The organism is Ruminococcus sp., assembly GCF_024684275.1.
On record NZ_JAIKXF010000022.1, the window covers coordinates 1 to 57671 of the forward strand.

Genomic DNA, 57671 nt, shown 5'->3' on the forward strand with positions numbered 1-57671 from the left:
TCCCGGAATAACACTTTTATCTTGACAATCAAATAATCATGTGCTAATATGCAGATAAGACCGAATGCTTTCACAATCGGTCTCATCATATACTCTTTTATTGCACTATTTTTCGTTTACACAGAATTTGGGATTGACTCAGATAGATCAGGTAGTTGAGTTCTGATATGACAAAAAAGACAGATACTTCTCTTGTGAAGTATCTGTCTTTCGTTTTCATAGCTCGCTGTTTTGGTCTTAATATAGTAGTTTGGATTATACTGCTATATTAGCGCCGCACTTTTGACCGCCTTTTTATTTATCAGTGGAAGCTGTGACTTTGCTTGAGCACCATATCCTTTACTTTCATGAGTGAGGTCGTGGTGCTTCTTTCGTTTTCCGAAAGCTTCATTGTAATAAATTTTATTGTTTCCTCATAATCAGGGATCATTATATGCTCAAGTGCATTTACACGGCGGCGTGTTTTTTCAATCTCGTCTGCCATGAGCTGACAAGCCTTTTCGACTTCGGCGAGCCTTATCATCTTAGGAAAAACGCTGCTGAGTGCGCTTACTGCACCGTCAAGGTCTATAGATGTAAACGCCATACCATATGAGTAAATATCATTTGTATCGCCTGAGCGATACTTTGGCTTGAACTCGGGAATATAAACACTCATTACATTTTTTTCGGAAACTTCAAGCTCTACCTCCTGTTTAGGAAGCATAAGTGCTGTCTCAAGAACCTCTCTCTGCATTACAGAACCTGCAACTGCCATATATTGGTTTGCCACTGATATAGCAGCTTCAACTTCACTTCTGAGCTGACGGTTCTCCTTTATTAGTATCATAAACTGACGCATAAGCTCGTCACGCTTATCCTTCAGAAGCTTGTGACCTCTGCGTGCAGAAGTAAGCTTTTTTTTCAGCTTGCTAAGCTCCATTCTGGTGGGATTAACATTAAGTCTTGCCAATCAGCTCACCTCATTTCTGAGTATCATAATACTTGACCAGATATTCCTCTCTGATTCGGCGCAGCTCACTCCTTGGAAGCATTCTGAGCAGCTCCCAGCCAATGGACAATGTATCCTCGATACTTCTGTTATTCTCAAAGCCCTGTGATACATATCTCTTTTCAAATTCATCTGCGAATTTAGCGTAGATAAGATCTGTAGGAGTAAGAGCCGCCTCACCCAGAACTACCATAAGCTCCTTTGCGTCCTTGCCTCGTGCATATGCAGAGAAAAGCTGATTCATCGTATCTGAATGATCAGCACGTGTCTTGCCCTCGCCTATACCCTTATCTTTAAGACGGGAAAGTGACGGAAGAACATCTACAGGCGGATTAATGCCTTTTCTGTAGAGCTCACGTGAAAGTATTATTTGTCCCTCGGTGATATATCCTGTAAGGTCGGGAATAGGGTGAGTTTTGTCGTCCTCTGGCATAGTAAGGATCGGTATCATGGTGATACTTCCCTCTTTACCCTCCTGACGGCCCGCGCGTTCATAAATAGTGGCAAGGTCGGTATACATATAACCAGGATAGCCGCGACGTCCGGGGACTTCCTTACGCGCAGCAGATACCTCACGGAGAGCGTCGGCATAATTAGTTATATCAGTAAGAATAACAAGTACGTGCATACCCTTTTCAAAAGCAAGGTACTCAGCAGCTGTAAGAGCCATTTTCGGAGTTGCAAGACGTTCGATAGCCGAGTCATTAGCAAGGTTTATGAAAAGTACAGTCCTGTCAAGAGCACCGGTACTGCGGAAGCTCTGTACGAAATACTCAGACTCTTCAAAGGTGATACCCATAGCTGCGAAGACAACAGCGAACTGCTCGTCTTTGCCGCGGACCTTAGCCTGTCTTGCTATCTGAGCAGCAAGCTGAGCATGAGGCAGTCCGCTGGCTGAGAATATAGGAAGTTTCTGACCTCTTACAAGAGTATTTAGTCCGTCTATAGCTGATACGCCAGTCTGTATAAACTCCTGAGGATACTTTCTTGCAACAGGATTCATAGGAAGTCCGTTTACGTCAAGACGCATTTCCGGAATAAGCTCAGGACCATCGTCGATAGGTCTGCCAAGACCGTCAAAAACTCGTCCGAGCATATCCTCGGATACTCCAAGCTCCATCTGATGACCTGAAAATACTACACTACTGTCTTGTAAATTGATACCGGCAGCATTCTCAAAAAGCTGAACAAGAGCGTTACTGCCGTCTATTTCAAGTACACGGCAGCGTCTTTTCTCGCCGTTTTTAAGTCTTATTTCAGCAAGCTCGCCGTAGGTTACATTCTCAACATCCTTAACAAGCAGCAAAGGACCTGCCGCTTCCTCTATTGTTCTGTATTCTCTTGGCATTAGTCTTCCTCCTTGTCAAGCAGCCCATTGAGCTCTGAATAAATCTCTACACTGAGCTTGTCAAATTCTGCATCTGTTTTATCCTCTTCGATATACTTGAAACGTCCAATCTTTTCTCTTACTTCAAGATTGGCAACTGCTTCAACATCAGCGCCCTTTGCAAGAACATCCGCTGCCTCATCATTAAAGTTAAGGATAAGCTTCATCATATAAAGCTGCTTTTTAAGGCTGGTGTAGGTATCTACCTCATGGAAAGCCAACTGATGCAGGAAATCCTCACGGATAGAACGGGCAGTCTCCATTTTCAGTCGGTCATTAGGCGATAGAGCGTCCATACCAATAAGCTTAACTATCTCTTTAAGTTCTGCCTCGTCGTGAAGTATCTCCATAAATCTTGCACGGGACTTCATCCAGTCCTTTGATACGTTATTATTGTACCAGTCTGCAAGTGAATCAGCATACAGTGAATAACTTGTGAGCCAGTTGATCGCAGGGAAATGTCTCTGGTATGCAAGATTTGAATCAAGTCCCCAGAATACCTTTACGATACGGAGAGTAGCCTGTGATACAGGCTCTGAGATGTCACCGCCTGGAGGAGATACTGCGCCGATTACCGACAGCGCACCTTCCCTTCCCTCTGTACCGTTAGAAATAACGCGTCCGGCACGCTCATAGAACTGTGCAAGACGGCTTCCGAGGTAAGCAGGATAGCCTTCATCACCTGGCATTTCCTCGAGACGCCCAGACATTTCACGAAGCGCCTCTGCCCAACGCGAGGTGGAATCCGCCATTAGAGCTACAGAATAGCCCATATCACGGTAATACTCTGCTATAGTGATGCCTGTATAAACAGAAGCCTCACGGGCTGCAACCGGCATATCAGAGGTATTAGCGATAAGAACTGTACGCTCCATAAGTGACTTTCCTGTATTTGGATCAATAAGCTCAGGAAATTCATTGAGAACATCTGTCATCTCATTTCCACGCTCTCCACAGCCGATATACACGATGATATCAGCCTCAGCCCATTTTGCAAGCTGATGCTGAGTAACTGTCTTTCCACTTCCGAAAGGCCCGGGGATAGCAGCTACACCACCCTTAGCGATTGGGAAAAGACAGTCAACTACACGCTGTCCCGTAACAAGAGGCATATTTGGAGAGAGCTTTTTCTTGTATGGTCTGCCCTGACGAACAGGCCATTTCTGTATAAGCGAGAGCTCCTTATCCCCTTTAGCAGTCTCAATAATGCAGACTGTATCATCAGCGTGGAATTCTCCCTCGGATATTTTCTTTACAGTACCCTCTACTCCGTTAGGGACCATGATCTTATGAAGAACGATATCTGTTTCAGGAACTGTTCCGATAATATCCCCGCCAACGACCTTGTCGCCGACTTTTACTGAGGGCTCAAACTTCCATACAGTTTCTCGTTTAAGTGAAGGAACTTCAACACCTCTTGCAAGATTGTTTCCGCAGACCTTTCTTATAGCGTCAAGCGGACGCTGTATACCGTCAAAAATACTTCCAATAAGACCGGGCCCCAGCTCAACGCTCATAGGCTCTCCTGTAGACTCAACAGCTTCACCTGTGCCAAGTCCTGATGTTTCCTCATAAACCTGTATTGATGCGCGGTCACCGTGCATTTCGATAATCTCACCGATAAGACGTTTCTCGCTAACGCGGACAACGTCAAACATATTGGCATCTCTCATGCCCTCGGCAACTACAAGCGGTCCTGATATTTTAACTACTGTACCTTTGCTGTTCATTTCTGCTTATCCGCCTCTTTCCTAATTTAATATATCAGAGCCAACAGCCTTTTCTACTGCTTCGTGCAACGCTCTTATCCCCTCGCCTGTATTACCTTCTATGGCAGGTATAAGAACTATGGATGGCAGCTTGCTGCTCCGATATTTATTTATTGTATCTTTCACAAGTGCAGCCGCAGGCTCGGTTATATATATAACTGCGAAGTCATTGGCTGCAAGTCTTGATATAAGCTTAGTTATCTTTTCAGGCTCAGTCTCACGGAATACAGAAAGCCCAAGAGCCGCAAATCCTGATACGCTTGCACTATCACCAATAACAGCTGCTTTATACATATAGCTTTCTCATCCTTTCCGTGATAGTTTCCTTATCTGCACCGAATTCCTTGCACACTGAAAGTATGCGCAGATTTTTTATCTCAGCTTCCTTAGCGATAAAATATGCTGCAAGAGGTTCCGGACCGAATGCCTGCATTCGGGCAGTTTCGGCAAGCTCCATAATCACATCATCGCACCACTTTTCATATTGTGCTGCTGACTCCTTCAGAAGTGCTGCCGCTTCACTGTAAGCTGTCCCCTCAAGGTAGCTGAAAAGAGATTCTGTGCCGCCCAGAGCAGCTCGTATAAGCTGCTCTTTATCGAGCTCGATACTTCCGCATACAGCACTTTCCATAAACTGAGCGCTCTTGCTGAGCTTACTGCACCTGTAGGCAGTCTTAATATCTGCACATACAGTAAGAAGCTCAGCATATCGCTGCATAAAGCTGCTGCCGTATTCCTGTGCGCTATTCTGCATTGCTTTTAGTGCTGCCGTATCTATGAGCGAATCCGAAAGCTGTCCGTCGAGAGTCTGTGTTATGAGCTCATATGCCTCGGCTGCCGTATTTCTCATATAATCAGGCAGTTCGTCATACTCCTTTGAATTAATAGCATCAACCAGAACTGAAAGCTCAATATTAGTCGGCTCGATGTAATATTGCTTGGGCTCTCTGTTAGAGATTATTGCCTTCAATACAGCTTTAAGATTGTAGAAATCATTTCTGTAAAGCAGTATATGCAATTCCATGCAGTCAGGAGCATACTCCATAAGCATTGCCCAAACATCTGAAAGGCTTTCACTGCTGCCTGAACCACTTCTTGATGAGATTATTGATGATACCTCAGCATTGCTTCTGGAATTTATAAGCTGATCAATATCTGTTCTTGTAAGCAGTGAATTCTCCATTGCTCTGACAGCACCAACCGCGTTTGCGTATTTTGTATCATTCATGATCTCACCTACCGAAAAGTACTCTTGCAGCCGTATCTCTTATCTCGTCCTTTTCGGATTCGATGATAGCACGAAAGCTGCAATTTTCCGAAATAAGACCATAGCTGAGGACAAAGCCGTCCTCAATATCGGCGGGGGCTTTTGAAAGACTGATGCTTCCGCCTTTTTTCTTCACGCACTCATTAAGCTTGCTTTCAAAATCAGAAGGAACTCTTGCAAGGTCTTTTCTGCAAAATGACAATACACCATTTTCAGGCTGACTGTGACGCTCTGCGAGCTTGATCATAAGGTCAAAATACTCACTGTCAGGCAATGCTTTCAGCTTTGCGACAGTCTTTTCAACAGCTTCATCTATAAGCTCTACCTTACAGGCGAGAACTCTGCGCTTCATATCAGCATCTACTGAATTACAGGCATTTTCGTAGTCCTTTTCAGCCTGTTCCTTTGATCGGTGCATAAAATCTTCGTAAGCTGTCTGAGCTTTTTTGTCGCCTTCAGCCTTTATAGCTTCCGCCTTGCTTTTTGCAGCTTTAAGGATCATTTCTTCTCCTTGTCTCTGCTGAGTTTCAATGAGGTTAAGAATTTCGTCAAGTCCTGACATATCCCCACCTCCATTATACTGCAATATTCAATATCATAAGAACTGATATAAGAAGCGCAAGGATAGCGTATGTTTCAACCATAGCAGCCATAATGATAGCCTTACCATTGTGGTCAGGCTTCTTAGCTGTAATGCTTACACCTGCGGCTGCTGTTCTTCCCTGCATGATGCCAGAGATAAGACCAACTACTGCAATAGGGAGTGAAGCAGCAAGAAAGCCCAATCCCTGCTGAACAGTCAGCTCTGCTGCACTGCCGCCGAGAACTCCTGTACGAAGGAGTATGAACATAGCTGCAATAAGTCCGTAAAGTCCCTGTGTACCTGGCAGAAGCTCAAGCACCAGGACCTTGCTGAACTTTGAAGGATCAACTGAAACTACTCCCGATGCTGCCTCACCTACAAGGCTTACGCCCTTTGCAGAACCGATACCTGCTAAAAGTGCTGCAAGAGCAGCTCCTATAATTGCTAATACTAAACCGTTAGTCATTTGAATTTTCCTCCTTGAATTTTATATACTTGGTATTTACAGTAAGCGGTGCGAATTCTCTTCCGCCTCCTGTATAGAATTTACTGAAAAGCTCAACAAACTGCAGTCTGTCTGTATGAACATACGCACCAAGCAGATTTATAGCAAGATTTGCGATATGTCCTACAACAAAAACTATGATCAGAAGAATGAGCTTGAATATTTTGTTTTCAGGCATAGTGCCTATAAGATTGATTACGCTGGCAATACTTCCTGTTGCAAGTCCAAGAGCAAGAAGTCTTGAATAAGACAGAATATCTCCAAAGTACCCTGTGGCAGTATTGTAAAGTGCATACAGACCGCCAAAGAACTTGCCAAATACCGACTTTGAAGTCCTTCCGGCCGTCAGAACAAGAATTATAACACCTGCAATAAGCATATATATACCTGTTTTACTGAGTATCTCAGGGACAGAAATAAACATTCCTGCACCAAGAGGGGCAACTCCGAGAACGATCAGATATATCGGCAATGCATCGAATACAGCGTCAAGTTTTTTTCCGCTGTCCCATGTCATCTTGAACGCCACGGCAACACCGAGGAACAAATGTAGTATTCCAAGCCCGAATGACACAAGCAGCAGCTTTACAGGATCAGTCAGCGGCTCGAACCAGAGTGCAAGACTTCCTATCTCCTTATCGAAGAAGTTTCTCGCGACTACCTGTGCTATATCACCGAACCAGCTGCCGAAAAGCGCGCCCCAGAATACTGTAGAAATGCCACAATTCCGGAACATTGTCAGCGTTTTCTTCATGCTTGTTTCAAGCTTGAATTTTTTCAATGCTATTGTTGTTCCGATTATCATAAGAATACCATAGCCTGCGTCTGATAGCATCATGCCGAAGAAAAGGTAATAGAAAAACGACATTACAGGTGTCGGATCAACGTCTCCCTTGCCCGGCATAGCATACATCTTCGTTATTCCCTCTACAGGTGCTGAGAATTTGCTGTTTTCAAGCAAAACAGGGACATCTTCGTCATCTGTAGGATCAGTAAAAGTAATAGCTGCCGTATATTTAGCTTCGATCTCCTTTTTCAGAGAATCTGCATATTTTTCGGGGATATAACCAGTAAGTACAAACGTACTCTCTGTGAAACCAAGTCCGCTGAGTGCGTCGTATTTTTCCTTACGCATTTGCAGGTAATCAATGACGAATCTAAGTTGTTTACGGTTCTCTGCAAGCTTTTCTATTGAAGACTTAGCTTCTTTTATCACTTTTTCAAGCTTTTGCTTTTCTTCTTTATAAGAAGAAACAAGCTCATCAGGAGTCTTACCGTCAGGGTCTGAAACCGCTGCAAAGGCAAGCTTTCGCAGCTTATTACCTGCTTCCTCAAACGACTCCTTACTGCAAAGAATAAACAGGTTAGTCTGTTCCTTTGAACCGCTGACGACCTCAACGCTGCAATTGTCAGGAAGCTGATCCTCCAGCTCATCAGCTGTTACTTGATACGGCAATGTACCGATATAAGCAGCTGTAGTTGCAGTTCCTTTAAAGTTCAGCGGAATGTCAAGAGGCATCCACCTTTCAAGCATATCACATTTTATATCAAGCTGTGAGATATTAGAGGCTGCTTCAGTGATATTCCGTTGATTTTTGATAATTTCATTGGCAGCAGACATCACCTTTTCCATTTGCATGGCTTCTTTACCGAATTCATGCTTTTCAACCTCGGTTTTTCCGCTGAACATATCAGCTATTCCTACCTTTTCAGGTGAATAGCTGTCGATTATTTCCAGCGCCTGAACTGCTGTATTTCGGAACTTATCAAACTCGCCTACAACAGCAGTCACATTGGTGTTTTCAAGCTCTTCATCGTCATTTTTCGCTATCTCAACAACACCTCTACGCTGTAACAGCTCTATGATCTTCTTACTATCCGTGAGCATAGCAATAAGCTCGATTTTTTTCATTTTGAGCTTCGCCATATTTTACATCACTCTCCTTTTCAAGAGCAAAATCAAAAGAATCTGCTGATTATCTCATCAACAGCTGACGACATATTTTTTTCAGCCTTTTGCCTTATACTGTTTATGTTTTTTTCGCACTCGCTTTCAGCCTGTTTTTCGTAGTCATTTAGACTTTTATCATAATCAGCTTTCAGCCTTGCAATTTCCGAATGTGCTTCACTTAGTCTTTTCTGAATAGCGAGCGAAGAACTTCCCGAAGCAGCTTCTATAATTTCGTCTCGCTTTTTACGCACCTCTGCATTTTTCTTGTCTGAAAGTGCCTCAGCTTCGAGAATTTTTCTAACAGCTTCAGATGCCATTGTCATACCTCCTTCAAAAATGACCGTTGGTCATTTGATATTATGATTATATCACCTAATCTTGATACAGTCAATAGATAAATTATGAATAAATTTGCAAATAAACGCAAAGGGAGCTTATCCTACAGACAGCTCCCTTAGATGTTTTTCACGGTACAGTTAATATTATACACCAACTCTATAAAAAAGTCAATGCAATTTCATAATATTTATATATATTTTTATACACCAAAAATTTCATATTCGCCTGCTTTAAGTGTAATTGACCGATAATCCCCCTTTTCCAGAGTATTATCGACATTATCAATATATGCCTTCAAGATAGCACGGCTCATATTTGTTATATCAGGCCTTTCAACAGCCTCCTGCGGCGTAAGAAGCAATACCTCGCTGTTCTCATAGCCGTCGGAACGCGGTTCACCTGAAATATATTTCAGTTTGAATACGATTATCCACTGCTCAGTACGGAACTGAACAGCAAATACCGATTCAGCCTCGGCGTCAACTCCGGTTTCTTCAAAAAATTCACGTTTGACAGCATCTGAGGGCAGCTCGCCCTCTTTGACATAGCCGCCGGGTATAAGGATTCGTTCCTTTGCAGGACCATATGTATGCCTTACAAAGAGTATCCTCCCGTTAATATTAAGTATACCGCATACTGCGTAAAATCGATTACTCATCTTCTTTTTTCACAACGCTGATCCCAAGGACCTCAAGACTCTCATCGTCTACCACAGACGGGCACTCGGACATAAGCTCACTTGCGTTCTGAACCTTCGGGAACGCAGTGACATCACGCAGACTATCAGCCTTGCACATTATCATAGCAAGACGATCAAGTCCGATACCCATGCCGCCGTGAGGAGGTGCGCCATAGCGGTAAGCGTCAACAAGGAACCCAAACTTAGCCTGTATCTCCTCGTCTGTCATGCCAAGAGCCTCGAACATTTTCTGCTGAAGCTCAAAGTCAGTAATACGCATAGAGCCGCTTGAAAGTTCAGTACCGTTGAGAACGAGATCCCAAGCCTTAGCACGTACGTTTGCAGGATCAGTGTCGAGATATTCCAGACATTCCTCCATAGGCATAGTGAATGGATGATGTGCCGCAACCCATGTATTGTTCTCATCATCATGCTCAAAGAACGGCATTTCTGTTATCCAGAGAAAATTATACTGATCCTCGGGAATCACTTCCATTCTCTTGCCGCAGATAAGTCTTATAGCGCCGAGAGTTGCAAGAACAGTCTTTGTCTTGTCAGCACAGATAAGCACAAGATCGCCCTCATGTGCGTCTACTGCACCACATATCTTTTCAAGGTCACCGTCAGCAAGGAACTTCTTAAATGAGCAGTTAGGCTCGTCAGCCCAGCGAATATAGGCAAGTCCCTTAGCACCGATTCCCTTAGCGTGTTCAACAAGCTTGTCTATTTCCTTGCGTGTATATGCAGCAGCGCCGTTCTTTACATTGATAGCACGGACTGAACCGCCTTCTTCAATAGCATTCTTGAATACAACAAAGTCTATATCCTTGACTGTATCGGTAATATCCTGTATTTCAAAACCAAAGCGTGTATCCGGCTTATCAGAACCATAACGGTTCATTGCATCAGCAAAGGTAAGTCTCGGCAGCGGAGTTGGTACATCTACTCCGATAACCTCCTTGAATACGCGCTGAATGAAGCCCTCAACGCACTCCTGTATATCTTCAGCGTCAACGAAAGACATTTCAAGGTCTATCTGAGTAAACTCAGGCTGTCTGTCTGCTCTGAGGTCTTCATCACGGAAGCAGCGCGCAAGCTGAATATATCTGTCATATCCGGATACCATAAGAAGCTGCTTATATATCTGAGGTGACTGCGGCAGAGCATAGAACTTGCCCTGATGTACTCTTGAAGGTATAAGATAATCTCTTGCACCCTCCGGAGTAGATTTCATCATCATCGGAGTCTCTATTTCAAGGAAACCATTCTCATAGAAGTACTCTCTTGTTACCTTAGCGATCTCATGACGCATAATGATATTCTTCTGAAGCGGTGCGCGTCTGAGGTCAAGATAACGATACTTTAAACGGAGCTCATCATTTACCTTAGTCTCGTTCACGATTTCGAAAGGAGGTGTCTGAGCCTTTGCAAGTATTCTCAGGTCTGTTACAAAAATCTCAACATTACCTGTTTTGAGCTTGTCGTTCTTGCTCTCACGCTCACGTACCTCGCCTTTAGCCATAAGTACATACTCGCTCCTGCATGAAGCTGCCTTATCAAAAAGCTCGCGGTCTGACGAATCGTTGAAAAGAAGCTGAACAACACCTGTTCTGTCTCTTAATACGATGAATATCACTCCGCCCTTATTTCTTATTCTGTCAACAAATCCGCCTACAACGACTTCTCTGCCTGCTTCAGTAACTTCTCCGCAGTAATGAGTACGCTTGAGGCCTTTCATACTGTCTGCCATTTTACTTATCCTCCCCTGTAAATGCGAACATCGGACTGCCCTCTTCGTCCATTACGTCGAGGACCTTATTAAAGTATTCATTTTCAAAATTTGACGTAAATTTATCGTTAAGAAGAATCTCTGTCTCCTTGCCGCTTTCCATTTCTTTAAGCTTTGCCTTGCCCTCTGTGAGCTCATTATCACCGAGAACAACGGTATAAACGGCACCGATCTTGTTTGCATATTTCATCTGAGCCTTTATGCCTCTGCCCATGAGGTCATACTCTGCACAGTAGCCATATTCACGAAGCCCCTTTGTGAGCTCCATAGCCTTTTCAAGAGCAGCATCGCCCATTGTTGCAAAATAAATATCGCACTTCTTTGGTGTTAGGTAATCACAGCCCTGCTTATCCATAGTAATGAGAAGTCTCTCGATACCTGTTGCAAAACCAAGAGCAGGAATATGCTGTCCGCCAAGCTCCTCAATAAGTCCGTCATATCGACCGCCGGCGCAAATAGTTCCCTGAGCACCGATCTCAGTTGTAATGAACTCAAAAACAGTCTTTGTATAATAATCAAGACCTCTTACGATCTTTGGATCAACTATATATTCTATGCCTAACCTTGAAAGGTATCTTTTAAAGCTTTCAAAATGCTCCTTACACTCATCACAGAGGTAATCAAGAATAAGCGGAGCGTCCTTGCCAATCTCCTTACAGATAGGACTTTTACAGTCAAGCAGCCTCATGGGGTTCTTGACAAGTCTTTCCTTGCAGGTATCGCAAAGCTCTTCCTTATGAGGCTCGAAATAGGCTCTCAGCGCCTTATGATACTCGGCGCGGCAAGTCGGACAGCCGATAGAGTTTACGTGAAGCTCAATATTCTTTAGTCCAAGACGATCAAGGAGAGTCTTTGCAAGAGAAATTATCTCAGCATCAGCAGAAGGCGCTGCACTTCCTGCCATTTCAAGTCCGAACTGATGAAACTCACGGAGTCTGCCTGCCTGAGGTCTTTCATGACGGAAGCATGAAAGCATATAATATACCTTCTGGGGCAAAGCCTCATTAAGAAGTCCATTCTGGAGCATTGCACGGATAGTACCTGCTGTACCCTCAGGACGGAGTGTAAATTCCGTTTCCTTAGCCTTTACGGTATACATCTCTTTCTGAACAACGTCTGTGGTTTCACCTACAGAACGCAAAAAAAGGTCTGTATTCTCAAAAGTAGGTATCCTTATTTCCGAAAAACCAAAGCTCTCTGCGGTATCTCTTGCGATCTTCTCGATAGTATGCCATTTATAGACATCCTTTGGAAGAACATCTTCGGTGCCGTTGGGGCGTTTGATATTAATTGCCATAGATTTCAAGCCTTTCCTGTATGTTTTTACATGAAAATTGTCCCTTTAAAAGGGACAATTAAAGATTTAGATGCTGGGGTTACCGACCTCACGCCAATCAAGATCGCCTCTTTCAAGAGCAAGTATCAGCGCTTCTGCGGTAGCGATATTTGTAGCAACAGGCACATTATGAACGTCACAAAGTCTGAGAAGGTTCATGCCGTGTACATCTGCTGCCTTAGGATTTATTGGATCGCGGAAGAAAAGGAGGACATCGACTTCATTACATGAGAGAAGTGCGAGTATCTGCTCTGCTCCGCCCTGACCGCTAAGGTATCTCTTGATGGGAAGTCCTGTTGCTTCACTAACCTGCTTGCCTGTTGTATTTGTAGCAATGATCGTATGCTTGGAGAGGATTCCGCAGTAGGCACTGCAGAACTGCACCATAAGCTCTTTTTTTGCATCATGTGCTATAATTGCTATCTTCATATTTCTGCCCTTTCCCCGCAAAGCGGAATGATTTTCATGTTTATACAGTTTTTACTGTAAGCGGAACAAACTCTCCGCCAAGTCTCTTTGAGATAGCATCGAATGCCCTGAGGGCTTCGCTGTCTGTCGGGATAGGATTACCCTTTCCTGTTGCAACTGTCATTTTGAAGTCATCAGGAATAACGCCAATAAGCTGTACACCGACCTTATCTATGATCTCGTCAAGGTTAGATATAAGCTCACTTCCAATGATCTTCTTACTTATTTTATTAATGATAAGTCTCTGGCTTTTATTGCCTCTGTTGTAAAACTCGTCCGACATGAGGCTGGCATCTCTGATACATACAGGATCCGGAGTCGAGATAACGAGTATTAGATTTGCCTGTTCTACGATATCAAATACATGAGAATTGATACCTGCACCTGTATCGATGATGATATACTCGAAATACTTCTTTACAGAACGGCAAATATCAACTATCTGTTCTGCATTTACAGTGGTAAGAGTTTTGGGAGCACACAGGATATTTAAATTTGAAGCCATAGGTATCTGTGCAACTGCGTCGAGGGCACTTTTCTTGCCGCTAAGTACATCGCCGAGGTCATATTTTATATTATCCTCAACACCGAAGATAATATCAAGACATCTAAGACCGAAATCCAGCTCGATAATAAGAGTTCTGTGCCCCTGCTTTGCAAGAGTATAGCCGATTCCTGCACATACGGTAGACTTTCCTGTACCGCCTTTTCCTGAAGTAACAGCAATTATTTTAGACATTTTTGTTCCTTTCCGATATCCGCAAGCCAGAGCAGTTTTGCTGCATAAACGGCACGGAAGTCTTATAATTACTTTATAATAATAATCCTACTGTACATTATAACACATAATTAGCTAAATGTCAAAGCACTTTTTCAAATAAAGGATAAAATTGTGCAAATGCGCTTTTTTTAATGCACCGAATTGTACAACTCTTACAAAGGATTTTTGAGGCTCTCCATTATCCTTACAACTGTTTTTTCAATATTGCAGCCGTTTTCATCTATGATAATATCGGCATATCGCTCATAAAGCGGTGTTCTCTCACGATAAAGCGAACTAAGAGACTGTCCTTCTCTGATAACAACGCCGCGATTCTTGATATTATGAAGACGATATTTGAGCTTGTTATAATCAAGCTTCAGATAAATCACAGTGCCATTGCGGGAAAGATTCTTCATAGCCTCATCGCCGTAAATAACGCTTCCGCCAGTAGAAATGACTGAATTTTCAGCATCAAGTCTGCTTAGAATGCGGTTTTCCGTCTCGATAAAGCCGTCTATCCCCTTTTCTGCGATTATGTTTTTTAGAAGCTTTCCTTCTCTTTCCTGTATCAAAAGATCGGTATCAACAAAGCTGTAACCAAGCAGTTTTGCAAGAATAACGCCTACAGTGCTTTTTCCGACAGCAGGCATACCGATCAGAATAATATTCTTTCCATTCATATGATGACCTCTAATTTTGTTTACTATTACATTTTAACTCATTTTGTGCAAAATGTCAATAGACAAAGAAACCATATATTGCTATATTTTATTTTTTACACTAAATATTGACAAAAATGAGACTATATGATAACATATTTTTCAAAGGAGGATATTATGGGAAACAATCCATTTAAATATTCAAACGATAACAAGCGGTATAATACTTTAAATTTTTACAACAAGCATAATTTTGGCAAAAAAATATATAAAGCCGTGATAGACCTCGGATTGACCTGTCCGAATATAGACGGATCAAAGGGTACAGGCGGCTGTATCTTCTGTGACAGCGGAAGCGGATACTTCACTCACAAAGAAGCAGACATAGAATCTCAGCTAAAAACAGAAAAGGAAAGGATATGCTCAAAAAGCGGTGGAGACGCTGAATTTATCGCTTACTTCCAAGCAAATACCAATACCTATGCTCCTGTTCAGTTTCTGCGAAAAGCCTACTATGCTGCATTAGATTTCCCCAATGTTTTCGGCATTTCTATAGGTACACGAGCTGATTGTCTTTCCGAAGAAATAATCAAACTGCTCTCCGAACTGAACCATAAAACTCATCTTACTGTTGAGCTCGGTATGCAGAGCTGTCATGAAAAAACTATCTCGCTAATAAATCGCTGTTGTACACACGAAGAGTTCAAGATCGGCTATTATAAGCTGAAAAATGCAGGGATTCGCACCTGTCTCCATATTATTAACGGACTCCCCCATGAAAGTAAAGAAGATATGCTCGAAACCGCAAGGGAGCTGGCGATACTTCGTCCCGAAGCTGTCAAGCTTCAAATGCTTCATGTCATAAAGGGTACAAGGCTTGCTGATATGTATTCAAGCGGAGAATTCAAGCTTCTTGAGCGTGATGAATACATCGATATTATCGTACATCAGCTTGAACTTCTTCCGCCTGAGATCGTAATAGAACGCATAACAGGCGACGGAGATAAACGAAAGCTTATCGCTCCAATGTGGAGTGCAGATAAAATATCTGTTCTCGGCGGTATAGACAAGAAGCTTGCCGAACTTGATACATGGCAGGGCAAACTATATATATATACATGAAAAACGGGCAAGAGATCGTCTTGCCCGTTTTCTTGTTATATATCGTTTCTGATAATATCATCAAGTGTCTCTCTCTTGACAACTATTCTTGATTTGCCGTTATTTACAAATACTACCGCAGGCTTCTGAAGTCTGTTATAGTTCGACGACATAGAGTAGTTATATGCACCTGTAGCACATACTGCGATTATATCACCTGATTCTGCGTGCTGAAGCGGCATATTCTCTCCGATAAGATCTCCGCTCTCGCAGCATTTACCTGCGATCGTCACCTTTTCTGTACGCTCATCATTTGCTTTATTTGCAACTACAGCCTCATACTCTGAACCATATAGGATATATCTTGGACTGTCAGCCATACCACCGTCAACAGATATATATGTTCTGATATTAGGTATCACCTTGCGCGCGCCGACTGTGTAAAGGGTAATACCAGCAGGTGCGGCAATCGAGCGGCCGGGTTCGATAAACATCTTAGGCAGCTCTATATTCAGCCTCTCGCACTCGCTTTTGACCACAGAAGAAACTCTTTCAAGGTAAACCTCAAACGGTGCAGGATCGTGCTCCTGAAGATATTTTATTCCAAAACCGCCGCCGAGATTGAGCCCCTCGATAACATAGCCCAGCTTCTCCTTTATCTCAGCAATAAATCCAAGCATTACCTTAGCTGCTTCTTCAAAGGGCGCAATATCAAATATCTGAGAACCAATATGGCAATGTAAGCCTGCAAGATGTACATTTTTACAGCTTACAGCCTCTTTTACTGCTTCAAACGCCTCGCCTGTTTCAAGAGCAAAGCCAAATTTGCTGTCTATCTGACCTGTCTTTACGAAATCATGGGTATGAGCGTCGATACCAGGCTTTATTCTGAACATTATGCTCGGCTTCGCATTCATTTCGCCTGCAATAACTTCAAGTCTGTGAAGTTCACTGATATTGTCAACGATTATATGTCCGACTTTATATTCCAAAGCATATCTGAGCTCTTCGTCGGTCTTGTTATTGCCGTGAAAGCCAACCTTTTCCATTGGAAACCCTGCCTTATATGCAGTATAAAGCTCGCCTATGGAAACTGCGTCAAGTCCGTCACCCTCACTGGCAACTACTCTGCACATTTCCATACAGGAAAAAGCCTTGCTTGCGTAGTGGACTTCGCCTTTTCCGTCATAATACTTGTTCATGCTGTCATGGAATCGGCGCAGGCTGTTTCTTATGACCTGTTCGTCCATGACATAAAGCGGAGTGCCGTATTCTTTAGCAAGCTCCACCGTATCAACGCCGCCGATAGCCAGATGTCCAGCGCTGTTGACACTTAAATTTTCGGATACAAACATTTTTAACAATCCTTTCGGGTATAATTTATTCGTCAGCGACGTCATTGTCATCTGCGATATCCTCAACTATCTGTCTCAGCTCCTCAACGCCCTCAAATGTCTGTGATGAAAAAGGAATAGAATGGATATCCTCAAAGCAGGGTATCTCGTCCTTGAAAGCCTCCATGCGCTTTGCGCGTTCTGTTTTATTGAGCTTGTCTGCCTTTGTCAGCACAAGCACAAACGGCATTTCCGTATCTATAAGATAGTTTATCATATGTACATCATCTTTTGTGGGAGCATGACGCATATCCACAAGCATAAACACCAGTCTGATGTCTCTGTCAGAGCTGAGATAGCCCTCGATCAGTCCTGCCCAGCGGTCTTTTTCCGACTTAGACACCTTTGCATATCCGTATCCGGGAAGATCAACAAAATAAATGTTTTCAAGCCCATAGAAATTGATAGTAGCCGTCTTTCCGGGGACTGAGCTTACTCTTGCGAGATTTTTTCTATTGAACAGCTTATTGATAAGAGTGGATTTCCCTACATTTGAGTGTCCTGCAAATGCTATCTCTATCCTTTCGGGAGCAGGTATCTGAGAGAATCTTCCGTATGCTGCGGAAAATTCTGCTTTATTGTAATTAAGCTTCATGCCGTCCCCTCCTGTTTTACTTTATCAGTGCTGTATCAAGAACATCTGTCAGCTCCTCAGCATATACGAATTCTATAGCATCCTTTACCGCCTGATCAACTTCTTCGAGATCGGGCTTGTTTGCAGCTGGTATAATGACTGTCTTTATACCTGCCTTAAAAGCCGCCATAGTCTTTTCACGGAGTCCGCCTATAGGGAGCACCTTACCGTGAAGAGTCACCTCGCCTGTCATAGCAACATCAGAACGGACCTTTAAGCCAGAAAGAGCAGAAACAAGCGCTGTTGTCATAGTTACACCAGCTGACGGGCCGTCCTTCGGCACCGCCCCCTCAGGAGCGTGGATATGCAGGTCGTTATCCTTGTAAAAATCAGGATCGATCTTATATTTATCTGCAATACTGCGGACGTAGCTCACTGCAATTTTGGAGCTTTCCTTCATTACATCGCCCAGCGAGCCGGTTACTTCTATCTTGCCTGTGCCCTTCATAACAAGGACTTCAATGGGCATAAGCACACCTCCGACAGATGTCCAAGCAAGACCGTTTACTACACCCACCTGATCGTTCTGAGAGGAAAGGTCGCTGAGGTACTTTCTGATACCGAGATAACTATTTATATCTTTAGCTTTAATGCTTATGCGCTTTGCTTCGTTACCTGCTATCTTCTTGGCAGCCTTTCTGCAAAGCGACGCTATGCTTCTTTCAAGTGAACGCACACCTGCTTCTTTGGTGTAATACTGTATAAGCTCATTGATGGCGTCATCGGATATCCTAAGCTGTGAAGCCTTCAATCCGTGCTCCTTGAGCTGCTTTGGCACAAGGTGTTCCTTTGCAATATGGAATTTTTCCTCTGCTGTATAGCTTGGGAGCTCTATGACTTCCATACGGTCAAGAAGCGGCGCAGGTATAGCGCTTACATTATTCGCAGTTGTAATAAATACAGCCTTGCTGAGGTCAAAAGGAACTTCTATAAAATGGTCGCGGAATGCGTAATTCTGCTCAGCATCAAGGACCTCCAGCATTGCAGATGACGGATCCCCCTTTATATCGCTGCAAAGCTTGTCGATTTCATCAAAAAGTATGAGCGGATTTGCTGAACCTGCCTGTGTAAGCGCAGTAATGACGCGCCCCGGCATAGCTCCGACATAGGTCTTTCTGTGACCGCGGATATCAGCTTCATCTCTTACACCGCCAAGAGAAACTCTTGCATACTTTCGTCCCATAGCCTTTGCTATTGACTTTGCTATAGATGTCTTACCGATACCTGGAGGGCCTGCAAGGCAAATTATCTGTCCCTTTATTTCGGGATTCAGCATATGAACTGCAAGGAATTCAAGTATTCTTTCCTTGACCTTCTTGAGACCGTAATGATCCTTTTCGAGGACTGCCTCTGCCTTATCCATTGAGAGCTTAGCCTTTGTGTACTTGCCCCATGGAAGATCAAGAACTGTATCAAGATAATTCTTGATAACAAAGGCTTCCTGTGACGACGGAGGGAGCTTTGTAAGCTTGTCAGCTTCTTTGATAAGCTTTTCTCTGCTCTTTTCGTCGATCTTCAGATCCATTATATCGTTGATATAGCTGAATGCCTCTTCACCCTCGTCTTCGCCCAGCTGCTCCTGTATTACACGGAGCTGCTCACGCAGATAAAATTCACGCTGACCTTTGTCTATGCTGTTTTTCGTCTGCTCATTGATAAGGTTTTCAAGTTCAAGTATCTCTACCTCGGAAGTAAGGCAGGCAAAAAGCACTGAAAGCTTATTGATCACATTAGTCTCTTCAAGCAGAGTCTGCTTATCTCTGTAATTGAGATTACAGTTGAAAGTTACTGTTTCAAACAGCTTTAAAGGAGAATCCTGTGTCATGATCGAAGTGAGAAGCTCTTTAGGCATTTTAGGGAAGAAAGAAGCGTATCTCTCAAAAACGTCCTTGACCGAGCGCATAAGAGCCTCTGCTTCCACTTCATCATACTTAGCACGGGAATAGGTAGGTGTACGTTTTACTTCTGCCTTAAGCACCTCTCCGTCATCGATAAGGCGAACAAGATTAGCCTTGTATACGCCCTCTACAAGTACCTTCATGATATTATCAGGCAGCTTGAGCACCTGCTTGATCTCTGCAACTACACCTACTTTATAAAGGTCAGAAGCTTTCGGATTGTCAACATAAGCCTCATGCTGAGTTACAAGAAAAAGCTTCCCTCCTTCTTTAAGAGAGCGTTCTATAGCAGAGATAGATTTCGCTCTTGAAACATCAAAATGCATTACCATTTTCGGGAATGCAACAAGACCTCGCATAGCAACAGTGTAAAGAATGTTGCTTTCTTCAATATTTTTATCACTTTTAATGGTCTGTTCCACAAAATCACCGCATTTCTGTTGGTATCATATTAATCCTTTCAGCCAAAATAATAGGCTCATAGTTATTATACTATAAAACCGAAATAATTTCAACCCCTCACGCAAAAACATAAACATATTTTATCATCTCTCCCCAAACAAAATTAAATCATAGTCCTACCAAAATTAAAAATAGATACCAACATTCCGCAACCCGAAAAAAATGCAGTCAGAAAATAGTTCTTTTGTACGAAAACTTGCGATAATTTGGTACGTTACGCCAAAAATTGCGAAATTCATAAAATAACCTTTACTTTTTGTTGATTATATGGTATCATTTACACAAAGGTATAAATAATGTTATATACACCACATTGTTATTAATTGAACAGACTCTTTTCAAAAAACACTTTACTTTTGCGTAATAATGTGTTACAATGTAAAGTATAAAATTGTTTATTTATGCCTTTATGGCAGATTGGAGAATTATAATGATCGAAAAAATCAAATCAGAAAGTATGGATCTGCTTTTTGAAGCTATCCTTACACTCGAATCCGTCGACGACTGCTATAAGTTTTTTGATGATCTCTGTACAAGCATCGAACTGAAGTCTTTTGCTCAGCGCCTTCACGTTGCAAAGCTGCTCGACGAGCACAGAGTCTACAACAGTATCGTTACCGAAACAGGGGCAAGCACTGCTACCATAAGCAGAGTAAATCGCTCTCTTAAGGACGGAAACGATGGGTATAATATTGTTTTTGACAGACTCAAGGGGAAGAATCTGCTCAAATAAAAGTCTATACCGAACTTTTCTGCCATTGAAAAAGTTCGGGCAATAACATTCTTGAAAGGAAGATCATAAATGAAGAGGGCGAAGATATTCAAGAAATCCTTAGCCTGCCTGTCTGCTGCCGCAACGCTTTTATCAGGCGGTATCATGACAAGCGCAAATGCCGCAGTCATAACTGAGGGCAAAGAAAACAATTATCACAATTTTGCTGAGGCACTGCAGCTCGCACTTTGCTTCTATGACGCAAACAAGTGCGGTGACGAGGTTGCAGATGACGGTTACTACTCATGGCGTTCTAACTGTCACGTTATCGACAGCGAAATACCGCTCCAGCCTATGAATCCAATGCCGACTGTCGGAAAGGGTAAGTCCGACGATCAGCTTAAGGAAGATCAGGGACTTGGTCAGGGCGACTCAGGAAAACCTAAGACAAATCTCGGCGATGACGATCCCGAACTTTATGTCGGCGTTAATATGTCCGAGAAGTTTATAGAAGCAAACAAGAAATTCCTTGATCCCGACGGAAACGGTACTCTTGACCTTACCGGCGGCTGGCACGATGCCGGCGACCATGTTAAGTTCGGTCTCCCCGGCAGCTACTCTGCTTCTACTGTAGGTTGGGGTTATTACGAATTCCGTGAATCATACGAAGACCTCGGTCTTCAGAAGCACGTTGAGGACGAGCTTCGTTGGATAAACGATTACTTCATGAAGGCTACCTTCCTTGATGATGACGGAAATGTAGTTGCTTACTGCTATCAGGTGGGCGAAGGAAACAACGACCATAACTACTGGTGTCCTCCTGAACTCCAGCAGGACAACACAATGGTTGCTTCATCATCATGCGCTGTTAAGCGTCCTGCTTACTTCGCTACAACAGAAATGCCTGCTTCAGACCAGTGCGCAGGTGCTTCAGCTTCACTGGCTATCAACTATCTCAACTTCAAGGACACAGATCCCGAGTATGCTGATGAGTGTCTAAAATACGCAAAGGCTCTTTATGATTTTGCAGTAGAGACACACGTTGAGGAATGGAAGCCCGGTATGGTGCCAAGCAACTCAAGTCTCGGCTATGACGGTGGCTTCTATACATCAAGCTATGACTACGATGAACTTGCATGGGCTGCTGTATGGCTCTACTACTGTACCGAAAACTATGATTATATAGACGATATTATCGCAGTTGATGATTCTAAGCCAATTTCTGACAGTGGTTCATATGATGCAGATGCTCAGACAGGTCAGCAGCCTTCATACGCTTACACAGGATATATGAAGCGTATCATTACTGATACAGGTAACTGCTGGCAGAATATCTGGGTTCACTGCTGGGATACTGTTTGGGGCGGAGTTTTCGCAAAGCTTGCTCCTATTACAAATACTGCACGAGATTGGTATATCTTCCGTTACAACCTCGAGTTCTGGTCAGGCTGTTCTAAGACAACTGATTGTTCAGCATGGGGCTATGAGCCTGTACACAGTCATAAGTATTTCGGCAGAGACGATTATCTCTGGAATATGCCGATGACTTGCGATAAGATCCCTGATCTTCCTGACAGTGAAACAAGCGGTGACTTCATCGCTAAATCACCTAACGGCTGGGCAGTTGTTTCAGGATACGGTTCTGCTCGTTACAATACAGCTGCCGGTCTGTGTGCTTGTGTATACGCTAAGACGACCGGCGATGATACATTCCTTCCATGGGCAAAGGCTCAGATGGAATACATTCTCGGTAAAAACCCAATGGGTTATGCTTATGAGGTAGGCTATGAGTCAAACTTCGCAAGCCACCCACATCACCGTTCATCACACTGCTCAGCTACACAGAGCATGGACGATCCTATCGTACAGGTACATACCCTCTGGGGTGCTCTCGTAGGCGGTCCTGACCTTAAGGACGTTCACGTTGACGAGACAAAGGACTATATCTACAACGAGGTTACTGATGACTATAACGCAGGCTTCTGCGGCGACCTTGCCGGTCTTTATCACTACTATGGTGCTAAGGGCAAGGAATACGAAAAGGAAAACTACGTAATCGAAGACTTTGATATGTCAGGCAATGCTATCGGCTACGATCAGGTAGACGAAAACGGAGATCCGCTTCCTGTAGGCTACTTCGTTTCAGGCGGTAAGGCACAGGAGAAGGCAGACGGTATCCAGCTCAAGCTGGTTCTCCATAACAGAACTATCAATCCTCCGAGATTTGAGTGTGACGTAAAGGCAAGATACTACTTCAATATCCAGGAGCTCATCGACGAGGGCTACGGAATAGATTATATCACCGCTCGTATCGACTATGACCAGGAGGCTGGTTATACAAACAATGAGTCTCATGCTACACTTTCTGATCCTGTCAAGTACGATGACAAGGGCACTTACTATGTTGATGTTACATGGAAGGATTGTAAGTTCTACGGCAGCCGTGTATATCAGTTCGCTCTTACAACAAAAATGGATCCGGATAAAAACATCTATCCTGAGTGGGATTCTTCAAACGACTACAGCTATCCTGACCTCGTAAGCTTTGAGGATCAGAACTCTGCTTCAGCTATCACAGATAAAGTAACACTTTACGCTGATGACAAGCTTATCTGGGGCACAGAGCCCGACGGCACAACAGCATCAAAGAGCAGCGAGACACCTTCTTCAAATGGTACAGCAACAACTACTAATAAGTCATCAGGCGGAACTACTACTACAAAGACAACAAGCAATATCGACAAAACTACTGACAGTTCATACGGCGACGCTAACTGCGACGGCACAGTTGATATGTCAGATGTAGTTCTCATTATGCAGGCACTTTCTAATCCAAACAAGTATGGAATTAACGGTAGTGATAAGAACCACCTTACGGCAAAGGGACAGAGCAATGCAGACTGTGATCTTGCAACACCGGGTATGTCCACAGGTGATGCACTTGCTATCCAGAAATACTTACTTAAAATGGTTGCTTCACTTCCAATTAAGTAAAAACCAATAATATCTTAAACGGAGAACTTTTTCAAGTTCTCCGTTTTTTTCTACTCAAACCTAATGCTTTCAGCTCCACCCTATAGAACCATGAGCTTTCAAAAGCCAATAATTTATGTTCCCAGAACGAGGTTCGTGGCAATAACCGCCAAATAACTGAGATAGAGTTCATATTAATTAAAAAAGCCGCTGAAATAAATCAGCGGCTTTATCATGGATATTTATTTACTATAGCCTTCTTCATAGTAAATGTCGGGATCATACATCTCGCCAGTAGCATTATCTACGATCCTGATCGAATCCTTTGCATTTTTGATCAACACATCATTACCTGTTCGTTCAGTGATATAAAGCGTCATTGAGCCAATCTGAACCTCTGCAAGGACCTTTTCACCTGTTACAACCGGAGAAGCTGCTTCAAGCAGCTTTTCAACTGCCTCTGGATCAATAAACTCAAAATGTTTCTTTTGACCGTAGTGTTGATAACTGCGGCCTCTGTATAAACCAAGACTCAAAATAGAATCCATCTTTATACATTCATCAGAAAGACTGTTATTATCATAAATTGTATAATAACGGTAGTCGTCAGCATAGTTTCTATCCTTGAAATACATAAGCGGGAATACATATTCTGGCGCTGGTGTTACAGTAACAGGGCTGGAATAGATATCAATTTCATCAATAAGCTCTTTGCTTGTCATTTTGTACTTTATTTCGTGTTTATCAAGGAAGGTTACAGTCTCACGGCAGGCGGAATTGATTATAATATTATCTATATAGCAGTAAAATTCCGAATCCTTGAATTCATCACGTGTCATAGCGGTATAATCCCTGCACAAAGCCTCAGCGAGCTCTTTTCCCTCATTGGGAGAGAGTTCAATACTATTTGAAACTCCCATTTTATCTGTTGAGTTGAAAAGGCAGTAGTCAGCCACCCTGTTGTCAAAGAAGACGGTATCCTCTTGGTTCTCACTATAATATCTCAGACTTTTATAATACATTTCTTTTGTTTTATTTTCTATATATTCTTTATCTATATATATATCGCAGCAAAGGTCGATAAGCATTTCAGACGGAACTGTATATTCACGCATAACGACTGAGCCACCCTTGATATAGTACGTCAGCCTGATTTGCTGTTCGTCGATATCATAGCTCACTCTTTCGCTGATGTCATAGTCTTCGTCTGACTGGTTTATTCTATAATCAGAGATACTGTAGTCGTATTTTTCAAAGTTAAAATGACGGTCAACAATTTCTTTGTTAAGCTCGACAGCATCAGCTATGACCTTATCACTGTGCAGAAAACAGTCATTTCTTATCATATCGTATCCCCATATCTCTATTTCAACGCTGCTGACCGATGAAGCTGAAGGAATATACTTTGCTCTGCCCAGACCATTAGTAATGTCGATGAACTTTATAATTCCGATAACAGCTGCGCTTGCTGCGGCAAAGCTTATGACAGCCGTCCAGAAACGCTTGAAACCTCGGCGTCTGATGACCTCCATAACGAACCAGATTATTCCGCCGATGATAAGAGCAGCTATAATTCCGTTTTCCAGAGCTGTTCTCTTCATTACAGCAACAATGCTGTAGATAACTGCGGACATGATGAGATAATAGAATGCATTGTAAACATAAGGCTTTGAAACGTCTTCTGCTTTGCGGTGCTTATAAAGCAGGTACGTAATGCAGATTATCACTGCAATTACAATAAGTGTTCTTATAATGAAACTTAAATACATGGAATCCATGAATGAATACAAGATATCATCAGATTTATCCAATAAATCGACAGGCGACATAGGAACGAAAGAATCAATATAAGTAATGATAAAGGAAAGAATGCCTATGGGACTTGTACTTAAAAAGGCGAAATTTCTGATGACCGATCTGTCAGTCAGTCCGAAATGTGCCGCATCAACTATATTGCCCCATATAAGATATATGAATAATGGTATCATTATATTTACAGCAGCTATGCTGAAAAGAGCCTCAAAGGTACTGCCTGCAAAGGTCATGGCGAATACAGAGATAGTATATAGCATTATCATAGCAACTATAACAATAGATGCGACTTTAATTATATCAGGAAGGATCTCCAGCACCCTGTCCATCTCCATAAAGCATGAACCAATAAGGATCTCAGCTAATGCAATTATTCCGCCTACAAGAAAAGGGGCGACATAGGTGATAAGTCCGGTTGAAAAATCCGCAAAGAAGCGCTGACGGTTATTCAGCGGAAGCGAATAATTCATATCCACAAGGGATTTGTTGTAAAGATATCGGAAATTCACCATAGGAACTACAAATCCCATTCCTACACTGAGTATAAAAGCGATAGCTGCTATGATAATAAACGGGACGCACTCACTTCTGTTATGCAAATGATTATTATCAAGATATATCATCCATAAAAGTACACCCGCATATACAGGCATACACAATAGCTGTAATACAAGATTGGTGATAAACAGCTTCATATCCTCTGAAAATTTACTTTTAAAGCGCACAGAGAAGAAGCTTTTCTTTTTATTCTCCGATACTGTCGCTGCTGTCATAACCGAGCACCTCCAATTCATAGATAAATATTTCTTCAAGAGTGAGCGGTATTACCTCTGTAAGCATCGGGTGTTTTGAGATCAGCGAAGCCTTTATCATCTCTATATCACCCTTTGCAATTATAAAGCAAATACTCTGGCTCTGCTCGTAGTGAAGTATCTCAATACCTTCCTGAGCGAAATCCTCCTTTGTATAGCTTTTTACAGAGCCGTCTTCATTCTTATTGAACACCACCTGTATCTTGTGGACACTGCCCTTTACATCGTCAATGTCACGTGAGAACACAATTTTTCCATTATGTAAAAGTGCAGCTGTATCGCAGACCTCGTTTATCTCCTTGAGGTTATGTGAGGAGATCACTGTAGTGAGCTGACGGTCAAGCATTGCGTCAACAAGCATTTTCTTCACGATTATGCGCATAGTAGGATCAAGTCCGTCAAAAGCCTCGTCAAGAAGCAGATAATCGGTTCGGCAGGCAAGACCGATGATAACTATTGCCTGTCGCTTCATACCCTTTGAGAATGTATTGAGCCTCTTGTCAAGGGGAAGCCCCGTCTTTTTGCGAAGAGCTTCAAATAATTCTTCGGAAAAGTTGGCATAGTAGCTTTTGTAGTAGTTTTTTAGCTTTTTCAGCGTATATGTGCCGAACTGAACAGTCTCATCATTTATGAAGAAAACCTTCTGCTTGACATCTGTATTGTCAAAAACACTCTTGCCGTCAACGAGGACTTCACCTGATTCGGGAGAATATATACCCGAAATAAGACGAAGTATAGTGGATTTGCCTGCTCCGTTTGAGCCGAGAAGCCCGAAGGCCGTTCCTTTTTCGATTTTTAGGTCTACTGAATCAAGAGCCGTATAGCCCTCGAATTTTTTTACTGTATTCTTTAATTCGATCATGCTTCATCAATCCTTTCTGTAAGATAGGTACAGATCATCGATCCTTGCTTTCAAGTCCTCAGGAGATAAACCTTTTTCAAAGGCTTCATTCACTGTAGAATCAAAGTCTGTCAGTACCTTTTTTCTGAATTCATCATAATTCTGAGCCGATACGAAGCTTCCGCGCCCCGGAACAGAGTAAATCACTCCGTTGCGTTCAAGCTCCTGATAAGCCTTTGACACAGTATTAGGATTCACGCCTGTTGACTTCGCAAGGCTTCTTACGCTTGGAAGCTGATCATTCTCTGCAAGAGTACCGTTTATTATCAGATTGACTATCTTATGATATATCTGTTCATAAATGGGAATCCTGCTTGTGAGGTCAATAGAAAACATAGGCAGCTCCTTTCTGTAGTCAGTGTACTATGGTATATAGTACAGTTGTTACACTTGAATAATAACATATTATTTCTCGTTTGTCAATAGCTTTTCTGAAAATTTCAAAAACTCCACCTTTTACTTTCGGTGGAGTTTGCTTCATATACAGGTTTGAATCTTTTCTTTACCAAACATGATATAAAGGTAGATATTCCATCACACATTCGGTAATTATGCATAAATTACAGATGCTCATCAGTTATCTATTTGTAACCTTAAAATTTTATCCTTTCCTTTATATTACAGAGATCGAAATCAATAAAAGTGCCTGTTTATAGCCATTTGCAAAATTTTCATTCATACAATAAACTAAAATACATCTTCAAATTGTCAGAAATGTATAGTTTTTTTAAGGAATATACAAAAAACATTTAAGATATATTTAAGGACTATTTAATAATTTCTGTGTTATAATTTAAATGAACAGCAAAGCTGTGTACGCGTGGTCAGAGCAGCATAGCTGCTGTTTGGGATTATAGAGGACTTTTTCTGCAATAATAAAGGGGTAATTTTTATTAATGCAGAAATATATCCGTCCATTTCAAATAGACGAAAGGAAAATGTAATTATGAAAACACTAACACAAGTCAACACAAGTACAATTGTAAGAAAATTTCCTGAATGGGCAAAGGTAGATCGTGTCATCAATGGGGTAAAGATCTACAACATGAATATTTTTGACAATATCATGACCTTCAATCAGGATAATCTGGACGGTGACGCAATTGATTATTTCGGCACAAAAATAACCTACGGCGAGCTGCCTGCACTCCGCGAAGCCTATGCAAAGGGCTTAAAGCTTGCAGGAGTCAAGGAGGGCGATGTTGTAACTCTTTGTCTTCCTGTCAGCATTGAAAACCTTATGCTGCTTTTCGCCTGCAACCTTATCAAGGCTGTCAGCAACAATGTAAACTTTTTATTCCTGAAAGATGATTTTCCGCTTTATACAATGGACAAGGGTTCAGAAGTGATCATCACTCTGGACGCATTTCTGCCTTATTTTACTGAGCATCTTTCGGACAGCAGCATCAAAAAGGTAATCCTTATGAACCTTGACGATTTTCTCCCGCCCGAAAAGAAGGGGATGTTCCTTGATACATCAGAAATGCCTGAGAAAATGCAGGAAGTATTCGACATTAAGCAGATAACAGAGTGCCTTATGAACCTTGACAAGATCAAGGGCGTTGAATTCATTCGCCTTGAAGACCTGAGAAAAGCAGGTGAAAACAGTGATATTGAGCTTGATCTCGGTCCCACTGACCTTGACCGCGATATCAGCTATTTCTATACAAGCGGCACTACAAGCAAACCAAAATGCGTTGTTTATAAGGAATATTCGCTGAATGCATACGTTGAAATGCACGCAGGTCTTGATACTCAGAATTATGTAGGAGAACGAAACTTCCAGTGCATCCCGCTTACTCATATGACTGGTGAAAGAGTATGCGCTATTATGCCTCTCGCAAGAGGAGGTACACTCGTTCCGAGACCTATATACAATAAATACACCTTCGCAAAGGACCTTTCCGAGACAAACTGCAACTGCGTTATGGCAACCGCAAGCTTCTATCTTACAAGCGTAAGACAGGGAGTCCTCTCCCCTACTGCTCTGGAAATGCTCAGACGTCCTGCTTCCGGAGGAGAGGCTGTAAACGTAAACTCAGTACGCAAGATAGACAAGTGGCTCCGTGATAACGGCTGCAATGTGAGATTTTCACTGGGCGGCGGTGCAAGCGAAGAGGGCGGCGCTACTCTTGTTACATATTTCATGGACGAAGAAACAAAAACAAATGAGACCGGCAAGCCTCTTGAGCCTTACGTATATGTAAAACTGGTGGACGATGACGGAAATATCGTTGATGAAGACGAAGTTCTTGCTAATCTTCACGCTTCAAGCCCTGCATCAGCAGACCGTTATCTTAACAATCCCGAGGCTACAGCAGAGCGCTGGTACTATGACGAAAACGGTATGAAATGGGGCGTTACAGGGGATATTGCTGTAAGACACGCAGACGGCTCATATACTATCATGGGCAGAGCCTCAGACTCATATGTTGATAAGCACGGCAAGCGCGTATATCTCTTTATGATAGAAAGCACTCTCGACGAAAATGATCCTATCAACGAGTGGGAAATAAGCGCTTTCAAAAATGAGCGCGGCGGCTATGATGTTGTTGGTCAGATAATCCTTGATCCTGATGTTGCTGAGCCAAGCGCTGAGCTTGTTGAGTATATATGCAATAAGTATCACCTCGATGCTGTAAAGTTCTACAAGGAATTTGAGATAGGCGAAATAACTGCTAAGAGAGACTATATCCTGCTCACTCATGATTACAGAGGATATGTTGCACCTTGCGGAAACGGTCGTCTTTTACTTATAGATTATTCAGAAAACGGAAGTACAATAATTATAAGAACAGGCAAAAACTTTGTAATACCAATAACAGAAAGCTACGGCGAGGAGGAAAAGTAATGAAGACATCAAAAATACTGGCTGCACTCGTTTCAGCAGCAACATTAACAAATACAGCAGGAATATCTGCTTTTGCCGCAAACAGCGACACAGCTCTTACAAATGGTGAATATAACTATGTGGCACTTGGCGACAGTATCGCCGCAGGCTTCGGTCTCGCAGACGGAAGCATTACAGAGGATCCTGCACTTATAATCACAGATAAGCTTCTTGCTGATCCTGTAAAGGGTGCGTATCCAGCAATTTTTACAGAATATATAGAAAAACTTGGTACGGAAAAGGGCTATAATGTCAAGGGTACAAACCTTGCTTCCACAGCTTATCGTGCTGAGGATATTGAAAAGACGATAAAGACTCCCGGATATAAGGGTGAATTTGCTTCCGGCATACTTGAAGCGTATATTGGCGAGGGCGCAAGCGATGTGCTTACCCCTTACAATGATTACTACAATAAATACCTCTCTGAAGCTGATCTTGTCAGCATCCAGCTTGGAGGAAATGATATTATCATGAGCATCATTCCACAGATGGTCTATGGTGAAAATCCTATTCTCAAAGCCGCAGGTATGTCCCTTATGCTTACACTTTTCGGAACTGATACACAGACTGCTATCGGTGCAGGTCTGCAGGTCATCAACGAGAGCAAGGACAGCATTTCCTCTGAGGATTTCATCGAAGCCGCAAGCTTTATGTACAATGTAAGCGCTAAGGCTGATGAACTTGTTGACGAGTCAGCAAGCCACGTAAAGAGTGTTGTTGAAGCTGTTAAGGAGATCAACGGTGACGCTGACATAGCTCTTTTAGGTATGTTCAACCCATACCGTACAGCAGATAGCTCAGAGGAAATAGAGGAAGACATCTTCAAGGTTCTCGGAAAGATATACGCCGAGGCTGCAAATGCTGCCGCTGAGAGTGAGGACGAGCTTACAGCAAGCGGCAAACAGACTGTAGATTACATAAACAGCCTTAATGAAAAGGTAGACAAGATCACCGAGATCAAAGATATCATGAATAAGTACAACGATCAGTCTGAGCTTGAAGAGATATTGACAATGATCGAGGAATACGATGACATCGCTGAGGTTCAGGAGCTTTCAGAGCTTATAACCGCCTCTGAGAACACTCCTGCAAAGGAAGAGCTTATGGCAGTTCTTCTTAAATACGATGATATCAGCGAACTTCAGGCAGTTATTGATATTATCAGGAACTATGATGATCTTTCAGAACTTTCTGACCTTATGGGTGTCATGTCAAAGTACCGTACAGCTAATCAGACAACAGCTGCAAATGCGATCGCAGCTGAGGTAGCTGCTCCTATGGCAATGCAGGTAGCCGGCAAAAATGTTGATCCACAGATGCGCCGTCTTAACGAGAAGCTTATTGAGATTGCAGCAGAAACAGGTGCTACCTATGTTGATGTTTACAACATTTCACCGGAAGATGACTTTGATCCTCATCCAAATGCAAATGGTCACAAAGAGATCGCTGATATTCTGTTCAATACAATGTCTGAAACTATCAATAAAAGAATGGTAGTTCCGGAGCCTGTTGAAGAGCCAGCTCCTGAAGAAACGCTTCCTGCTGAAGAGGTATCAAATTACAACTTCAGAGTTCTCGGAGATGTCAATGGCGATGATGAGGTAAATACAGATGACGCAATGCTCATAATGTCTCACGTACTTGGTTATATACAGCTTTCAGACGCTGATCTCAGATATGCTGATATCAACGAAGACGGTGAAGTCGATTGGTACGACAGCTATGTACTTATGTTATTCACAAGTGATTACAATCCAAGATACAACTGGTACAACACCAATCTTTACACTATGGGATACTTTTATCCGACAAGACCTTACGGCAGAATGCACTCACCTTACGGAAGAATGCACGCTCCATACGGCAGAGTAAGATAAAAACGAATTATCGGGGCTTTATGCCACGATTTTGTTTACAGAATATTTTTTACCGCGATATTGCTATTTATTGCTTTATATGCTATACTATCAATACAGACAATTTAAATTTAACATGGGTGAATATTATGAGAAGATGCATTGATGAAGCTCCATGCAAGGTTTGAGGGAACTGCATGGAGAATAACTGAATAATCCCCTCGGACTTTGCATTTCTGACGATAAATAATATCAAAAGGAGCAAAGTCAAATGAAAACTTCAATAAAACAGCTCAAAAGCTACCTTTTACTTTGGGGAACACAGTCACTTTCTGCGCTGGGCAGTTCAATGACTGCCTATGCACTTGGGCTGTGGCTGTACAAAAACACAGGTTCAGCACTAAAAACAGCTCTGCTGACTGTATGTTCATATGCGCCATATGTGGCAATGAGTATTTTTGCAGGCGCACTCAGCGATAAATGGAACAAAAAGCGAACTATGCTCATCTGTGACCTCTTTGCGGCATTCACAACCGCAGCAGCCTTTTTTCTTGTCAAGACAAATTCTCTTGCACCGTGGCACCTTTATATACTGAATTCTCTTAACGGTCTAATGAATACAGTACAGCAGCCTGCAAGCGAGGTGGCAGCAACTCAGCTCATACCAAAGAAATACTATCAGAAAACAGGAGCTCTTCGCTCGCTTTCCCAATCCATGAATACCATACTGACGCCGGTATTTGCAACAATGCTCTTTGCATTCGGCGGTATATCAGCAGTTATGACTGTTGATCTTATCACATTTTCGTCAGCCTTCATTGTATTGCTGATGTTTATAAGTATACCTGAACCCGAACATAACAAAAAAGATAATTTATCAGTAATTTCTTCTGCAAAGGAAGGTCTTTCATGGCTCAAAGCCAATCCGATGATTCTGAAACTGATATTCTTTCTTGCCGGCATAAACCTTATAGCCTCGGCTTATAATGCAGCGCTGTCCCCTATGATACTTTCTAAGTCTAATGGCGGTGATGGTGTACTCGGCACAGTCAATTTCTGTGTCGGAGCAGCAACATTTGCCGGAACATTCATAGCTTCGGCCACACCTCCGCCGAAAAGCCGCATAAAAGCGATCTGTCTTTCTCTTTTCTGTTCAATGAGCACGGAAAATTTTCTGCTTGCTTTCAGTGATTCACCCATAGTTTGGTGTTTGGCAGCTGTTCTTGGCTGGCTGTTCATACCATATATGGGCGCAAATCTGGACGTGGTATTCAGAAGCACTATACCTGCTGATATGCAGGGCAGAGTTTATTCATGCCGAAATACTCTGCAATTCTTCACTATCCCCGTTGGATACCTTTCAGGAGGATTGCTTATAGATACTGTCTTTGAACCGTTAATGTCGGGACAAATCGCTGATAACATACTTGTTTCACTATTCGGAAGCGGCAAGGGGGCCGGAGCAGCCATGCTCTTTGCTATACTTGGAGTGTCGGGAGTTGCTGTTTGTGTTATATTCAGTCTGCTTCTGTCAAAGGAAAAGAAATAAAAAACTCTCCAAGATCCAGATCAATACTTAACAAAAAACAGGCTCACTTTAAATCAGTGAGCCTGTTTTGGTATCATTTTATGATCACAGTTTTAACTTTATGTCTATATTAACATTTTCTTTTTTTACAATTATTCTGTTCCGCGGCGCTTGTCTATTATACCACGTTTTTTCTCGGGGTGAAGCTCATAATACTGCTTTTTATCAACGTACATAAGCTCATCTGCGTTATGAAGTGCAAGACGAACATTTTTTACATCACTGTCATAAGCAGCACCTATGGCAAATACCACATTTCCGTATTTTTCAGATGCCCTGCGAAGTTTAACCTCTTTCTCGTGCAATTCTTCCTCTGTGACATCAGTCAGGATAACAACGAATTCATCGCCGCCTGCACGGAATATCTCATGTATTGCAAAGACATCACGCAGAGCATTGGCTGCATTTTTCAGCAGCTGATCTCCTGCAATATGTCCTTCACCGTCATTGACAGCTTTCAGACCATTCAGATCAGCAAACAGGACACCTACAGACTTTTCTGATGAGCTCTTAGCAAGTGCGTCAACATAATTATTCATCTCATTACGATTCATAACTCCTGTAAGCATATCTGTCGAGCTAAGAACATGAAGCTTGTCAATTAGGCGATAGCTGTATAGCTCCGAAGCCAGAATAAACGTGGTCAGTTCAAGAGTTTCCTTAATGATATCAGCTGATTCCATACTAAAGTTGATTGCCCAGATATAGCCCAAGAGCTCATTTTTAAATTCAAGCGGAAACAGAACGATGGTCCTGCCGCCTGCTTCTGTGATAGACTTGTGCCATATAGGATTACGTTCTCTGACTATTTCCATATCGTGCTCATTTTTAACGATAATACAGTTGCTTCCTGAGATGGTATCCTTCCATGAATCCGCTATATCATAGAATCCATCATCTATATAATGTTCCATTGGCAAAAGCTTTGAACCAGCCGAAAAAGCTTCGCAGAGAACTGAACATTTTCGATTTTCGGTATCCATGAGAAGAATACAACAGTGTTCTGAATCGCATAGATCACGAAGATCATTACAGATCGAAGCCATAGTTTCTTTGAAATCATCAGGGCTTCGCAGCTTGATACAGGTCTCAAGTACAGCTGAGGCTATATCGGGAGATATAGTGGATAATCTTTTAGCATCGGGCTTGAAGTTTACTTCCATGATGTAAACACAGTAGCAGATATTGCCATCTTCGTAAACAAGCGGAAGGAATGTCATATTGAACCAGACATCAAACCTTGCCGGATGTGCATAGGCGTGAATGCATTTTTTGTTTATAGCTGCATTATAGCAGGCGTCTTCAAAATTCATATCACGTGTCAGATAGTTCGTGTATTCACTGTTAGGAATGAATTTCTTTGTAAGCATAGTAAGGTTGTCAGCAGGTCGTTCGATACTGTCTATGTAAGGCTTATTCCCTGTAACAATACGTAATTTCCCGTAGTTTCCGTTTTCAAGCTTCTCAACAGAAACAACACAGGCTGCCGCAGGAACGCTATCAACAAATAATTGAAAATCCATAAAAGCTCCCCCTTTTTATATAAATCGGATAAAACAATTTGTATAATATTTAATTTTTAGTGCCTTATATTTATTGATAAAAGCTTTTTCTTATTTAATTCTAACATTCTATACATGATTCTTCAATAATTTTTTATTAACAATATAATACACGCAGCATTTTTGTCGCTTTCTACAAATAAAAGCCATTTTTATTGTTGATAATAACAAAAACCTGTATTAAGTGTTTTTCTTCACTAAATACAGGTTTTTAATATGTTTTCCATATTATGTCATGCTTAAATATTATCCGGCATTTTTAGTATACCCATAATTTCTGCCTTTTCAAGCAGCTTTTTATTTCCGCTATTCATTGTGCCGAAACTTTCGGTACAGCATATGACTTCACTGCATTTCTCCATAACCGACATGGCTTTATGTACACTTTCATCGTTTATGGGCTCAAATGCTTTTTCTGAGATAAGCTCCGCCGCAAGACTTTTTGCAGTACTGTATTCCACATCATTTTCATGGATAACTCCAGCAGCAAATGGTATGCCTTGCCGCTGTAAGCGGCGATATATGGAGATACCGCTTCCTCCTCCGCCGATGACAAATATCTGAGGCTCACCCTCGATGCGCTGAGCCTCCGCAGTACCGAACAGATTATCAAAAGTGCCGCAGCTTATATCATACAACTCACTTATATAGCTTCCGCCGAAAATTTCTTCGGGAGTGCCTATCCTATCGGCTTTACCGTTAGAAATGCAGAGTATCTTATCAGAGAAGCGCTGTGCGAGATCAAGCTCGTGGAGCGTTTGAACAACAGCTATATCTTTGCTTCGTACAAGTTCCTTGAGTATGCCAAGAAGCCTAAGCTTGTTATTGATGTCAAGGAATGAAGTAGGCTCGTCAAGGATAAGTATCTGCGGCTGCTGAGCAATAGCACGTGCAAGCATGACTATCTGCCGCTGACCGTCGCTGATACGGCGTATATCAGTATCGGCGAGGTAGGTCACCCCTGTCAATTCCATAGCCTCATGGACAATTTTCCTGTCATTTGCTGAAAGAATACCAAGTCTGCCTGTGTATGGATACCGACCGGTTGAAACCATGTCCTCACAGGTCATTTTTTCAGCAGTTATCCTGTCAGTGAAGCATACAGACAGACTCTTTGCTATATCATTAAGGCTCATGGAAATGATGTTAGTATCATTTATTCGTACAGCTCCGCCAAGCAGCGGCAGCTGTGAGGCGATAGTCCTCAGCACAGTGGATTTGCCTGCTCCGTTTTTCCCAATAATAGTAAATATCTCTCCCGAGTGTATTTCAAAGTCAAGTCTGTCAACTATTACTTTTCTTCCATAGCCCACAGAAAGTCCTTTAGCAGTAAGTACCGTTTCCTTCATACTGCACCTCTTTTCTGACTGCGGCGGCTCAGCATTGCAGCAATGACGATGGGGGCGCCAAAAACTGCTGTGATAGTACTTATACTCAGCTCCACAGGAGCAAAAAGCATTCGTGCAATGAGGTCACATATCAGACAAAAAACTGCTCCGCCCATAAATGATGCAGGAATAACTATGATAGGCTTTGCAGTCCCGAAAGACGTCTTTATAAGGTGAGGGACTGCTATCCCCACAAATGAAACAGGTCCTGCAAAAGCTGTTACACAGGCTGAAAGAATGCTTGAAAGAAATATCAGCGCAAGTCTGAAAAGCTTAATGTCAACGCCCATGTTTTTAGCGTAGCTTTCACCAAGCTGATAGGCACTCATAGGCTTTGAAAGAAAAAATGCCGCCGTAAAAGTCACCAGCACTATAACTGCCATGACCTTTACGTTATCCATATTTATGCCCGAAAAGCTTCCCATTGACCAGTTGTGAAGATTGACTATATTGGCGTCATCTGCAAAGGTAACAGCAAGCTCTGTGACCGCTGAGCATATGTAGCCTATCATCACACCTGCGATAATAAGCTGAGCCATGTTCCTGACCTTGCCTGACAGGAGCAGTATTGCCCCCATCGACAAAAGCGAGCCAATAAATGCTGCTCCGACCATTGAGGCTGAATTAAGCATTATTCCGTTCTGCATAGCAAACATCATAGCAATAGCAACAGTAAGCTTTGCTCCCGATGAAACTCCCAATATGTAAGGACCTGCAATAGGGTTGTTGAAGAAGCTTTGCAGTAAAAACCCCGATACAGAAAGAGCTCCGCCCAGTATTGCCGCTGAAGCAGCTCTCGGGAGGCGTATCTCTGCAACTATTGTATGAGCGGGGGAATCGTCCTCTGAAAGTGCTGAAAAGACCTCTGAGAACGACAGATCAGTAGTACCGCTTACAAGCTCAAGAATGAAGAAAAATGCTGTCAGCAGCAGAAGTACAGCAAAGCCTGCCGTCCAGCGAATAACTCTTTTTTTATTCATTATTTCACCTCATTCAAGTCTGTGAAGAAAGGTTAGTTCGTTGTTTGTTGGTTCACCTGTGAAAACTTTATTAAGGTCGATCATCATGTCAGCCGCACCTGTGGACTGTTGAAACATATTCTGTCCCGTACACCATACATTTCCGTTTTTTACAGCCTTGAAATCAGCAAGAACGCTGCTTTTTTCAATAAGCTGGTCAATGCTCTCAAGCTCGCCGTCAATTGTGCTGTTGTAGATGAGTATATCCGCGTCGTGTGCAATATCATAAAATGTCTCAGTCTGGATATTCATGGTTGACAGGGCGTTTTCGTCTGTATCAAGGTCGTCGGCTGTGAAGATATAACGTCCTCCTGCAAGGTCTATCATCTTGGATACATAGTCACCGGGCTTACGTATGCTGACATATCCGCTGGAGGTGATATAGAAGAAAGCGGCTGTCCTGCGCTCAGACTCGGGAATATCATTCACAGAAAGCTCCTCAAAAGCCTTTGTTTTCTCGGTGAAGAGCTGCTCCGCGGCAATGTAGTTTCCTGTGATAAGTCCGTAAAGCTTTATCCATTCCATGCGTCCGAGCGGATGCTTCTCATAGCTTGAACGTTCCACAAGCACGGGTATATCAAAGGATTCAAGCTGCTCTTTTACCTCGGGAGTATGGTATATCATAGTTGACTCAATAGCAATACCGCAGTTGTCAGAAACAAGGCTTTCGTAGTCAGGCGAACTGTACTTCCCGATATATTTTATTTTCCCCGACTTCACTGCGTCACGGATATGAGGCAGACTCCAGCCGCTTTCGGCTGTTGAGATCATTTTTACTTCGTCAAGCTTGTCTATACCGTCAAAAAGGTCCATAGCAGAGGAAGCTGCAACGTAGATATTTTCAACAGGCTGCTGTATCACTGTCATTCCCGAGGTATTGTCAGGTACAGCAGTCCCCTCCGGAACTATAAGAAATTTATCATCTCCGACAGTTACCACTGAACAGCCATTTTCACAGTAGTCAACGCTGAACTGCTCAGCGTATTTCAGTTCCATGCTCCCTGTAATATCAAGGTCGGCGGCTGCTGATTTCTTTGAACAGCCGCTGACGAACAGCAGAGCTGCTGCTGTCAGAAGCGATACATAACGTCTCATTTTGATTCCTTTATGGATTCCGAGTCAAAATAAAGTGTATATTCTATCATATGCGGCTCACTCATCGCAGTAGTTTCAGCCTGTATGTGCATTCTGTAGTCAAAGCCGCTTACAGGTATCTTAAAAGCAGAGCGTCCGTCAACTATTTCGGGAGTATACTCCAGATAGTTTACAACCATTTTGTCGTACTTGTCGCTGCTCCATTCAATTACAGCAGAAGCCTTTCCGCCGCTGACAGTCAGCTCGGCAGGTGAGCTTACGGAAGCCTTGCCGGAACCGCCTTCAAGCTTTACATCAATACTGTATTTTCCGTCCTTGAGACCGAGTGATTCAACAGTCGCATACGGCAGCTCCTTAAAGGCTGTATCAGGAAGAGAATCTGCACGGAATACAAGAGTGCGTCCGTACCATTCCTGCTTCTTTGCACTGAGAGCAGCGCACTGTATCTCCTTATCGAGCGCCTCAACAGGAACAGTGAAAACAGCCTGTTCATTTTTGTTTGCGGTACAGGTTATCCTGTCGGTTTCCGAACCACTCTCAGCCTCGTCCTCTGTGCCCATGAAAAGGGCATCGTAGGACTTGCTGTCAATAATAATATCAGCGGTCATTCCGTCCTCGCTGACATGAAGTATGCAGTCAGCTATCTTGAACATAGACGAACTTGAATCAACTGATATATGGTAGTTTCCCATGTTCAGTTCATCAGCCCTGACCTCTGTCATGCCCTCGAAGCCTACTTCGTTCTGAGGAGCTGTTTCGTGCTCGGTAGAAGCTTCTGTTGTTGTTTCAATCACTACTTCAGCAGTTGTCCCGGCAGCAGACTGCGGAACTGTTGTTGAAGCAGTGCTGCTCTGCTGTGAGCTTTCCTTCTTTGTGCCGCATGAAGCAAGTACGAGCATACTTATAAGCGAAAGTGCAATAATTCTTTTTTTCATAGTTTACCTCCTATATCAAAATCGGGCAGCTATTACTGCCCGATTTATTTGTTACTTTATGGAATCAACCGCTGCCTGAGCATGCTCAACATAGAGCTTTCTTATCTCCTCGTTCTCTCCGAGACCTCTCAGCAGACACTTTACTTCATAGCCCTCAGCCTCGAATACAGACTTCCATGAATCCTCTTCGTCACCAGCCATGTCGTTGTTTGCGTGATCGCCTGCAACTACCATGAGCGGCTCAAGAACTACCTTTTCGTAGCCGCCTGCCTTTACCTTTTCGAGAACGTCCTCAACAGACGGTGAAGCCTCAACAGTTCCGATGAAATAATTTGTGTGACCGTCAACGGTAAGGAGCTCCTGCATCTTAGCGTATACGCCGTTAGACTCAGCCTCTGTACCGTGTCCCATGAAGCAGATAGCTGTCTTTCCGTCATCGTAATCCTTTGTCCAGTCAACGATAGCGTTCTCGACACGCTTGAAGTCATCATCTGTTGTAAGGAGAGGCTTGCCTATAGCTACCTTTTCAAAAGCATCGGAATAACCTGCGATCTCGTTGACAATATCGTTGTATTCAAGGCCGTCCATAAGATGAGTAGGCTGAACAACAAGATTTTTAACGCCGTTCTTCTGAGCTCTTTCGAGTGCCTCCTTAACGTCGTCTATGACTTCGTTATCACGGCACTTAACGTGGTCAATGATTATGTTTGCAGTAAAACCGCGGCGTACAGAGTAATCTGGAAATGCTTTTTCGAGGGATTCCTCAATAGCTCCTATGGTAAGACGGCGGCTGTCATTGAAGCTTGTACCGAAACTAAGCACAAGAAGCTCATTTTCACCTATCTCGTCCTGATTTCTCGGGTTGTCAAGTGAAGCATCGCCTGTATCGTAGTTCTCCTCATCGTCTACCTCAGCAGGCTCTGTAGTTGACTCAGCAGCTGTTGTATCCTCAGCAGTTGTGTCATCAGCAGTAGATGCCTCTGTTGCAGAGGTTGCGGACTCCTTGCTCTCAGATGAGCTCTTTGAACCGACGCAGCCTGTAAGAGCAGAAGCGACGACAGTAAGTCCCATTAAGAATGCGATCGATTTTTTCATATATATCTTCCTTTCTGTGAAAGGCATGACCGCGCATAAAAAATCCTTCTGATTTATCAGAAGGCATTGCAAAAAGGCTCAATAAAGAGCCTGAAACAGTACGATCAATACCTCGTGACCTGACCTTTCGGTCGTGTACCAACAAACGGCAGGTTTCCTGACTTATACCTCATTGCAGTATACAGCCTTCCCGATTTCTCAGTGACTATTTTCGTATACTGCTCCGCAATTACAGTGACGAGATCGTACAGGGGTCGAACCTGTTTCCCTTTTACCTTTCCGAAATTATCGGAAAGCACCGTCTGTTTTATTTAATTTTTATTTTTTGACCATAACATATTATAGCAGAACATATTCCAAAATTCAAGCAAATCACGTATTTTATACGTTTGCGACAATCAGTCCTCACTTTTTGAAATCTTTTTTGTTGTCAAGCATATAAAGCAGGGCGTTGCATATAGCCGCAGCAACATTGCTGCCGCCCTTTCTGCCTTTAGCAACAATGCACGGAACTTTGGTAGCTATAAGCATTTCCTTTGACTGCACAACATTGACAAATCCCACAGGAGCGCCTATTATAAGCTCAGGAACAAAGTCTCCTGCGGAAATATGTTCACACAGCCGTACAAGTGCTGTAGGAGCATTTCCTACAGCATAAATAACAGGCTTTCCAAGCTTTGCCGCCTTGTCAACTGAAGCCGCAGCCCTTGTAGTTTCTTCACGCTTAGCTGTCTCCGCGATATCTTCATCTGCCATAAAGCACGCACACTCACAGCCGTGTCTGGCAAGGGCTGCCTTGTTTATTCCCGACCTTGCCATATTAGTATCGGTAACGATGACTGCACCGCTTTCCATTACTTTCAGAGCAGTTTCGACAACATTTTGTGAAAAATAGAGATTTTTTGCGTAATCGAAGTCCGCAGTCGTATGGATAGCGCGTATGACTATCGGCTTTATTTCCGCCGGTATGGGAGCTTCAAGCTCACTTTCTATTATCTCAAAGCTGCGTCTTTCGATGTCCGACGGCAGCACATATTCTAAATTCATACGCCCTCCTCAATGATACGGTAGACAAGCTCCATATTGATATATTTCCTGACATTTTCAGCCAGCAGATCAAGCTGAATATCCCTGTATCTCCGCCTGTCAACAGCTTCACCGCTGTATTTGAGACCTTTCCGCCGAAACAAAGCTCTCACAAGTCTGCCAGAGACCTCGGCGCTGTCAAAAATCCCATGAACATAGCAGCCTGCGGCGTTACTGCTGAAGCTTCCTCCCTGTGTATTCAGAGATCCGCCCGAACATTCAGTGACTCCCATGTGCACCTCATAGCCATAAAATTCAGCTCCCGACAGACAAGAAAAGAATCCTTCTGCGCTGCAAAATCTGCCCTTTGTCTGCGTCTGTCGTTTCTCTTTGCTGAATACTGTATCACAGTCCAAAAAGCCCAGACCATGTATACTTCCGCTGCATTCGCTGCCTGTGGGATCAGAAATAGTTTTGCCCATTATCTGGTAGCCGCCGCATATTCCGAATATAGGAACATCAGCCTTGAAGCAGGCTTTTATCTTCTCATCAAGACCGCTTTCACACAGCCATTTCATATCTGCAATGGTACTTTTAGTTCCTGGAATTATTATCAAATCAGGAACTCCAAGCTCCGCTGCACGTGAAACATACCTTACAGAAACGCCGTCATACTGCCTGAAAACGTCCATATCGGTAAAATTGGATATTTTCGGCAGATGTATGACCGCAATATCAATAATTCCATCTGCATTTTTCTTTATTAATTTTTCCGACAAGCTGTCCTCGTCCTCTAAATCACAGCTTATATAAGGTATAACTCCTGTGACCTTTTTGTCCGAGCGCTGCTCCAGTATATCAATACCGTTCTGAAACAGCGATATATCCCCTCGGAACTTATTTACCACCAGTCCTTTAACCTTGTCTTGCTCGTTTTTTTCAAGAAGCTCAAGCGTACCTATTAGCTGAGCAAAAACGCCTCCACGGTCAATATCGCCTACCAGAAGGACCGGTGAGCTCACAAGCTCAGCCAGCCCCATGTTCACAATGTCATCAGCCTTCAGATTAAGCTCAACGGGACTTCCGGCACCCTCAATTACAATTATATCATGTTTTTCTGAAAGCTTGTTATACGCAGAAATTATATCGGGGATAAGCTCCTTTTTGCGGCGGAAATATTCTGCTGCGCGCATATTTCCGCGCACTCTGCCATTGACGATGACCTGTGAACCAACGTCTGTTGTGGGCTTCAGAAGTATAGGATTCATCAGTGCCGAGGGAACAATTCCTGCGGCTTCAGCCTGAAGCGCCTGAGCTCTGCCTATTTCTGCTCCGTCGGGAGTAATAAATGAATTCAGAGCCATATTCTGAGATTTAAAAGGTGCAACAGAGTATCCGTCCTGCCGTAATATCCTGCACAGAGCAGCTGTAAGGAAGCTCTTGCCGACATTTGACATGGTTCCCTGAAGCATTATATTTTTAGCCATAGAGACACCTCCTGAGTGCAGTAATAAGCCTGATGTTTTCCTCATGGGTACGAACTGCTATCCTGTAAAAACCTCCTGACAGACCTCTGAAATTCTCACAGTCACGGATAAGTATACCGCATCTGAGAAGCTCTTCGGCAAGCCCGATCTTGCTCTTAAAAAGCAAATAATTCGCAGCACTGTCATAAACTTTTACTCCAAGTTTTATCAGCTCTGAGAAAAGGAAGCTCCGTTCAGCCCTGATGAATCCGACAGTTTCCTGAACGTATCCCTCTTCATCGAGAGCCGCTATACCTGCCGCCTGAGCAATAGCAGAAACGCTCCAGAACTGACCGCTCTCCCGTATCCTCTCAGCTATGGAAGTGCTGCCGCAGATAGCGTAACCAAGCCTTATCCCGGGCATTGCGCAGAGCTTTGTAAATGCTTTTATAATAATGCATTTTCCATTCAAGAAACTCCTAAGACTATAGCTTTCACTATCTCCCGTGAAACCCAGAAAGCATTCGTCGCACACGAGAATTATATTATTTTCTTCGCATTTTATTGTAATTTTTTCAAGCAATTCAGAAGAAATCAGCCGTCCTGTAGGGTTATTCGGCGTACAAATGAAACACATATCAAGAGAATTGTCAAGCCTTGTGAGAATATCCTCACCAATATCAAAGCTGTTTTCTTCCAAAAGAGCATACTCACCTATCTCGCAGCTCACCTCTGACAGCGCACGGCTGTACTCACTGAATGACGGAGCACATATCAATGCCTTTTTCGGCTTAAAAGCGTGGACAATGCGAAAAATCAGGTCGTCAGCACCGTTACCGCAGACAATATTATCATCACTGATCTTTTCAAAAACCCCAATCTTTTCACAGAGCTGTCCGCAGTAGGGGTCAGGGTATTTTTCAATGCATTCAATGCTCGCAGAAAGAGCAGTTTTGACACTTTCGGGAGCTCCAAGCGGATTGATATTAGCCGAAAAATCCAATATATCACTGAGCTGTCCGATATTTCCTCCATGCTGCTGTATCATAGAACCCCTCCCCAAATAACGCACCTTACGGCGGCTGAAAAAATCAGCATAAGTGCCGAGGTCACGTACATAAGCTTATTTGCACGTCGAATGTCCGCAGGCTCTATGGGGCGATCATTGTCGCCGATATATTGTTTTTTGTGAAGCTTTCCGAAGTACCATGCGTCCCCTGCTAACCGCAGATGAAGAGCTCCTGCGCAGACAGATTCGGTCTGTGCTGAATTAGGGCTTGCGTGATTTCGCCTGTCTCGATTCCAGATACGAAAAGCATTGCGCCCGTCAAGACCTGCTAAGGGCGCAGCAATTACCATGAAAAGTGCCGTCGATCGTGACGGGATATAATTCAGCACATCGTCAAGCTTTGCTGCAAATCTGCCGATGTCAGCATATTTTTCATCTTTATAGCCTATCATTGAATCCATTGTATTGACAGCTTTGTAAAAAAAAGCTCCCACAGCGCCGCCAATTCCCATGTAAAAAAGCGGAGCGGTCACACCGTCGGAGGTATTCTCGGCAACCGTTTCAACTGCGGCGCGGATAATGCCGTCACGGTCAAGAACAGCTGTATCACGTCCAACTATCATGGACACTGCCTTTCTGGCTTCCTCTGTATCCCCTGATAAAGCTGCATTGCAGACCTTCATGCTCTCATTGTACAGGCATCTCGCTGCCAGCATATAGCAGCACAGGACGGTTTCCGCAGCTATCCCTAAAACAAGATTTAAATTGTAACATATCATCAGTATTACAAGAGGCACAGCAGTCGAAATCAGTATCACTGTCAGTCCAAGAAGAATACCTCCAAGTCTCAGGTCATTCATACGGCTGCGAACAAGCTTTTCCAGTCCGCCGATAAGTCTTCCAATAAGCTTTATAGGATGTGGCATATTATATGGATCACCAACTGCACAGTCCAGAAAAAAACCAAGTATTATCGGCAGTACAGGCATAATAATTTTCATATCTCCTCCGTAATGACAAGTATTTTTTTGTCCCATTCACATACAAATCCGTGACCGTTTTTGCATTGGAGATCGAAGTAATCTCTGTGTGGAACAGAATATTTTTCAAGAATGGACATTATAGTTCCGCCGTGAACAACAAAAGCGACATTTTCCGAGCTTTCAAAATTTTTAATGATACTTTCAAATGCTGCAGCACATCTCCTGCGAAAATCCGACGGAACCTCGCCGTTTGGGAACGGCAGTGTTCCTCCGCTGTCTATCCAGCTCTGATAATAGGGATCACCTGAAAGCTCTGAATAATTTTTACCCTCAAAGTCCCCGAAATCACACTCACTAAGCTCCTCTGATACTAAATAGACACATTTGGGAAATAGTATCTCAGCGGTCTGGATACAACGCTTCATTGGACTGCATACAACGATCTCACAGCTTGGGAGCATAAGTGTTTTCAGCTGAGCAGTCCCATCTGCACACAGTGGCTCGTCAGTTCTGCCGATATATCGCTTTTCAAGATTACCTGCGGTGGAACCATGACGAATGAACAGTATCTTCACGATAAACACAGCCTTTCCGTAAAAACTGCTGCCACCAGCAGTGCTATCTCGCACATTTGAAGGAACCAGCCGCATAGGTCTCCCGTTATACCTCCGAAATCCCGATATGCGGAATATCTATGCCATACAAGAACAAGCGCAGCTGTCACAATCGCTGATAAGCCCTGAACCGGCATTATAACCGCCGCAGAAGCAGCGCTTGCTGTAATGAAAGCTCCTGCCATTACAAGTGTTATTTTTTTGTCAGACGGCTTAACAAAGCTCTGAAGCGTTCCGCTGCTTTTTGCCGAATTGAAGGTAACAGCAGTAAGTGCGCTGAGAGCACGTGAAAGTACATAACCGCAGGCAATAACTGCCGTTGTGTCTGCCTCAGTAACCTGAGTAAAAAGTCCTGCCTGCAATATCAGGTAGAGACAGAGCTTTATAGCTGCAAATGAACCGATATGCGGATCAGCCATTATCTCAAGCCGCTTTTCACGGTCAGCATACGAAGCACGTGCGTCACAGACATCACAAAAGCCGTCAAGATGTATACCGCCTGTAACAAGTACCGGAAGAAGAACTGCAACTGCCGAAAACAGATTCTGCCCGATGTCAAGATAATCACATACTATGCGCCATATGATGAGAAGTCCGCCTATGACTGCACCGATCAGCGGAAAGAAACCGAGAGCATAGCGGCGGTTATCTTCCTTCCATTCGACCTTCGGCACAGGTATCCGCGAATACATGAGAAACGTCGAACAAAGTGACCTCAGCATGGTATCTCTCCTTTCAGCACGATCGGTACGCCGTAAACACACTCGATAACGTTGTCCGCAAGCTCAGCAATCCGTCTGTTTACCTCACCCAGCAGGCGGATATACTCGGCAGTTCCCTCAGCATAGACAATACCGTCGCTGCCCACCTGATTAGTGACTATAACAAGCTCTGCAGCAGTATCAGAAAGTCGCTTTATTCCGCTGACAATTTTATCGGCAGGATAACATATATCGCTCTCCGAAAACATCTCGTTTGCACATAGATTCCCCACACATTCAAGAAGCACTCCACACTCTCCGAAAAGCGGTATTTCGTGGATATCCGAGTATTTTTCAACGGTCTCAAAGCCGTTTCCGCAGCGCATTTTTTTATGACGCTCAATGGCTTCAAGGGCCTCCTCACCGAAGGGCTGCATGGTTGCGATATATACTTTTCTTCCGCAGAAGCCCTCCAGAATATGTTCTGCAAGGCTTGATTTTCCGCACTTTGAACCACCTGTCACAAGAGTTGTCATGTTAGCTCAGCATACCTTTCTATATTAGTTTCATCAAATCTGTGGGAGTTTCTGTACAATGCCAATGCTCCGTCAAGAAGCGGCAGAAGAAGTACTCCCCCTGTACCCTCGCCAAGCCTCATTCCTGCATTTATGGGAGCTTTCAGTCCACAGTAAGCAAGAAGCCCCTCACCTGCCGGCTCTCCCGAGCAATGACTCGCCAGCATATAATCACGGCAAAGCGGATCGATTCCGCAGGCAATAGCTGCCGAAGCCGCTGATATAACTCCGTCTGCAACGATCGGGACATGATAATATGCTCCTCCGAGAAATAATCCTGTCATAGAGGCAATTTCAGCTCCGCCAAGCTTTTGCAGAAGCTCCAACGGTTTGTTCTTTTCGGGCTTGTTGACTTCAATTGCACGTTTTACTGCGTTGATCTTTCTTTGTAAGCCCTCTGAGGACAGACCTGCACCTCTCCCTGTGACCTGCTCCGGAGGCAGGTCAAGAAGCACAGAAGCTATGGCGGCTGTGGGAGTTGTATTACCAATACCCATTTCTCCCGTCACTATAATTTTTGTGCCGCGCTCGGTCAGCTCCTTCACCATGTCCATTCCCGTAACTATGGAAGCTTCTGTCTCATCAGCTGTCATAGCTGCTCCTACAGCGATATTATCGGTGCCGTAAACTGCCTTTCGCTTAATGAGCCTGTCACAGTCAACATCTGTGGATAAACCGACATCTACCGCGATGACATCCACATTAAAAGCAGCTGCAATTGCATTTATATTTGAGCGTCCCTCAGCAATAGCTTTTGCACACTCCGCAGTGACCTCCTGTCCGCACTGAGTAACGCCCTCGCTGACAACGCCGTGGTCTCCGCACATAACAACAGCAGCTCTGATCGAAATATCAACATCAGGCGTACCCTGTACTGCGGCTATCCTCTGTATCATTTCCTCCAGCAGTCCGAGACTGCCAAGAGGCTTGGCAATACTGTCCCAGCGTAATTTTGCCGCAGTATAGGCGGCTTTATCAGTGGGGGAGATCTTTTGTATCCTGTCCATTTTTATCACCGTATGCGATACAAGCTCTCACAAAGCGCTCCGCGAGCCTTGTATCCGAAAAGAAATTAATGTGCGGAAAACCTGCGTAAAGACTTTCACTGACGTGACAGCACTCCCATGCTCTGCCGTCATTTTTCTCCGCAGTAAAACTGTTTCCGCAATACGTGCTGTCCCAGTAGTGAAATTCATGTGCGCGGATCGTTTCTCCGCAGCCGCAAAGCAATCCTTCAGACTTGGCTGTCATCGTGATATAGCCAAAGCGCTGAAGCCGCGATGTAGGGAAGCATTCTCCGTCGATAACGCCTGCCATTGAAAACTTTTTGCCGTCTGCGTCTGTAAGCGTTTTCTGGAGATACATGAAGCCTCCGCATTCGGCAATAGTCGGCATACCGCCGCTGACGCAGTTCCTAATACTTTCGAGCATTGCGCTGTTCGCTGATAGCTCCGCACAGTAAAGCTCGGGGTATCCGCCATATAACAGCAGTCCGTCAGCATTTGGCACGCTTTTGTCAGCAATCGGAGAAAAATAAACGATATTGCAGCCCATTTTTTCAAGAAGCTCAATATTTTCACGGTATATAAAGCAAAAAGCGCTGTCATTTGCTACTGCTATTGAGGGAGCTTCCGAAAAGTGCGCAATGTCAGGAGCAGTATATCGAGGCAGAGGTAAATCGCTGATTTCAAGAAGCTTGTCAATGCAGATATACTGCTCTGCAAGTTCTCCGAGGCGGCTCAACTTCTCCTGTATATCGGAAATTTCATTGGCTGTCACCAGTCCAAGATGACGGCTCTCAATAGCAATATCGCTTTTTGGCAGACAGCCGAAGTTCTCTGTTCCAAGCTCAGCGCAGAGCCTCTCAGCAAGAGGGATTAGCTTCTCAGACAGGCGATCAAAGATAAAGCCTGCGATCCTGTTAGGACGATAGTTTAGAAAACCACTCATTACTGCGCCAATAGAATCACTCATACCCTTACAGTCCAAAACAATGACCGCAGGAGTATCTGTAAGCTCAGACACAAAATCCGTACTGCCGGCACCACCGTCATAAAAGCCCATGACACCTTCTATAACGGCAATATCACTGCTTTTGCCGTATTCATCAAGCAAATACAGGAGAGTATCCCTGCCGCAGAGAAAACTGTCAAGATTGTGAGAAGCCACGCCAATAACCTTGCGGTGAAACATTGGATCAATGTAATCAGGACCGCACTTGAAGGCTGCGACATTGATCCCGCGCTTTTTCATAGCTGCAATAACAGCACAGGTAACAGTAGTCTTGCCGCAGCCGCTGTTAGTACCGCCGATAATAAAACGTCTCATGTAAGTCCTCCGCTAATAATGAACACGGGATTCTGGGCTTTCAGCATTGTATGAGTGCCGAGCTTTTCAGTACGTGTAACAGAAATCTGCGCAATTTCGGGAGAAGAGCCGTACTTTTCAAAGCATTTCACAGCGTCGCTAAGAGTTTCAAGGGAAACTGCTGTCACAGTAATGTAAGCATTGGGATTTTTCGTATATATCACATCAAAAATACCACTCATATTCCCAGAACTGCCGCCAATAAACACCTTGTCCGGAGTCTCGGCTTCAGCCAGACATTCAGGGCAGTTTCCCTCAGCTGCAATTATATTATCACAGCCGAAAAGCCGGGCGTTCTTTTCAGTCAGCAGCACCGCCTCGGCTTTTTTGTCAAAAGCCAGAACTTCTCCGTCAGGACAGCGGCAGGCAGCTTCAACAGATACTGCCCCCGTGCCGCAGCCTATGTCCCAGACAACAGAATCACACTCGATATTCATTTTTGAAACCGCAATGCAGCGCACCTCTGACTTTGTCATGGGAACTTTATCACGAAGGAACTCCTCATCACTTATGGCTGACGGGATACGCCGCAGAGCGTCCATATTTACAGTTATCATAACCGCAAGACCACAAATATCATTGTCAATAAGATTTTCGGCTCTGCCTGATACTACACGTTCATCCGGATAGCCCAGATCAGCGCCAATATGTACTGTAACATCTCCCATGCCGTATCTGCATAGACGACGGCACACCTCTGCTGCCGTAATATCACCGCCTAACAGGAAAAAACATTGCCGATTCAGCCTGACATTAACCGCAATATTTGAGCTTTGTCCATGTAGTGAAACGAACTTCATCTGTTCATACGAAATGCCAAGTTTTCCGCAGAAATACGCAGCTGATGAAATACCAGCAACCACCTTTACATCATACTCGTTCAACAGGGGCAGCAGCTTCTTTGTACCGCTGAAAAACCCACAGTCTCCTGACATAAGCACGGCGGCGCAGCCATATTCACAGCTGCGGAGCTTTGCAGCAATTTCTTTCGGAATATAACTGCAAAACAGCTCTTTTCCCAAACTGCTGAACGGATTCAACATACGCTCAGCCCCTATCAGCAGCGAGGCTTCGGCTATTGTAGACTCAGCCTCCTTTGTCAGTGAATCAATGCCGTTTACGCCTATCCCGATTATGTATATCTTCATTTTTTCAGCTCCTTTTCGATGAAATCGATTACCTCGTCAAAACTGATCCCGACCTCATCAGGACGTGCAAGTGTTATCATTTCTGCGCCGACGATACGCGCAGCCTCAGCCTTTTCGGAATATCCTCCTGTCTCGCCGCTCTCCTTAGTGACAAGTATTTCAGCACCGCTCATTTTAAGATGAGCCACATTCTGTGCAGTAGTGAACGGACCTTTTGCAAGTATCACCTTTGTCGTATCAAAGCCCAATTCACGGCATTGCTCAAGTATTATGTCAGAGGGCAGAACTCTTATCCATAGCCTTTCTTGACAGCCGCTGACCTTCGTAAGCTCCGGAAGAGCCTTACTGCCAAGTGTACTCAGCACTGCGCCGTCTGTATTATTGAGATGCTCAATAAGCTCAGCCATATTCCTGACGATTTTGCCGCGACATTCCGCGCTTTTCCGCAAAAGCCTCAGATATTTCACTCTTGCAGCTTTACAGGCAGCTTTGATATTTTTCGTTGCTTCAACTGCATATGGGTGAGTGGCATCAACGACAATACGATAATGTTTTTTTTGCATAAGCATCATCATCTTTTCTTTCTCAAGCCTTCCGCACAGTACATTCACGCTCTGCGGAAGAAGCTCTGCACCATATTCAGTTGCTACAGAAACATCGGCAGCTATACTATTTTCGGCACAGTACTCGGCAATAAGCCTTCCCTCTGTTGTTCCGCCGAATATGAGCAGCTCACACATTTTTATAGTCCCTCGGAGTTACCATTTTACCGCCTATGACCTTTGTCTCGGAATTACCGATATATACAGTTGTGAACATATCAACAGCAGTATCGCGAAGCTCCGCCAGCGTCAGGATACGGCTCTCCTCACCTTCTCTGCCGATATTGCGAACATAGCCGCAGACCGTATCTGCCGAACGGTGCTTCAGCACAATATCACAGGCTTTTTGCAGGTAGTCAGCACGGCTTTTTGATGACGGATTATAAAGAACTATAGTCAGGTCACACTCCGCCGAGCATTCAAGGCGTTTCCGTATCTTTTCCTTTGAAGTTAGAAGATCTGACAGGCTTATTACTGCAAAATCGTGTGTAAGCGGAGAGCCGAGTACAGCTCCGCCACTGAAAGCAGCCGTAACACCCGAAACGACTTCTATTTCCACGTTTGGAAAACTCTCGCTGAGCTCATATGCCAGTCCGGCCATGCCGTAGAGCTGTGGATCGCCGCTGCAAATGAGAGAAACATTCTTCTCGGAAGCTTCTTTCAATGCATATTCAACGCGCTCACGCTCCTGCTTCATACCTGTTGAAGCATAATTCTTATCCGGGAAGTGCTTTCGCAGCAGCTCCACATATTTAGTATAGCCGACTATCAATTCACTGCGTTTTACAGCACTTTCAGCAGCTATCGTCATGCCGTCGCGGCTTCCTGCACCGATCCCGACAACGTAAAGCATTACAATATCTTCCTTTCAAAATCAAGTATAAGCGGTTTTTCTGCAGCAGCTACTGTTACTCCGTTTGCCGCATATTTCCGCATTATCAGCCTGCCGCCGCTGCATTTCACAGCACTTCTTTCGCAGACATTGTCCACTCCGGTGATCTTTTTCACAAACATGGACGAGGTGAAATCTCCATCAGTTTCCATGAGATCCTTCGCCGTATATGTACGTAGCTTCAAACTGTATTTTTCGCAGAATTCAAGAATCCCATGCTCGTCCTTTTTAATATCAATAGTAGCTACATCAGAAACGCGCTCAATTGGTATTTTTGCTTTATACAGCGCCATACGCACTAAAATGTCGATAGCACTGAAATCTGTTCCGCGCTTGCAGCCGATACCGAGAACGATATTTTTGGGAATGAGCTTCAGTGTCACCGAAAATGGCGTCCTGTCGGCATTGCCTATATAAATTCCCGTTTTGCAGCCGGTATCCTCAACTATTTCCTTCGGCAGCCCAACGAATCTATATTCGCTGACCAGACCTATTTTTTCACTCTCAAGCACAGCGGCTGCCACGGCTTTTGCCTTGTCCATTTCAGTAATAATAAGATCGTTTGCAGCAGCAAAACTGTCCGGGGAAAAACGTCCTCCTGTATCGGTGGCAGTAGTAACGGCAGCCTTAGCTCCTATAAGCTCCGCCAGACGCACAGCAAGGGCGTTTGCACCGCCGATATGTCCTGAAAGTATAGGGATAACGAACTGTCCGCAGTCGTCAATTACAATCACCGCAGGATCAGTGTTTTTCGACTGAATGTGTGGAGCAATAGTCCGTACAGCGATTCCGCAGGCACATACAAAGATAAGTGCGTCATATCTGTTGAAAATGTCTGAGACAAGTCCAGCCGGGTCCTCAAAGCAGCGCGAGCCGAAGTCTGAATGGCTGCGAATACAAAAACGATCTGTACTGATAAAATCAGCGCATTTTTTGATATGCAGAGAGAGTACCCTGCCCCTTTCAGTAATGGAGATAACCGCAGCTCTCATTGTTTGCTCGGCTTTCTGAATTTGGTCTCAAAATCTGCTGAGTATAGCTTAGACAGAGAACGAACTCCGTCCAAAAAGTCCCCAACAGTGATCAGTGCGGTCTTGGTTATTCCGTTTTTTTCGGCAGTTTCTGCAAGGCTGGCAACAGTACAGCGGCAGACCATTTCGTCGTTCCACGTCGCCTTATAAACTATCGCCGCCGGGGTATCCGCAGTATATCCGCCTTTTATGAGTCTTTCGGAAAGCTCCTCAAGCATACCTGTGCTGAGGAATATCACCATTGCAGCATGGTGGGCGGCAAGACTCTCTATGCTCTCGCTTTCGGGCACAGGAGTTCTGCCTGCCATTCTTGTAAGTATGACCGTCTGTGAAACATCAGGCAGGGTATATTCGGCTTTCAGCGCAGCCGCCGCTCCGCAGAATGAGCTTACCCCGGGGCAGACATCATAAGCTATGCCAAGAGCGTCCAGCCTTTCCATTTGCTCCCGTATCGCACCAAAAACACAGGGATCACCTGTATGAAGACGCACAGTAGTTTTACCGCTGTTTTCTGCATTTTCCATTACATCTATGACCTCATCAAGAGTCATTAAGGCACTGTTATGTATCTCACAGCCGCTTTTTGCATAATCCAATAATTCGGGATTTACCAGCGAGCCGGCATATATAATAACATCTGCTTCCTCAATAAGTTTCTTTCCGCGAAGTGTTATAAGGTCAGGCGCACCGCTGCCTGCACCAACAAAGTGTATCATTCATTTCACCGCCAAATCAAGTATCTCATCTGCATACCCAGTTTTCAGCAGCATATCGTGCTGATAGGAAAATACAACTGCGCCAATTTTCGCCTCACCTTTTACTCTTGCCTGTAAATAGCTGTGTATTCGTTCAGTAAGAACATCAAGGAGCCTTTGTGCCTGTCCGTTTTCATACAGTATATCCAGTGCGGAATCAGTAGTTGCACAGTCACTTAGCCTGCAAAGCAGACTGTTATCCAAACCTGCAAGAGCACCGCAGGCAATAAGAGTCTCTATTCTTCCGTCGGCATATGAAGAATGGGTATTCATAATACCCGAACCCAGCTTGACCAACTTGCCGATATGACCGCATATCAATATATTCTCAAAGCCAAGTGTAATACCTATATCTATAGCGTCACCGATAAAGTTGCTGCACATTACGCACTGTTCGCTGAGCTGCGGCAGCTTCTCGAAAACAAACCTATCGCTGTAGTTTCCAACTGTCAGTACAAGAACTTTTCTTCCCTCTTGTCGGCGGATATTTGCCTCTGTTCTAATAGTTTCGATCATTGCAGAGCTGCTCATCGGCTCCACAATACCCGTTGTCCCAATTATTGAGATACCGCCAAGAATTCCGATACGCGGATTAAAGGTCTTTTTAGCAAGCTCCTCCCCTTTCGGCACAGATATAACTACTCTGAATCCGCCTCTGTATTCATGCATTTCTGCGGCATCCATTACAGACTGAGCTATCATTTTTCGAGGTACAGAGTTGATTGCTGCCATTCCCACTGGTTGGTCAAGCCCCGCCTTTGTAACTGTTCCCACACCATTTCCGCCGACTATATCCACACCGTATTCGATAAGTGAGACCTCCGCGATTATCTCGATACCATTGGTAATATCAGGATCGTCACCGCTGTCCTTTATTACCGAACAAGCGGCAATTTCTTTGTATATGGTGCATTTGGATATTTCGAGCATAATTCGCTCACCTTTAGGGAGAAGTATTTCTGTATATTTCACATTCTGACCTGTAAGAAGTGCCTCAGCGGCAGCCTTTGCAGCAGCTGCGGCACAGGAGCCGGTTGTATAGCCGCAGCGCATTTTCTTTGTACCGCAGTATATGAACCTTTCTTCCATACCGCCCTCCTGTTAAAGTATTTATGTTTATATTTTAGCATATTATGCCCGCTAAGTCAATCATAATTAAATACTAAGCAGTTTTCGTGTTTGCATGAGGATACATATAATTTATCGTTATAAATATATAATATAAATATCATGTTAAATACAAAAGATTTTTGTCAACTATAGACATTCTCCAATTAATAATGTATAATATAGGTGGATATTTCACTTATCAAACAAAAAGGAGTGTCTACTATGAAAATTCGCTTCCGCGGCACAATTCCTCTTCTTTTTTCCGCGTTGCTCGCAGGCTCGGCAGCTATACCATTATCAGCTTCTGCTGAATGGAAGCATATCGGATATATGGGCGATCTTAACAACGATCAGGAGCTGAATGTAGCTGACCTTGTTATTATGAAACGGCACCTGCTCGGAATAGAACCTATGACCGACAGCAATAGTTATCACGTTCAGAATTCTTACATCGGCATTAATGGGGCAGACGGATTTCAGGCAGGAGAATACTTTGTAACAGCTGACATTAATCAGGACGGAGCAGTCGATATATTTGATTTTGTTGAGCTAAGAAAAGCCATTGTAAACGACAGTGCCCTCTGGGTTTGGCAGTGGGAAACCGAATACATCGTTCCTGACGATCCGATCGAAGAAAACGGTGAATTTATCGGAGCTTCTGTCAATGATGTTTATAAATTCATGCCTTCACAGGGCAATGGCAAAATGCTTATTATCTACGCTGATTTTGCAGACTGCAAGTTCAGCTATCTTCCAACAACTGACGAAATAGAAAAGATCGCCTTCGGCGAAGAGAACTCTGACAACAAGCTCTATCCGTGGGAAAGCATATCAGCTTTTTTCAAACGCTCCTCAAAAGGCGCTCTTGATCTCACCGGAAAAGCCTATCATTACAGCACAGGAAATTCTGTAAACAATTACTATCAGGTCAAAGGTCAGAAAGCTCTCATGACTGAAGCATGCAAGGCACTTGACAGCAAGATAAACTTCAGTGAATTTGACGGGAATAACGACGGATATATAGATACACTGGTCCTTATCGTTCCCGGACAGACAAGCAATGACACATGGTGGCCTGCATCGGTTCAATTTGCAAACGATAATTATGTATACGACGGAATGAAAATAGGTCACATGATAACAGGCAATTGTCAGATAAATTCCTCTGTCGACTATAGGGATTTTGTTTCTACACTTACACATGAAACAGGTCATTGTATGGGATTGCCTGATTATTACCGCTATGATAAAAACAGCGACGCCGACGGACTTCACGGAACTGCCGGAAGTGAGCTTATGGACGACACAGGCGGTGATCTGAGCTGCGTATCAAAGCTTCATCTCGGTTGGTACAAAACAGATCAGGTCCAGGTCTATGATTCTTCATCAGGAACACAGAGCTTTATCCTCTATAACGCACAAACCTCAAAGGGCAATACCATTATTATACCCTGCGGAGACCTCGACAGCCGCTATCACAGTGAATACATGATGATAGAATATACCACCAAACAGGCAAATAACAGTTCTCCACCGTGGTATGTTTCTATGGGTGAAGGGATACGTGTATATCACGTTGATGCTTCTCTTTATAACAACGGGTGGTGGACATCTTTCCGTTATGCAAGCGGTTCTGAGTTTACAGATAATTATGAAGGAAGACGCTTTATCAGACTCATAGATGATAAAAAATCGGACAACATCTACAAAACAGGTGCTGTTATCGACGGTAATATCTCTGGTTTCCACTGGTATGACAGTAACGGAAGACAGACTATTGACACAGGTCTTACTATTGAGATCGGTGAAAAAAATAATGACTCCTACACAGTTACAATAAAGAATAACGCCTTTGCAAATAATTGACAGAAACATTGAATGAGGTCAGCTTCGTACAGATCCGACCTTATGATGATAGTATGATCAAATCAGTATATATAACGAAAACCGTTTTTTTCAAACGTTCTTGAATAATAAAAAACCAGCCCTGAATTCAGGGCTGGTTTTTGTCATAATGACTGTATTTACCTGTTTAACCGGTAACTTGACTTGCTCTGTGCACTGCCCTCTTTTTGAACGAGGCAGCACAGGGCTATTATTTTCCTATTCCTAAACATCGCTGCTATTAACAGCTATAGTAGTAGTTGTTGTTGCTGCAGCAGTTTCATTTGACGAATAGCTCTCAGGTAGTGACTTGATAAGACCTAAGAGGTACTTCTGTATAGCAGCTGCGTCATTTGTTGTTATACCGTCACCTGCCTCATAAACGTCCGCATTGAACCTGCCCTGCTCTGAGAGCTTATACTTGTTAGGATTAGCAAGTGACTGCATTATCATTACTGCGTCGCCCATATCGATACCGCCGTCAAAGTTAGAATCCCCCCACTTTGAAACCTTTGAGTCAAGAAGCTCCTTAAAATCATCAGGTTCTTCTGCTGTTATAGCAGGAGCTGTTGTTGTAGTTGTATTGGTAGTTGCTGCGGTAGTGGTGGCAGAAGGTACAGTTGTTGTATTTGCAGTTGCAATCGCAGTTACAGGAGGATCTATTTTGTCAGCAAGAGCTATAATGTCATTATAGAATTGCTTAGGCTGATAGTTGCTGAACGGAAGCTTTGAACCATCGTCGTATCTCCAGATACTCTCGTCTGTTGTTCTCGATAGAGTTACGCAGGAGACTCTCCTAGCGTGTTTCATAGCTACCTCAAAGATCTGAGGGTAAATCTGATCGACAGGACCAGTGTTGCTTGAGATATCAAGCTCTGTGATCTGAACGTCAAGT

Annotated in this window: 50 protein-coding genes and 1 riboswitch (1 of these 51 running past the window's edge); of the genes, 7 read left to right on the forward strand and 43 right to left on the reverse strand. The window is 43.6% G+C overall.

Going from position 1 to position 57671, the window contains the following annotated elements:
• Positions 1-301: 301 nt before the first annotated feature.
• The 15 genes from K5677_RS02500 to K5677_RS02570 all read right to left on the reverse strand — a co-directional run bounded on the left by K5677_RS02500 (position 302) and on the right by K5677_RS02570 (position 14507).
• A complete protein-coding gene (locus K5677_RS02500) occupies positions 302-952 on the reverse strand; it encodes a V-type ATP synthase subunit D (RefSeq protein ID WP_296724276.1) in 651 nt (216 codons plus the stop codon).
• Positions 953-962: 10 nt separating this feature from the next.
• Positions 963-2339, reverse strand: a complete 1377-nt coding sequence (locus K5677_RS02505; RefSeq protein WP_296724278.1) for a V-type ATP synthase subunit B — start codon at positions 2337-2339, stop codon at positions 963-965.
• Positions 2339-4108: a V-type ATP synthase subunit A gene (locus tag K5677_RS02510; RefSeq protein ID WP_296724279.1), complete on the reverse strand. Its 1770-nt coding sequence runs from the start codon at positions 4106-4108 to the stop codon at positions 2339-2341. The genes K5677_RS02505 and K5677_RS02510 overlap by 1 nt, the downstream gene beginning before the upstream one ends.
• Positions 4109-4129: 21 nt before the next feature.
• On the reverse strand, positions 4130-4441 hold the full coding sequence (locus tag K5677_RS02515) for a V-type ATP synthase subunit F (RefSeq protein ID WP_296724281.1): 312 nt from the start codon (positions 4439-4441) through the stop codon (positions 4130-4132).
• Positions 4434-5375, reverse strand: a complete 942-nt coding sequence (locus K5677_RS02520; RefSeq protein ID WP_296724282.1) for a V-type ATPase subunit — start codon at positions 5373-5375, stop codon at positions 4434-4436. Before K5677_RS02520 ends, K5677_RS02515 begins: the two co-directional genes overlap by 8 nt.
• Positions 5376-5379: 4 nt before the next feature.
• Positions 5380-5976: a V-type ATP synthase subunit E family protein gene (locus tag K5677_RS02525; protein WP_296724284.1), complete on the reverse strand. Its 597-nt coding sequence runs from the start codon at positions 5974-5976 to the stop codon at positions 5380-5382.
• A gap of 13 nt (positions 5977-5989) precedes the next feature.
• Entirely contained in the window at positions 5990-6463 is a 474-nt protein-coding gene (locus K5677_RS02530; protein ID WP_024859712.1) for a V-type ATP synthase subunit K, read from the reverse strand.
• Positions 6456-8429, reverse strand: a complete 1974-nt coding sequence (locus K5677_RS02535) for a V-type ATP synthase subunit I (protein WP_296724287.1) — start codon at positions 8427-8429, stop codon at positions 6456-6458. The genes K5677_RS02530 and K5677_RS02535 overlap by 8 nt, the downstream gene beginning before the upstream one ends.
• A 32-nt stretch (positions 8430-8461) precedes the next feature.
• Entirely contained in the window at positions 8462-8770 is a 309-nt protein-coding gene (locus K5677_RS02540) for a hypothetical protein (protein ID WP_296724290.1), read from the reverse strand.
• Between the two features lie 221 nt (positions 8771-8991).
• On the reverse strand, positions 8992-9450 hold the full coding sequence (locus K5677_RS02545) for an NUDIX hydrolase (protein ID WP_296724292.1): 459 nt from the start codon (positions 9448-9450) through the stop codon (positions 8992-8994).
• Positions 9443-11221, reverse strand: a complete 1779-nt coding sequence (gene aspS, locus K5677_RS02550) for an aspartate--tRNA ligase (protein ID WP_296724295.1) — start codon at positions 11219-11221, stop codon at positions 9443-9445. Before aspS ends, K5677_RS02545 begins: the two co-directional genes overlap by 8 nt.
• Before the next feature lies 1 nt (position 11222).
• Positions 11223-12557 (reverse strand): histidine--tRNA ligase, encoded by a 1335-nt coding sequence (hisS, locus tag K5677_RS02555; protein WP_296724299.1) that lies wholly within the window; start codon positions 12555-12557, stop codon positions 11223-11225.
• Positions 12558-12623: 66 nt separating this feature from the next.
• Positions 12624-13025: a methylglyoxal synthase gene (locus K5677_RS02560; RefSeq protein WP_294412204.1), complete on the reverse strand. Its 402-nt coding sequence runs from the start codon at positions 13023-13025 to the stop codon at positions 12624-12626.
• Between the two features lie 40 nt (positions 13026-13065).
• Positions 13066-13803, reverse strand: a complete 738-nt coding sequence (locus K5677_RS02565; protein ID WP_296724301.1) for an AAA family ATPase — start codon at positions 13801-13803, stop codon at positions 13066-13068.
• A 194-nt stretch (positions 13804-13997) separates the two neighbouring features.
• Entirely contained in the window at positions 13998-14507 is a 510-nt protein-coding gene (locus tag K5677_RS02570; protein ID WP_296724303.1) for a shikimate kinase, read from the reverse strand.
• Positions 14508-14663: 156 nt separating this feature from the next.
• Between K5677_RS02570 and K5677_RS02575 the strand changes: the two genes are divergently transcribed.
• Positions 14664-15608, forward strand: a complete 945-nt coding sequence (locus tag K5677_RS02575; protein ID WP_296724305.1) for a TIGR01212 family radical SAM protein — start codon at positions 14664-14666, stop codon at positions 15606-15608.
• A 35-nt stretch (positions 15609-15643) separates the two neighbouring features.
• Here K5677_RS02575 and lysA read toward each other — a convergent pair whose 3' ends face one another.
• The 3 genes from lysA to lon are packed head-to-tail and all read right to left on the reverse strand — an operon-like array spanning position 15644 to position 19935.
• Complete coding sequence (lysA, locus tag K5677_RS02580; RefSeq protein ID WP_296724307.1) at positions 15644-16942, reverse strand: diaminopimelate decarboxylase; 1299 nt, start codon at positions 16940-16942, stop codon at positions 15644-15646.
• Positions 16943-16967: 25 nt separating this feature from the next.
• Positions 16968-17576: a ribosome biogenesis GTP-binding protein YihA/YsxC gene (gene yihA, locus K5677_RS02585; protein WP_296724308.1), complete on the reverse strand. Its 609-nt coding sequence runs from the start codon at positions 17574-17576 to the stop codon at positions 16968-16970.
• A 16-nt stretch (positions 17577-17592) separates the two neighbouring features.
• Positions 17593-19935 (reverse strand): endopeptidase La, encoded by a 2343-nt coding sequence (gene lon, locus K5677_RS02590; RefSeq protein WP_296724310.1) that lies wholly within the window; start codon positions 19933-19935, stop codon positions 17593-17595.
• Between the two features lie 470 nt (positions 19936-20405).
• Between lon and K5677_RS02595 the strand changes: the two genes are divergently transcribed.
• Entirely contained in the window at positions 20406-20708 is a 303-nt protein-coding gene (locus tag K5677_RS02595; RefSeq protein WP_024859699.1) for a YerC/YecD family TrpR-related protein, read from the forward strand.
• Between the two features lie 69 nt (positions 20709-20777).
• Positions 20778-23681 carry a glycoside hydrolase family 9 protein gene (locus K5677_RS02600; protein WP_296724313.1) on the forward strand — a complete coding sequence of 968 codons (2904 nt, stop codon included), beginning with the start codon at positions 20778-20780 and terminating at the stop codon, positions 23679-23681.
• A 221-nt stretch (positions 23682-23902) separates the two neighbouring features.
• On the opposite strand, the gene K5677_RS02605 is transcribed toward K5677_RS02600, so the two are convergent.
• The 3 genes from K5677_RS02605 to K5677_RS02615 are packed head-to-tail and all read right to left on the reverse strand — an operon-like array spanning position 23903 to position 27521.
• Positions 23903-26245, reverse strand: coding sequence for a hypothetical protein (locus K5677_RS02605; protein ID WP_296724314.1), 2343 nt, complete (start codon positions 26243-26245; stop codon positions 23903-23905).
• Positions 26217-27146, reverse strand: coding sequence for an ABC transporter ATP-binding protein (locus K5677_RS02610; RefSeq protein WP_296724317.1), 930 nt, complete (start codon positions 27144-27146; stop codon positions 26217-26219). The genes K5677_RS02605 and K5677_RS02610 overlap by 29 nt, the downstream gene beginning before the upstream one ends.
• A 6-nt stretch (positions 27147-27152) precedes the next feature.
• Positions 27153-27521 carry a GntR family transcriptional regulator gene (locus K5677_RS02615; protein WP_296724319.1) on the reverse strand — a complete coding sequence of 123 codons (369 nt, stop codon included), beginning with the start codon at positions 27519-27521 and terminating at the stop codon, positions 27153-27155.
• A 610-nt stretch (positions 27522-28131) separates the two neighbouring features.
• Here K5677_RS02615 and K5677_RS02620 point away from each other — a divergent pair.
• The 3 genes from K5677_RS02620 (at position 28132) to K5677_RS02630 (ending at position 33480) form a co-directional block, all read left to right on the forward strand.
• Positions 28132-30036 (forward strand): class I adenylate-forming enzyme family protein, encoded by a 1905-nt coding sequence (locus K5677_RS02620; RefSeq protein WP_296724320.1) that lies wholly within the window; start codon positions 28132-28134, stop codon positions 30034-30036.
• Positions 30036-31952 carry an SGNH/GDSL hydrolase family protein gene (locus tag K5677_RS02625; RefSeq protein ID WP_296724322.1) on the forward strand — a complete coding sequence of 639 codons (1917 nt, stop codon included), beginning with the start codon at positions 30036-30038 and terminating at the stop codon, positions 31950-31952. The genes K5677_RS02620 and K5677_RS02625 overlap by 1 nt, the downstream gene beginning before the upstream one ends.
• A 250-nt stretch (positions 31953-32202) precedes the next feature.
• Positions 32203-33480 carry an MFS transporter gene (locus K5677_RS02630; protein WP_296724323.1) on the forward strand — a complete coding sequence of 426 codons (1278 nt, stop codon included), beginning with the start codon at positions 32203-32205 and terminating at the stop codon, positions 33478-33480.
• Between the two features lie 131 nt (positions 33481-33611).
• On the opposite strand, the gene K5677_RS02635 is transcribed toward K5677_RS02630, so the two are convergent.
• The 21 genes from K5677_RS02635 to cbiD all read right to left on the reverse strand — a co-directional run bounded on the left by K5677_RS02635 (position 33612) and on the right by cbiD (position 54871).
• Positions 33612-35042: a GGDEF domain-containing protein gene (locus K5677_RS02635; RefSeq protein ID WP_296724326.1), complete on the reverse strand. Its 1431-nt coding sequence runs from the start codon at positions 35040-35042 to the stop codon at positions 33612-33614.
• A 278-nt stretch (positions 35043-35320) separates the two neighbouring features.
• Positions 35321-36430 carry an ABC transporter ATP-binding protein gene (locus tag K5677_RS02640; RefSeq protein ID WP_296724329.1) on the reverse strand — a complete coding sequence of 370 codons (1110 nt, stop codon included), beginning with the start codon at positions 36428-36430 and terminating at the stop codon, positions 35321-35323.
• Positions 36427-37449 (reverse strand): iron ABC transporter permease, encoded by a 1023-nt coding sequence (locus tag K5677_RS02645; protein WP_296724331.1) that lies wholly within the window; start codon positions 37447-37449, stop codon positions 36427-36429. Before K5677_RS02645 ends, K5677_RS02640 begins: the two co-directional genes overlap by 4 nt.
• Positions 37450-37458: 9 nt before the next feature.
• A complete protein-coding gene (locus K5677_RS02650; RefSeq protein WP_296724334.1) occupies positions 37459-38583 on the reverse strand; it encodes an ABC transporter substrate-binding protein in 1125 nt (374 codons plus the stop codon).
• Positions 38580-39518, reverse strand: a complete 939-nt coding sequence (locus K5677_RS02655; RefSeq protein WP_296724336.1) for a hypothetical protein — start codon at positions 39516-39518, stop codon at positions 38580-38582. The genes K5677_RS02650 and K5677_RS02655 overlap by 4 nt, the downstream gene beginning before the upstream one ends.
• A gap of 51 nt (positions 39519-39569) precedes the next feature.
• Complete coding sequence (locus K5677_RS02660) at positions 39570-40613, reverse strand: sirohydrochlorin cobaltochelatase (RefSeq protein ID WP_296724339.1); 1044 nt, start codon at positions 40611-40613, stop codon at positions 39570-39572.
• Between the two features lie 129 nt (positions 40614-40742).
• Positions 40743-40931: riboswitch (cobalamin riboswitch) on the reverse strand.
• 87 nt (positions 40932-41018) lie between these two features.
• Positions 41019-41660, reverse strand: a complete 642-nt coding sequence (locus K5677_RS02665; RefSeq protein ID WP_296724341.1) for a precorrin-8X methylmutase — start codon at positions 41658-41660, stop codon at positions 41019-41021.
• The gene (locus K5677_RS02670) at positions 41657-43126 is read right to left on the reverse strand and encodes a cobyric acid synthase (protein WP_296724343.1); all 1470 of its coding nucleotides are present in this window, start codon (positions 43124-43126) and stop codon (positions 41657-41659) included. The genes K5677_RS02665 and K5677_RS02670 overlap by 4 nt, the downstream gene beginning before the upstream one ends.
• A complete protein-coding gene (locus K5677_RS02675) occupies positions 43119-44153 on the reverse strand; it encodes a histidinol-phosphate transaminase (protein WP_296724345.1) in 1035 nt (344 codons plus the stop codon). The genes K5677_RS02670 and K5677_RS02675 overlap by 8 nt, the downstream gene beginning before the upstream one ends.
• Entirely contained in the window at positions 44150-45115 is a 966-nt protein-coding gene (gene cbiB, locus K5677_RS02680) for an adenosylcobinamide-phosphate synthase CbiB (RefSeq protein ID WP_296724347.1), read from the reverse strand. Before cbiB ends, K5677_RS02675 begins: the two co-directional genes overlap by 4 nt.
• Positions 45112-45672, reverse strand: a complete 561-nt coding sequence (locus tag K5677_RS02685) for a histidine phosphatase family protein (protein ID WP_296724348.1) — start codon at positions 45670-45672, stop codon at positions 45112-45114. Before K5677_RS02685 ends, cbiB begins: the two co-directional genes overlap by 4 nt.
• Entirely contained in the window at positions 45669-46433 is a 765-nt protein-coding gene (locus K5677_RS02690; RefSeq protein ID WP_296724351.1) for an adenosylcobinamide-GDP ribazoletransferase, read from the reverse strand. Before K5677_RS02690 ends, K5677_RS02685 begins: the two co-directional genes overlap by 4 nt.
• Positions 46427-46948 (reverse strand): bifunctional adenosylcobinamide kinase/adenosylcobinamide-phosphate guanylyltransferase, encoded by a 522-nt coding sequence (locus K5677_RS02695; protein WP_296724354.1) that lies wholly within the window; start codon positions 46946-46948, stop codon positions 46427-46429. The genes K5677_RS02690 and K5677_RS02695 overlap by 7 nt, the downstream gene beginning before the upstream one ends.
• Positions 46945-47994, reverse strand: coding sequence for a nicotinate-nucleotide--dimethylbenzimidazole phosphoribosyltransferase (cobT, locus tag K5677_RS02700; protein ID WP_296724355.1), 1050 nt, complete (start codon positions 47992-47994; stop codon positions 46945-46947). Before cobT ends, K5677_RS02695 begins: the two co-directional genes overlap by 4 nt.
• Complete coding sequence (locus K5677_RS02705; RefSeq protein WP_296724356.1) at positions 47963-49315, reverse strand: cobyrinate a,c-diamide synthase; 1353 nt, start codon at positions 49313-49315, stop codon at positions 47963-47965. Before K5677_RS02705 ends, cobT begins: the two co-directional genes overlap by 32 nt.
• Complete coding sequence (gene cbiE / locus K5677_RS02710) at positions 49312-50502, reverse strand: precorrin-6y C5,15-methyltransferase (decarboxylating) subunit CbiE (protein WP_296724358.1); 1191 nt, start codon at positions 50500-50502, stop codon at positions 49312-49314. The genes K5677_RS02705 and cbiE overlap by 4 nt, the downstream gene beginning before the upstream one ends.
• On the reverse strand, positions 50499-51242 hold the full coding sequence (cobK, locus tag K5677_RS02715; RefSeq protein ID WP_296724360.1) for a precorrin-6A reductase: 744 nt from the start codon (positions 51240-51242) through the stop codon (positions 50499-50501). Before cobK ends, cbiE begins: the two co-directional genes overlap by 4 nt.
• A complete protein-coding gene (gene cobJ, locus K5677_RS02720) occupies positions 51235-51957 on the reverse strand; it encodes a precorrin-3B C(17)-methyltransferase (RefSeq protein WP_296724362.1) in 723 nt (240 codons plus the stop codon). Before cobJ ends, cobK begins: the two co-directional genes overlap by 8 nt.
• Positions 51957-52988 (reverse strand): cobalt-precorrin 5A hydrolase, encoded by a 1032-nt coding sequence (locus K5677_RS02725; RefSeq protein ID WP_296724365.1) that lies wholly within the window; start codon positions 52986-52988, stop codon positions 51957-51959. The genes cobJ and K5677_RS02725 overlap by 1 nt, the downstream gene beginning before the upstream one ends.
• Entirely contained in the window at positions 52985-53743 is a 759-nt protein-coding gene (gene cobM / locus K5677_RS02730) for a precorrin-4 C(11)-methyltransferase (RefSeq protein WP_296724368.1), read from the reverse strand. The genes K5677_RS02725 and cobM overlap by 4 nt, the downstream gene beginning before the upstream one ends.
• Positions 53744-54871 carry a cobalt-precorrin-5B (C(1))-methyltransferase CbiD gene (gene cbiD / locus K5677_RS02735; protein ID WP_296724371.1) on the reverse strand — a complete coding sequence of 376 codons (1128 nt, stop codon included), beginning with the start codon at positions 54869-54871 and terminating at the stop codon, positions 53744-53746.
• A gap of 243 nt (positions 54872-55114) precedes the next feature.
• On the opposite strand from cbiD, the gene K5677_RS02740 reads away from it, so the two are divergent.
• The gene (locus tag K5677_RS02740; RefSeq protein ID WP_296724375.1) at positions 55115-56758 is read left to right on the forward strand and encodes a dockerin type I domain-containing protein; all 1644 of its coding nucleotides are present in this window, start codon (positions 55115-55117) and stop codon (positions 56756-56758) included.
• Positions 56759-57001: 243 nt separating this feature from the next.
• Here the strand turns inward: K5677_RS02740 and K5677_RS02745 are convergent, their stop codons facing one another.
• On the reverse strand, positions 57002-57671 hold the final stretch of the coding sequence (locus K5677_RS02745) for an endo-1,4-beta-xylanase (protein WP_296724377.1). Its footprint extends 950 nt past the window's final position; the window shows 670 of its 1620 coding nt (coding positions 951-1620); its start codon lies off the right edge, out of view; it ends in the stop codon at positions 57002-57004.

What these genes read in the sequence shown, in the direction of transcription:
- K5677_RS02650 (WP_296724334.1), bottom strand. Translation starts at nt 38,583, where the DNA reads ATGAGACGTTATGTATCGCTTCTGACAGCAGCAGCTCTGCTGTTCGTC.
- K5677_RS02575 (WP_296724305.1), top strand. Translation starts at nt 14,664, where the DNA reads ATGGGAAACAATCCATTTAAATATTCAAACGATAACAAGCGGTATAAT.
- K5677_RS02515 (WP_296724281.1), bottom strand. Translation starts at nt 4,441, where the DNA reads ATGTATAAAGCAGCTGTTATTGGTGATAGTGCAAGCGTATCAGGATTT.
- yihA (WP_296724308.1), bottom strand. Translation starts at nt 17,576, where the DNA reads ATGAAGCTTAATTACAATAAAGCAGAATTTTCCGCAGCATACGGAAGA.
- cbiD (WP_296724371.1), bottom strand. Translation starts at nt 54,871, where the DNA reads ATGGAAGAAAGGTTCATATACTGCGGTACAAAGAAAATGCGCTGCGGC.
- cobK (WP_296724360.1), bottom strand. Translation starts at nt 51,242, where the DNA reads ATGTGTGAGCTGCTCATATTCGGCGGAACAACAGAGGGAAGGCTTATT.
- K5677_RS02525 (WP_296724284.1), bottom strand. Translation starts at nt 5,976, where the DNA reads ATGTCAGGACTTGACGAAATTCTTAACCTCATTGAAACTCAGCAGAGA.
- cobJ (WP_296724362.1), bottom strand. Translation starts at nt 51,957, where the DNA reads ATGCTTTACGTTGTCGGGATCGGTGCAGGAAGCCGCGACGGCATGACG.
- K5677_RS02570 (WP_296724303.1), bottom strand. Translation starts at nt 14,507, where the DNA reads ATGAATGGAAAGAATATTATTCTGATCGGTATGCCTGCTGTCGGAAAA.
- K5677_RS02595 (WP_024859699.1), top strand. Translation starts at nt 20,406, where the DNA reads ATGATCGAAAAAATCAAATCAGAAAGTATGGATCTGCTTTTTGAAGCT.
- K5677_RS02615 (WP_296724319.1), bottom strand. Translation starts at nt 27,521, where the DNA reads ATGTTTTCTATTGACCTCACAAGCAGGATTCCCATTTATGAACAGATA.
- cobM (WP_296724368.1), bottom strand. Translation starts at nt 53,743, where the DNA reads ATGATACACTTTGTTGGTGCAGGCAGCGGTGCGCCTGACCTTATAACA.
- K5677_RS02505 (WP_296724278.1), bottom strand. Translation starts at nt 2,339, where the DNA reads ATGCCAAGAGAATACAGAACAATAGAGGAAGCGGCAGGTCCTTTGCTG.
- K5677_RS02630 (WP_296724323.1), top strand. Translation starts at nt 32,203, where the DNA reads ATGAAAACTTCAATAAAACAGCTCAAAAGCTACCTTTTACTTTGGGGA.
- K5677_RS02670 (WP_296724343.1), bottom strand. Translation starts at nt 43,126, where the DNA reads ATGGCTAAAAATATAATGCTTCAGGGAACCATGTCAAATGTCGGCAAG.
- K5677_RS02600 (WP_296724313.1), top strand. Translation starts at nt 20,778, where the DNA reads ATGAAGAGGGCGAAGATATTCAAGAAATCCTTAGCCTGCCTGTCTGCT.
- K5677_RS02635 (WP_296724326.1), bottom strand. Translation starts at nt 35,042, where the DNA reads ATGGATTTTCAATTATTTGTTGATAGCGTTCCTGCGGCAGCCTGTGTT.
- cbiE (WP_296724358.1), bottom strand. Translation starts at nt 50,502, where the DNA reads ATGAAGATATACATAATCGGGATAGGCGTAAACGGCATTGATTCACTG.
- K5677_RS02705 (WP_296724356.1), bottom strand. Translation starts at nt 49,315, where the DNA reads ATGAGACGTTTTATTATCGGCGGTACTAACAGCGGCTGCGGCAAGACT.
- lysA (WP_296724307.1), bottom strand. Translation starts at nt 16,942, where the DNA reads ATGTTTGTATCCGAAAATTTAAGTGTCAACAGCGCTGGACATCTGGCT.
- K5677_RS02520 (WP_296724282.1), bottom strand. Translation starts at nt 5,375, where the DNA reads ATGAATGATACAAAATACGCAAACGCGGTTGGTGCTGTCAGAGCAATG.
- K5677_RS02675 (WP_296724345.1), bottom strand. Translation starts at nt 44,153, where the DNA reads ATGATACAGCAGCATGGAGGAAATATCGGACAGCTCAGTGATATATTG.
- K5677_RS02640 (WP_296724329.1), bottom strand. Translation starts at nt 36,430, where the DNA reads ATGAAGGAAACGGTACTTACTGCTAAAGGACTTTCTGTGGGCTATGGA.
- K5677_RS02560 (WP_294412204.1), bottom strand. Translation starts at nt 13,025, where the DNA reads ATGAAGATAGCAATTATAGCACATGATGCAAAAAAAGAGCTTATGGTG.
- K5677_RS02690 (WP_296724351.1), bottom strand. Translation starts at nt 46,433, where the DNA reads ATGCTGAGGTCACTTTGTTCGACGTTTCTCATGTATTCGCGGATACCT.
- K5677_RS02645 (WP_296724331.1), bottom strand. Translation starts at nt 37,449, where the DNA reads ATGAATAAAAAAAGAGTTATTCGCTGGACGGCAGGCTTTGCTGTACTT.
- cobT (WP_296724355.1), bottom strand. Translation starts at nt 47,994, where the DNA reads ATGGACAGGATACAAAAGATCTCCCCCACTGATAAAGCCGCCTATACT.
- K5677_RS02545 (WP_296724292.1), bottom strand. Translation starts at nt 9,450, where the DNA reads ATGAGTAATCGATTTTACGCAGTATGCGGTATACTTAATATTAACGGG.
- K5677_RS02565 (WP_296724301.1), bottom strand. Translation starts at nt 13,803, where the DNA reads ATGTCTAAAATAATTGCTGTTACTTCAGGAAAAGGCGGTACAGGAAAG.
- K5677_RS02535 (WP_296724287.1), bottom strand. Translation starts at nt 8,429, where the DNA reads ATGGCGAAGCTCAAAATGAAAAAAATCGAGCTTATTGCTATGCTCACG.
- cbiB (WP_296724347.1), bottom strand. Translation starts at nt 45,115, where the DNA reads ATGAAAATTATTATGCCTGTACTGCCGATAATACTTGGTTTTTTTCTG.
- K5677_RS02725 (WP_296724365.1), bottom strand. Translation starts at nt 52,988, where the DNA reads ATGAGAGCTGCGGTTATCTCCATTACTGAAAGGGGCAGGGTACTCTCT.
- K5677_RS02655 (WP_296724336.1), bottom strand. Translation starts at nt 39,518, where the DNA reads ATGAAAAAAAGAATTATTGCACTTTCGCTTATAAGTATGCTCGTACTT.
- aspS (WP_296724295.1), bottom strand. Translation starts at nt 11,221, where the DNA reads ATGGCAGACAGTATGAAAGGCCTCAAGCGTACTCATTACTGCGGAGAA.
- K5677_RS02540 (WP_296724290.1), bottom strand. Translation starts at nt 8,770, where the DNA reads ATGGCATCTGAAGCTGTTAGAAAAATTCTCGAAGCTGAGGCACTTTCA.
- K5677_RS02605 (WP_296724314.1), bottom strand. Translation starts at nt 26,245, where the DNA reads ATGACAGCAGCGACAGTATCGGAGAATAAAAAGAAAAGCTTCTTCTCT.
- K5677_RS02740 (WP_296724375.1), top strand. Translation starts at nt 55,115, where the DNA reads ATGAAAATTCGCTTCCGCGGCACAATTCCTCTTCTTTTTTCCGCGTTG.
- K5677_RS02695 (WP_296724354.1), bottom strand. Translation starts at nt 46,948, where the DNA reads ATGACAACTCTTGTGACAGGTGGTTCAAAGTGCGGAAAATCAAGCCTT.
- hisS (WP_296724299.1), bottom strand. Translation starts at nt 12,557, where the DNA reads ATGGCAATTAATATCAAACGCCCCAACGGCACCGAAGATGTTCTTCCA.
- K5677_RS02510 (WP_296724279.1), bottom strand. Translation starts at nt 4,108, where the DNA reads ATGAACAGCAAAGGTACAGTAGTTAAAATATCAGGACCGCTTGTAGTT.
- K5677_RS02610 (WP_296724317.1), bottom strand. Translation starts at nt 27,146, where the DNA reads ATGATCGAATTAAAGAATACAGTAAAAAAATTCGAGGGCTATACGGCT.
- K5677_RS02530 (WP_024859712.1), bottom strand. Translation starts at nt 6,463, where the DNA reads ATGACTAACGGTTTAGTATTAGCAATTATAGGAGCTGCTCTTGCAGCA.
- K5677_RS02625 (WP_296724322.1), top strand. Translation starts at nt 30,036, where the DNA reads ATGAAGACATCAAAAATACTGGCTGCACTCGTTTCAGCAGCAACATTA.
- K5677_RS02660 (WP_296724339.1), bottom strand. Translation starts at nt 40,613, where the DNA reads ATGAAAAAATCGATCGCATTCTTAATGGGACTTACTGTCGTCGCTTCT.
- K5677_RS02665 (WP_296724341.1), bottom strand. Translation starts at nt 41,660, where the DNA reads ATGAATTTAGAATATGTGCTGCCGTCGGACATCGAAAGACGCAGCTTT.
- K5677_RS02620 (WP_296724320.1), top strand. Translation starts at nt 28,132, where the DNA reads ATGAAAACACTAACACAAGTCAACACAAGTACAATTGTAAGAAAATTT.